This is a genomic window from Halalkalibacterium halodurans (genome assembly GCF_005671335.1).
GTDB classification, from domain to species: Bacteria; Bacillota; Bacilli; order Bacillales; family Bacillaceae_D; genus Halalkalibacterium; species Halalkalibacterium halodurans.
Window position 1 is genome coordinate 230,687 of sequence record NZ_CP040441.1, and the last position, 57,671, is coordinate 288,357.

Genomic DNA, 57,671 nt, shown 5'->3' on the forward strand with positions numbered 1-57,671 from the left:
CTTCCCAATGGGCCCGCTGGAACTAGCAGATCTTGTCGGATTAGACGCTAGGTTAAACAACTTGCGCTATCTGCATGAAACGTTAGGCGAAAAATATCGCCCAGCGCCTCTTTTGGAAAAGCTCGTGAAAGCAGGAAGGTTAGGAAGGAAAACAAAGCAAGGGATCTATAAATATGATTGAAGAGGGGGCTAGTAATGGAGGAAGTTGTCATCATAGATGCGGTTCGAACTCCGATCGGTCGCTATAACGGTGCCCTGCGTGACGTGCGCCCCGATGATTTAGGAGCGATTGTGTTACGTGCGTTGAAGGAACGAAATCCTAAAGTGCCCATAGATGAGGTGGAAGAGGTTGTGTTTGGCAATGCCAATGGGGCGGGTGAAGATAATCGTAACGTAGCACGTATGTCAACGTTATTGGCTGGCTATCCTGTCCAAGTGGCGGCCACTACACTGAACCGGTTATGTGGCTCTGGATTAGATGCGGTCGCCTATGCTGCTCGGATGATAGCCGTTGGTGAAGGGGAGATTGTCATTGCTGGTGGAACGGAGAGCATGACGCGCGCTCCTTACGTGATGGGAAAACCGGGACAAAGCTACATGCGTGGTGATCAAACACTCTATGACACAACCATTGGCTGGCGTTTTGTCCACCCTGTCATGGAAGAGACGTACGGCGTAGACTCAATGCCAGAAACGGCTGAAAATGTAGCCAAAACTTACAGTATTTCGCGTCTAGCACAAGATCACTTTGCCTATGTGAGCCAAATGCGAGCAAAAGAGGCAATGGAATGTGGCCGGTTGGACGAAGAGCTCGTTCCAGTGGAGATCGAGGATAAAAAGAATGGGAAATATGAGGTTCGTACAGATGAACATCCACGTCCAATATCGACAATGGAGAAGTTAAACAGCCTATCGCCGCTTTTTGAAAATGGCACGGTTACTGCGGGGAATGCATCGGGAATCAATGACGGGGCGGCTGCGGTCTTGTTAATGAGTCGAAAAAAAGCGAACGAACTCGGCTTGACACCGCTCGCTTCTTATATCGGGGCAGCGACAGCAGGGGTTGAACCACGAATCATGGGGATTGGGCCTGTATATGCGACGAACAAATTGTTGAACCGTATTGGATGGACGGTGAATGGTCTGGATTTGATCGAATTAAATGAAGCATTCGCTGCTCAGGCGTTAGCCTGCATTCATGAGTTAGGGCTTAACCAAGAAGTGGTCAACGTAAATGGCGGTGCTATAGCATATGGTCACCCACTAGGCGCCAGTGGAGCGAGAATTTTAACAACGCTTCTTTATGAAATGAGAAGAAGGGGAAGCAGGAAGGGACTCGCCACGATGTGTATAGGTGTAGGCCAAGGAATATCTGTAGCGGTGGAGCGGATCGATTAAGATATTGAAAAAACCTATTGTGGAATGTATAAACCCACAATAGGTTTTTTGTATGCCGCTAGTTTATTTCTTTAATGATAACGGATGAAACAGAAGTAGCTACTAATCTGTCCCTTTGAAACAGTTCTGCCTCCACATAGGAAACACTCCGTCCTTGTTTTTTTACGTTGGCTATGACGGTTACCCTGCCAGGAAAAACGGGACGGTGAAAGGTCGTGTGCAAGTGAATCGAACCAAATGTTTGCTTTTCATTTAAGATTGAGGCAACTGCATAAGCCATCGCCACATCGGCAGCCGAGGAGACGAATCCACCCATCACGACCCCAACTCCGTTTACAAAGGATGTATCAGGCTGCCAAATAGCGGTTGCTTGACCTTTGACAGCCTCGATGATGTCGATTTTAAGCAACGAATCGCAAGGCGGAGGAGAGGCATGATTTTTTACAACATCATTCAAATTGACTGTAGGTTGTTGCTGTGCCATTTTTGTGATCAACTCCATTACAAGGTTTTGGGCTGTCGGTTAACAATTGCTTCTATTTTCCTTTAAATTGCGGGGGGCGTTTTTCCTTAAATGCTTGCAAGGCTTCTAAACGATCCTCTGTTGGAATGATCGTTTCATAGGCTTTTGCCTCAATAGCAAGACCCGTATGAAGATCGGTTTGGCAACCATAATGAATCGCATATTTGGCTTGGATTACAGCCAATGGGCCATTCACACTCACTTTTTCTGCTAAACGTACAGCTTCCGTCAGGAGGTGTTTTGAATCACAAACTTCTAGTATAATCCCGAGACGCTGTGCTTCCTCCGCAGCCACTTTTCGACCTGTCAGTATCATTTCTTTTGCACGCTGGCTCCCTATTAATCTTGGTAGTCTTTGCGTGCCACCAGCACCCGGAATAATCGCCCAGGTGACCTCCGTCAGTCCCATTTTTGCTTCGGGGACGGCGAGGCGAAAATCACAGGCAAGTGCCAGCTCGAATCCGCCCCCGAGAGCATACCCGTTAATTGCAGCAATCGTCGGTTGGGGAAGTTCTTCAATTTGGTTGAACACACTACGGATTTTATTCACGTTTCTTCTTACCTGGTTCTCATCTAACGTTCGCCTTTCTTTTAAATCAGCTCCAGCACTAAAAGATTTTCCCCCTGCACCGGTAAAAATCACTGTACGAATGGCAGGGTTCGCTTTCACCTCTTGGATCACTTGGTCAAGATCAAGGAGCATTTGATAGTTAAAGCAGTTTAATTGATCCGGTCGATTGAACGTAATGATGGCCACATGATTCTTGATCGTTTGCAAAACAGTCGAATCCATCGATTGTCCTCCTAACCAACATGTTCAGTTTTTCTACTAAGAAGATCGTCTTTAATTCCTTCCACTTCTTTTTCAGTCCATTCTTCTTTTTTCAGTCCGATGAGCATGAGGTGTAATACGATACCGACCCCCATTCCCCAAGCCGGACCAAGAGTAGCAGTTAAAAAGCCAATGGTGAGAGCAATTCCTCGCGAAACATTTGTGTTCACCATAGACATGGAAATGTAGGCACATGCAAATGCAGTTAATAATAAACTGATTGAAAGTGCGACTGGAAACAGTGGTGTAATGATCCCGATAATAGGCATTAGTAGCCCAAATGGGATCGCGAGTAGATAGAAATTCATCGGTCCACTATAAATAGAATCCATGACAGCTCGCCCTTTTTTATAGCGATCAATGAGAAAGATTTGTACCCCCGTCCAAATCGGCCCATGAACCCAAAGGAGTGGACCTGCTGTCATAAGTTGTCCGAGGTTACGAATCGCCACGATGTAATGGCTGCGTGTCGGATCAATGTTAATGTTTTCATCCGTTCTTGCTTCATCTGCGCCTTTTAATAACGTGTTAGCGACAAGCAAATCGCTGAAGCCAAAAACATAAATGATGATCCCAATCGGGAGGACCGTTAAAATCATTTCCCAGCTTGGTAAGCCGACAGCCCATATCGATAATGTCGCAAGGGTTTCACCAAACGGTGGGATGAAAAAGCCCCATTCAATCGTAAAGGTGAGCTCACCACTTAACCATCCGATCAAACCAGCCGCGATAAAGGAAACAAGTAAGGCATTTGAACCAGCCATGACCTTTGCTTTTGTATCTGGTAGCTTTGCAAATGGGATGGAAAACATAAGGAGCATAATAATCACCCATGCTGAGATAAGAGTGATCGGCATGGTTGGAAGGCGCTCAATTTCCGATTGAAGCGCCGCGATGGCGGCCCCCATAATGACGCCTGCTTTAATAGCCGTGGGAAAAAAGTGGTTAAAAGCCGCACCGAGTTTTGTCACTCCAAGGAATAAAAATAGGGCGATCACGACGAGGAAGAGAGCAACCATCCCTTCAACGGCCTCAACTCCTGGTGTAAGCGTATTCAAAAATACGATGGTTAATGGAAGGGCGGCGGTTATGGCTCCTGCGGCATAAGGGTCGCCGAATAAAATCGTTTGAGCAATCACCCAAAACAACATAATAAGACTCACGGTCCAAGCCACTTCAAATGAAACTTGAAAATATTGCATGACGAGTGGGGTTACAGCTCCGCACGTAGCCAACAGCATAAAAGCACCCTGAATCATTAGGCTTGGTTGTAACCGGAGATGCACCCCCGGAAAGCGTGCGTGAAAGGGTCCCCATTTTATACTTGGATGCTCCTTCGCGTTTCGAGCCATTTGTTAGTGGACCTCCTTTTGGTCTAAATTTTCAGAAAATAATGCTGTGAAATAAAGCCCAGTCGCCAACTCACCTCCTTTAAGCGAGAATCGAGAATAGGGCGTTTCGACCTGCGAAAAAGAGCAGCTCAAACGCCACAATCGATGAATCTAGCTTTTCGATGTTTCAAAAACGGATGTACTCTGTTTTACATGCAACTTTGCTACTGGATCAATGAGCTTTACTTTGCCTCTGTAGGGAAATACCGAGAATGCTCGTTTCCACCACAGAAATAGCTTCTATTCACTCCTTATTGACTTTTGTCCAGCTCGCCGTTAAATGCTTCTTCCGCAAGCTTAATAGACCCTGTAGGGCAGCCTTCGACGGCATCTTCAAGGTCGTTTAACAGGCTAGGATCTACCGGGGTGTTCCCCTGATTATGGTCTGCGATATAAAACGCCAGCCCTTCATCATCATAATCAAAAATATCTGGAGCAGAGGCCCCGCAAGCACCGCAGGCAATACATGTATCTTGGTCAACAATAGTAAAAATAGGCAAAAGAAAAACCTCCTAATTATATAACGTTTTTATAACGTAATATTATATAATGTTATAAAAATCGTAAGCGATGATGACTGATCGTGTCAATACAGAAAATGAAAAAATTTCTTAGTCTTTCTGTTTCCGGCTGCATCTTAAGGTAATATTTTCACAAAAAGAGAGCGCTCCGTATTTAAACGCGAGCGCCGTAAATAAAAAAGGTTATAAAAGAGTTGCAAGCTTTTCTTGTTGAGCTCGTGCTTCTCGTATCATTTCGTCAAATAACTCCTGGACGGTAGGAATATCATCAATGAGAGCGGTGATTTGTCCAGCATTGATGTGGCCTTCGGATAGTTTCCCTTCAATCGCCCCTTTGATATGATGAGTTTCATCGGTTTTTTTAAAATAGTCCTCTCGCGACATTCCCTTTAATTCAAGGGCTAGTAACTCTTGGGCATACGGGGTATTGAGTAACCGGCGGCGATGCCCGTAAGAACGTCCCACAATGATCGTATCGTTTGCGGAGGCTTCCTTTAGAGCTTGCTTATAGGAATCATGTACTTGTGCCTCTTTCGTTGCAATGAGCCGAGTCCCCATTTGCACCCCCTGAGCCCCTAAGCTTAGAGCCGCTAATAAACCAGCACCATTCCCAACCCCTCCTGCTGCAATGAGAGGAACGGTGACAGCCTTTGCAATTTGTGGAATTAAGGTAAAGGTGGTGAGTTCTTCGCTTGAATTAAGACCGGCAGCCTCAAACCCTTCGGCGACAATGACGTCGGCCCCATGCTGTTCAGCCTTCAGTGCCTGCTTTACGTTCGCGACAACACAAATCACTTTTGTTCCGGCGTCTTTAAAGAATGGAATGAAAGGGGCAGGATTTCCAGCAGATAAGGAGACAACAGGTACATGTAAATTTTTAATAAGGGAGATAACGGCTTCTAGATCTGGACGAACATTAATCGGAACATTGACAGCAAACGGATGGGGCGTTTTCTCATGCATTTCCTTAATCATCTGTTCCATTTTTTCAATTTCCATCGTCCCTACACCAATTGTCCCAAGACCGCCAGCTTTTGAGACAGCGACGGCTAAAGAAACATGGCTTACATTCCCCATGCCACCTTGGATAAAGGGACGAGTAATCCCTAATGTTTGCAGTAAATGATTCATATTTTTCACCACCGTAAAAAATGTGTTATACTTAAATTATAACATGAACCGGAAGAGAGGGTTGCCTATGATTTTTCGCTATAAAGATTTTTCTCCAAAAGTGGACACGACTGCCTTTATTGCTGAAAGTGCAACAGTCATTGGAAATGTTGAGATCGGAGCTTATACAACCGTATTGTTTAATGCGGTCATCAGGGGAGATGAAGGGCTGATAAAAATAGGAAGGCGATGTAACATTCAAGAGAATGTAATGTGTCACCTGTATGAACAGTATCCGCTTGTTCTTGAAGATGAAGTCTCTCTTGGGCATCATGCGATCGTCCATGGGTGTACGTTAAAACAAGGGGTACTCATTGGAATGGGCGCAACTGTATTAGATGGGGCAGAAATAGGGGAATATTCCATTGTCGGTGCTGGAAGTGTCGTTCCTCCAGGGAAGGTGATTCCACCAAGGTCATTGGTGCTTGGTTCACCTGGGAAAGTCGTGCGAGAAGTTACTGAGCAGGATCTCGCTATGATTGAAGAGACAGTTGAAACGTATGTACGCAACGGACAAGAGTTTAAGCGATCAGATGTTTTAGAGAGAATTCGATAATAAAAGTGGAATAGGAGTCTGAAAATTCAGCCTTCAGGTTTATGGGTGAGGACGAAGCTAAGAGAGGAAAGGGGATGAAAAATCTTGGATCGGTCGGACATTGAACTCTTAAAGGTACTCCAGGATAACGGTAGAATTACCTTAAGTGAGCTCTCGAAAAGGTTAAACCTTAGTCGACCAAGTGTGACCGAACGATTGAATCGCTTAAAAGAGAGAGGCGTCATTGAAGGGATTAGTGCGCGTCTCTCCTATCCGAAAATAGGGAAGAGTGTGACGGTTTTCATTCAAGTGAGTGAAGTGACAGTTCCTTATGCTACATTTGAAAAATTCGTTGAAGAAAATCCACATATTATTGAGTGTCATCGGATCACAGGATCGATTAGCTATATGATGAAGGCGGTCGTAAGGGACATGCAGCATCTACAGTCCCTTATAGATGAGCTCGTTCCATATGGTACCTTGAATACATCGCTCGTCATAAAGTCACCTGTCCCATATAAAAAGGTAGAACCGGTTGAAGAATAGTTTTGTAAGCGCTTTATATATGGGAAAACCGCTATTTTAGCGGTTTTTTATTTGCAATCATTTAAAAGCTACTATCGCATTTTTTATGGATAGAGAGCGACCCTGCAAAATGTAAATTCAGAAAAATGATTTTATTCAATATTGAAATAATTTTGACTAAATAACTACCAAATTCAATATACATCCTTGCAGGCAGATACTATACTTTTTTACAGTTCGGTATTAATTAGCCAATGCGGTGAAAGGGGTTTCCAAAATGGCGATAGAAAACAAGGGGATTCAGCGCGAGCTCAAGCATGAGGAAAATCTATTTCAAGTGCTTACACCTAAAGGTGAATGCCAGTATGAGGGAAGCGAGTTTTTAGACAAAACGTTCGTTTTAAGCATGTACAAACAGATGATCAATTGTCGCGAATTTGACGAGAAAGCCTTAAAGTTACAAAGGCAAGGAAGAATTGGAACGTATGCTTCTTTTAAAGGGCAGGAAGCATGCCAAATAGGAGGTGCATTGGCATTGCGCCCAACGGATTGGCTCTTTCCTACGTATCGAGACCATGCAGCTATTTCTACCCATGGTCAGCCATGGCACCGTATTTTTTTGTATTGGATGGGGCATATGGATGGAAGTCTTTCACCAGATGACAGGAATATCCTCCCCCCAGCTGTTCCTATTGCAACCCAGATGCTTCATGCGGTTGGAACGGCATGGGCGGATAAATTAAAAGGGAATCCACATGTGAGCCTCGTCTTTTTTGGCGATGGGGCGACTTCGGAGGGAGATTTTCATGAAGCTCTCAACTTTGCCGGAGTATATCAAACACCAACAATCTTCTTTTGCCAAAACAACGGCTATGCCATCAGTGTACCGTTTGAGAAACAATCGGCTTCAAAGACGATTAAACAACGGTCTGTAGCGTACGACATGCGAGGAGAGCGGGTTGATGGCAATGATATTTTTGCCGTTTATCTCACCGTGAAAAGGGCCATTGAGCAAGCACGGAAAGGCAGAGGGCCAACACTAATTGAAGCGGTCACAACTCGATTTGGCTCTCATACGACAGCGGATGATGCGAAGAAATACCGTGATCAAGAGGAAATCGAACGAATTTGGAAGGAAATGCAGGACCCACTCACAAGGTTAAAAGCTTATATCCAAGCGAAAGGCTGGCTGAGCGAGGAGGAAGAAGCACAAATGAAGGCAAAGATTCGTGAAACGATCGATGAGGAGCTTTCGATGGCCGAACAGTATCCGAAGCCTTCGATTTCACAAATGTTTGAGCATGTGTATGAAAACCAACCATGGTATGTGAAAGAACAGGAGCAAGAGCTAGCTGAACTGTTAGGGAAGGAGAAGAGATAGTATGGGTTCGCAACAACAAACGATGCTACAAGCAATTAATCAGACACTAGATGACCTTTTAGCAACAAATGACGATGTCATGTTGTTAGGGGAGGACATTGGAATAAATGGTGGTGTTTTTCGTGCAACCGATGGCCTTTATGAAAAGTATGGAAAGGACAGAGTGGTCGATACTCCCTTAGCTGAATCGGGCATCATTGGATCTGCTATTGGTCTTGCGATGAATGGCAAGCGCCCAATCGTAGAAATACAATTTCTTGCGTTCATTTATCCAGGATTTGAGCAGCTCATTTCCCATGCTGCTCGAATGAGATACCGCACGAGAGGGCAGTACAATGTACCAATGGTCATTCGAACACCATATGGCGCAGGGATTCGTGGACCAGAACTGCATTCTGAAAGTGTTGAAGCCTTTTTTGCCCATACACCTGGGTTAAAGGTGGTCGCTCCGAGCAATCCATACGATGCTAAGGGTCTTTTAACAGCCGCTACTTCTGACCCTGACCCAGTCATTTTTCTCGAGGATACGAAACTATATCGAGCGTTTAAAGAGGATGTGCCTAATACTCTGTATGAAATTCCGCTCGGTCAAGCGAAAGTCGTTCAAGAGGGCGAAGATGTAACCGTGATTGCTTGGGGTGGCATGGTGCGAGAAGCCTTACAAGCGGCGAAGGAAGCAGAGAAAGCCCATGGTTGGTCATGTGAAATTATTGACCTACGTACCATTGCTCCGATTGATCGAGAAACGATCATTGAATCAGTAAAAAAGACTGGCAGGGCCATTATTATTCATGAGGCGCACAAAACAGCAGGACTAGGCGGGGAAATAACGGCATTGATTAACGAAGAGGCTCTAATTTATTTAAAGGCACCCGTCAAAAGAATTGCAGGGTTCGATATTCCGGTTCCGCAATTCCTATCGGAAAATCAATATCTACCAACAATTGAACGGATGTTTCGTGGGATTGAAGAGACTGTTAGCTTTTAAGACGAAAAAATAGGAGAGATCAAATAATGGTTGAATTTAGACTACCTGATGTAGGGGAAGGGATGCATGAGGGAGAAATTATTAGCTGGTTTGTTCAAGAAGGAGACCATGTCAAACAGGATGAGCCGGTTGTTGAAGTTCAAACCGATAAGATGAATGCAGAGTTAACAGCCCCAGTATCAGGTAAAATAAAACGAGTTTATTATAAAGTAGGAGAAGTAGCAGAGGTGGGGTCGTTGTTATTCACAATTGACGAGAACCTATCAACCTTTAAATCCGAAACACATGAACGAACAAAACGAGAAAACAGCACTGAACAAACACGTCCAATCTCTAACATTAGTTTGACGTCACAACAAAAAGCCCCCGTTAGAAAAGGATTGGCTACTCCCTACGTAAGACAGTTAGCGAGGGAAATGAATATTAATTTAGAAGACGTTGTCGGTACAGGACCTGGGGGGAGAGTGTTAGAGCAAGATTTACAAAACGATACGAATCTACAAAAAGTTAAAACGGTGCCATCGGGAGTGGCGAATGTTCAGGAAAGCATCGAACGAACAGGATCATCTGCGGAAAAGCGCATTCCTTTGAAAGGAATTCGTAAAGCAATTGCAGAGAAGATGATAAAATCTGTTGCTACGATTCCACACGTGACACACGTTGATGAAATTGAAATGGATGCTTTAAAGGAGCTCCGTGAGCAGTTAAAACATTACAGCGAACAGAAAGGGATAAAGCTTACGTTTCTACCTTTTTTTATAAAAGCAATTGTAAGCGCTTTAAAAGAGTTTGAGTATTTTAATGCTTCGATTGATGAGGAGACAAATGAAATTGTGTTAAAGAAAGACTATCACATTGGGATTGCCACAGATACAGAAAAGGGGCTCATTGTTCCAGTCATTCAAAATGCCGATCAAAAAAGCTTGCTAGAGCTGGCAGGAGAAATTACTCAATTGTCTACTCAAGCAAGAAAAGGAACGTTAAATGTTCAGCAGATGACCGGAAGTACATTTACGATTAGTAATGTCGGTCCAATCGGCGGTCTGCACGCTACCCCAATCATTAACTATCCGGAGGTGGCCATTCTTGCATTGCATAAAATGGAGCCGCGAAACGTTGTGAGAGAGTGGGAGAGTGTAATAAAACTCATGATGAATATGTCTTTATCGTTTGACCACAGGTTAGTGGACGGGGCAACAGCTGTTCGTTTCACAAATCGCATGAAAGAGCTCATTGAGAATCCAAACTTACTATTAATGGAGTTGAGGTAAATGGTCGTAGGAGAGGTAGCAGTGGAGGTAGATACGGTCGTCGTTGGAGGTGGTCCAGGTGGATATACTGCAGCTATTCGGTTAGGTCAGTTAGGGAAGTCTGTTGTTCTTATTGAAAAAAACCAGCTAGGGGGTGTCTGTTTAAATCGGGGCTGTATTCCATCAAAAGCGCTTATCCAAATGGCTGAAAAGTTTGATGAACTCACCCATTTAAAAGAGATGGGGGTTGAACTCCCAGGTAAGCCAGCTTCTATTGACTTACACAAGTGGCAGAAATGGAAACAGGAGATTACAACAAAGTTAAACACAGGTATTCACCAATTGTGCCAGCAAAATGGGGTGACGGTCGTCACTGGAGAGGCGCATTTTCTATCCAGTCATCGTGTCGGGGTTGAAACGGGTAACGCTTTTGACGTGTATAAATTTGAACATGCGATCGTAGCTACAGGATCAAGCCCGAGATCTCTCCCTTTTGCTGAAGTCGATCACACGTACATACTAGATTCTACTTCGGCTTTAGAGCTAACAGAGGTGCCTCGCTCCTTATCAATTGTAGGGGGAGGTTACATTGGGATGGAGCTTGGTCTCGCTTTTGCGAAGTTAGGAAGTGCTGTCACCATTGTGGAGATGTCTCCTCATATTTTACCGGCTACTGCCCCCCATATAAGCCGAGAAGTGCTAAAAAAGGCGGAGAAGTTAGGGGTGACGATTAAGTCGTCTACTAGTGTTGAACATCTAACGGTGAATGACGGTTACGTAGAGCTCATCGTTCAATCAAATGGAGAACAAGAAACGTTACAAAGCGAAAAAGCATTGATGACAGTCGGAAGATCGCCAAATACAAAAGGTCTAGGGTTAGAGCAGGTAGGTGTTTTTTTTAATGAAGATGGGACGTTACCGATTAATGAAGAATGCCGAACGAACATTGATCATATTTTTGCCATTGGAGATGTAACTGAGGGGCCGGCGCTAGCACATAAGGCATCAAAGCAAGGGATCGTTGCTGCTGAAGTCATTGGCGGCTTGCCGAGTGCGATCGATTCCTCTTATATCCCATATGTCGTGTTTACTGATCCACAAATTGCAGGGGTTGGGCTGACGGCTAAGCAAGCGCAGGAACAAGGGCATCGTGTAAAAACAGCTCGGTTCCCGTTCCAAGCGAATGGACTGGCTTTAGTTGCTAGTAAGCCCGATGGGTTTGCTGAAGTAATCGTTGACGAGGAGAGTCACCTTCTGCTAGGCTTTCATATCGTTGGGGCAGATGCCTCTAACTTGATCGGTGAAGGAGTATTAGCCTTAGAGTTAGGAGCACGGGTGGAGGATGTTGCACTAACTGTCCACCCCCATCCAACATTTAGTGAAGGGTGGCTGGGAGCAGCAGAGGCTGCGTTAGGTCACGCTATCCATGTGGTGAACAAATAAACTTTAGCATTTTAAAGGGGGAAGAGGATGAAACAGCAATGGTCATCCAAGTTGGCGTTTATTTTGGCGGCTGCCGGTTCTGCTGTTGGTTTGGGGGCAATTTGGAAATTTCCGTACGTTACAGGTACGAGTGGTGGTGGGGCATTTTTTCTCATTTTTATTTTGTTTACGTTATTAATTGGCCTTCCATTACTAATTGGGGAATTTGTTATTGGGCGTAGTACGCAAAAAAATGCGATAGAGTCCTATCGGGCGATCGCTCCTAACTCGTCGTGGGGAGGCGTTGGGAAGCTAGGAATTTTCACATGCTTTTTGCTTCTTTCTTTTTATAGCGTCATTGGGGGATGGATTATTATTTATTTCTTGAAAGCGATAACGGGTCAGTTATCCGGTCTAGACGAAGGGCGCTACGGTGAAATTTTTGCTGAAACGATAAGCAATCCGATCCTTGCCATATCGTCACAGTTCGCCTTTTTAGCCATCGTCATGTATGTCGTATCAAGAGGTGTTAAAAAAGGAATTGAGCGCGCGAGTGTCATCATGATGCCAGCCTTGTTTGTGTTATTTCTGGCGATTGTGATTCGCGGTTTAACACTCGACGGCGCAACCGAGGGACTAGCATTCTTTTTAGTTCCAGATTTTTCAACGATCACCTCTGAAACCTTATTATATGCGATGGGCCAATCATTTTTTGCTCTCAGTGTAGGTGTATCAGTAATGGTGACCTATAGTTCTTATCTATCACGAGATGAGAGTATCGTTCAATCAGCACTATCAATCGTGATGCTAACGTTTGTTGTTGCCTTTTTGGCAGGTGTCGCCATATTCCCTGCGGTGTTTTCATTTGGTATGAGCCCAGATGAAGGGCCAGTTCTATTATTTAACGTATTACCTAGCGTTTTTGATCAAATGCCGTATGGAGCCTTTTTCTTAGTTACCTTTTTGCTCCTCTTTCTATTTGCAACCCTCACATCTGCATTTTCCATGCTTGAGGTGGTTGTAGCGGCGATAACAAAAGGAGACGTAAGTCAGCGACCGAAAGTCACTTGGCTCATTGGCTTGGCTATTTTTGCTGTTGGTATACCATCTGCCCTCTCATATGGGGTGTGGAGCGATGTTTTATTATTTGGTCGAACCGTCTTCGATACAGCGGACTTTCTTGTAAGTAATATTTTGATGCCAATCGGTGCGTTATTAATCGCTATTTTTGTTCCTCTAAAAATATCAAAAGAAAGGCTCTATGAAGAAATAAAGGCAGGTGCGAGCATAGGAAAGCGTCTGTTTGCTATATGGTTTATCCTGATTCGCTATGTCGCCCCAATTGTAATTGCCATTGTATTTTTAGATGTCATCGGAGCCCTTTCGTTCATCTCTGCAGTAGCAGGCGCAGTTTTTAACTAACCTTGGGAAAAGGAGAAAAAAGGATGCTAACGAAAACGCCAACTGTCACGTCAACGCTTGATATCTTTACTGAAATGGCGGAACATGAGCAAGTTTTGTTTTGTCATGATCCTTCCTCTGGACTACGGGCAATTATTGCGATCCATGATACAACGCTCGGGCCAGCCCTCGGAGGATGTCGAATGTACCCATATCAAACGACGGAAGATGCACTTAGAGACGTACTACGCCTTTCAAAAGGGATGACGCAAAAATGTGCCGCAGCCGATGTTGATTTTGGCGGAGGGAAAGCGGTGATCATTGGAGATCCTGCTAAAGATAAATCCGCCAACTTGTTTAGGGCGTTTGGACAATTTGTTGAATCTTTGAATGGGCGTTTTTATACAGGTACGGACATGGGGACCACCATGGAAGACTTTGTCCATGCTCTTAAAGAGACGAATGGCATTGTTGGGATACCAAAAGAATATGGGGGAAGTGGTGACTCCTCCGTGCCTACAGCCAAAGGTGTCATCAACAGCTTAAAAGCGATCAGTCAAGTGGTGTTGAAAGATAAACAATTCAGTGGAAGAACATACGCGATTCAAGGGTTAGGGAAGGTTGGATTCAAGGTGGCGGAAGAACTCTTAAAAGAAGGGAATGACTTATATGTCTCCGATTTACAAGAATCTCTTCCTCTTCGGCTACAGCAGCTTGGACAAAGGCTCGGGCGCCATGTAGAAATCCTTCATGGTGATGAAATTTATGAGGCAGCAGCGGATGTGTTCGTACCTTGTGCCCAAGGCGCGATTTTAAATGATGCCACAATCGCGAGACTAAAAGTGAAGGCTATTGCCGGAGCGGCAAACAATCAGCTAGAAGCTGAACGACATGGACAAATGCTTCACGATCAGGGGATTTGGTTTGCACCGGACTATATCGTGAATAGTGGAGGTTTGATCCAAGTAGCGGATGAACTTTATGGCAGTAATGAAAAAAGGGTGTTATCGAAAACCAATGCTATATATGATACCATTTTGGAAATCTTTCATCAGGCTGAGCGCCACCATATCACCACGCTTCAAGCAGCGAACCAACTGTGTGAACGGCGTATCCGCGAACGAGCAAGACGTAACAATTTTTTTGTGAATCGTGTCCGGCCGAAATGGAACTTACGTAAATAAAAGGAAAAAGGGGGCTATTTGTTTGCCTCCTTTTTCCGCGTCTTCATAAGTCATTAAGTTTACATCAACAACCCGATCACGCCTGCTAACCCCGCGTAAATCATCATCGGGATGAGCGTCATGCGGATGATAAGCCCTTCTTTTCCAACCAAGCCAACGACAGAGGCTGCTGCAACAACATTAACAACACAGATCATATTACCAGCGTTTGCCCCCATTACTTGCAGGGCAACCACTTGCGTTGGATCAGCACCAATTTGATCGGCAACAGAAAATTGGAAAAGGGAGAACATCATGTTGCTAAATGTGGCACTACCCGAAATGAAGGAACCGAGAGCGCCAATGAAAGGGGCGACGAGTGGCCAGCTACCACCAAGAAGTTCGGCTGCTTGATTGGCAAGCTCCACCGGCATGCTCTCAAGACCAGCGTTGTTCACTCCGGAATTGATGAAAAGCCTCACCATTGGAACGGCTGTAAATAGAGTCACAGCGGTACCGATCAACGTTTTGCAAGAAGTTGAAATAGCACTAGCAAAAGCATCTTTACGAATCTTATGGAGGAAAAATGTGATAAGAACCACGAGTATAAAAACGGTCCCTGGTAAATAGAACGGCTGGAAGGTAGCTGAAATCGTCGTACCTAAAATATGGTCCCAGCCGATACGGACGCTCATGAGCCATTGCTTCACAGGAAGGACATCCAGTCGGGTAAGGACTAAAAGGAGTCCAAGCAGCAAATAAGGGACCCATGCAAGCAAAAGGGACATCGGTTTCGGTCGGTCTTCTAGCTTGACCGTGAGACTTCCAAGCCACTCTGGAGACCATTGATCTTGTGGTGGAAAATCCCACGTTTCTTTTGGCATGAACCAACCTTTTTGAATTGCCGTTAAAACGAGAAGAAGTCCAACAGCACCTCCAACAATCGATGGGAATTCCGGCCCTAGCAAAAATGCGACAATGAGTGCTGGTACGGTGAAGCTAAACCCTGCAAAGAGGGCAAATTTCCACACCTCAAACCCTTTTTTCCACGATTTTGTTTCACCAAAAAAACGGGTTAATACTAAGATCAAAATGAGCGGCATTAGCGTCCCGACGATGACGTCAATTTGCATCACTTGTGCAGCTAACTGCCGTAAATAATCGGTCATGGACATCTCTGATAGGTAAGGGGTGGTGACAGCGGCAAGCTCAGCCCCTTCCTGCAAACCTTGCTGTACGCCAACGACGATGGGCGTCCCCACCGCTCCAAACGAAACAGGGCTGCTATCGGCAATCAAGGCAAGAACAACGGCTGCAAGCGGCGGGAATCCTACGGCGACAAGTAATGGGGCAGCAATAGCCGCTGGCGTACCAAAACCAGCCGCCCCTTCAATAAAGGCACCAAATAGCCAAGCAATTAATATTACCTGAATCCGTCGATCTGGAGTCACATTCATTAAAAAGGAACGAATGGAATCGATGGCCCCGCTAGCTTGGAGCGTATTTAATAAAAGGATCGCTCCGAAGACAATATATAAAATCGAAACACCAATCATAATCCCTTCGATGATCGAAGCGGAAATGTGGACCACAGGGACTTTCCAATAAGCAAATGCTAAAATAGCGGTTACGAGTAAACTAATCGGCATCGCTTTCATTGCCGGCATGCGAAGCAACACAAGAAACAACATGACCGATAAAATCGGTGTTAATGCAATAACGGTCACCATCTGACTTCCCCCTTAACCTCTCTATAACTTTCTTACTACCTAAAGTGTACCACGATATTGCTCAATATTTCACAAAGTCTTGTGAACGATTTCGCACAAAGCTAGAAAAGGCTGAAGGTAGGCTTTAAAGTTCCTTCTCAAGGTTTCGGTACAATTTTGCACAGATCGATCGGGAGTCATTTGGTCTTATCATGTTATAAAAAAATCAATAAGATAAACTTAAAGGAATGATACAAACGTACTATTTGGCAAACAACCGTGTGGATGGGGGAATCCATATGTCATTGGACCAACGAAGTACTTTTATTTTAACTCAATTATTGCATGCACGTTCCTACTTACCTATTCAAGAGTTAACACAAAAGCTCAATGTTTCTAGACGAACAGTGTATAACGACCTTGAGAAAATTAATAGCTGGCTAGAAGAGCAAGGTTTAAAGGCAGTGTACAAAGTACGCTCACAAGGGCTAATCCTCGATGAGCGAGCAAAAGAAGAGATTCCGACAAAGCTTCGTTCCCTTAAATCATGGCATTATGAGTATTCGGCTCAAGAACGAAAGGCATGGGTAGTAATTTATTTATTGACGCGGCTAGAACCGCTCTTTCTAGAACATTTAATGGATCGGACTGGAGTGAGTCGCAATACGACGATCGATGATATTAAGTGTTTAAAGGATGAATTGAACAACTTTCATTTAGCGCTTGAATTTGAACGCAAAGACGGATATACGATCTCTGGAGATGAGACCGACAAACGAAAGGCGATTGTCTATTATTTATCACAAGCGCTTCCTCAGCAAAATTGGGAAACAGAGCTCTCGCCGATCCGAATTTTCTTAAGGACTAAACGAGACAATGGTCGAATTTTTACAATTGAAGAGCTGCAAAAAGTATATGACGTTATTTCAGAGAGTGAGAAGGATTTGAAAATCCAATATACAGATGATGTACTTCATAACTTAAGCTTACGCTTTCTTCTCTTTATGAAGCGAGTTGCCAAAGGAAAATTCATAAAGGTTCATCCACTGGAAAAACAAGTACTAAAAGGAACAAAGGAATATGAAGCGGCAAAAGTAATGAGCTTTAAATTAGAACAAGCTTTTGGTGTTCATTACCCAGATGAAGAAGTGCTTTATCTGACCACGCACATACTTAGTTCAAAGATTAACTATGCCAATGGAGAAATTGAAAGTAGGAAAGAATCACAGGAATTAACACACATCGTCACTTCGATGGTGGATGATTTTCAAAAATACGCCTGTGTTGTTTTTGAGGAAAGGGAACTGTTAGAAAAAAATTTGTTTTTTCATATAAAGCCTGCTTTTTATCGCGTAAAATACGGGCTTGAAGTCGAAAACAGCATCGCTGAGTCGATCAAAACAAGCTATCCAGAGCTTTTCTTATTGACTCGAAAGGTTGTTCATTATTTAGAGCGATATGTAGGAAAGAATGTAAACGATAATGAGGTCGCTTTCATTACGATGCATTTTGTTGGCTGGATGAGACGAGAGGGGACTATTCCAACCAAAAGGAAAAAAGCGTTGATTGTGTGCGCCAATGGTGTTGGAACCTCGCAATTTCTTAAAAACCAATTAGAAGACTTGTTTCCGGCAGTTGATATTATCAAAACTTGCTCAATCAGAGAATATGAAAAAACACCCGTTGATGTTGACTTTATCATTTCGACTACGTCGATCCCAGAGAAAAACGTACCGATATTCATCGTTAACCCCATTCTTACAGAAACAGAGAAAGAGAGATTGCTAAAAAGTGTTCACGTCGCTTTAGATGAACTTGGTGCGATGAAGGGATACTCCATTGAAGGACTTATGGACGTGATTAAACGTCATGGTAATGTTGATGACGAAAAAGCGCTGTACCAAGATTTAAGGCGTTTTTTTACCCAGCCCACCCCTATAGGCCCGAAACAAGAAAAGCCGAAACTAAACCAATTGCTAACTGAGGACATGATTCAATTACGTGAACAAGTGACTCATTGGCAAGAAGCGATTCAATTAGCAGCTAAGCCGCTGCTACTGAAAGGAATGGTCACAGAGAGCTACGTTAAGAAGATGATTAAAAACATCGAAAAATTTGGCCCATACATGATTATCGCTCCTCATTTTGCTATTCCTCATGCAAAGCCTGAAGATGGGGTACGACAGTTAGGGATGAGTCTATTATGGTTAAAAAAGCCTGTGATGTTTTCGAGTCAGAAAGGCCATGATGTTCATGTCATAGTTGTCCTAGCTTCGATCGACAGCGATAAACATTTAAAAGCTTTATCGCAATTAACCCATTTAATGTCTAAGAAAGAAACGATGAAAACCTTAATGACTGTCCATTCGAAACAGACAGTTATGCAAATGATTGACGCAACGTAACTCGAACCTTGGAGGAAAGAAACGATGAAATTTTTAGAAGAGCCTTTAGTGGCCTTTGATTTAGAAGCTTCTAGCCCAGAAGAGGCCATTCGTAAAACTGGAGAACTTCTTGTTGGTAACCAATTGGTAGAGGATGAGTACGTAGAAGCAATGGTTAGATCTTATCAAGAGAATGGCCCCTATTTTGTAGTAGCTCCTTATATTGCGTTACCTCATGCAAGACCTGAAGACGGTGTGAAGGAGGCAGCTGTTGCTTTTGTCAGATTAAAACGGCCGATTTCATTTGGACATTCGTCCAATGATCCGGTTCGATTCGTTTTTGCTCTTGCCGCCGCATCAAGTGGAGAACATTTACAAGTATTGCAAAAGCTTATGCAACTATTAGGTAATCCAGAAAACATCGCTAGATTAGCAAATGTGAGTGATTACAAAGGGGTCGATCAATTATTAGGAGGGGATGCATCATGAAAATTTTATGTGTGTGTGGTTTAGGACAAGGAACAAGCTTAATTTTAAAAATGAATGTGGAAACCGTTCTTGGTCAATTAGGTATTGCCGCTGATGTAGATAATACCGATGTTTCCAGTGCTTCCAGTGAACAGCCTGACTTTATCATTACGAGTAAAGAGTTAGCTGAATCGTTGGCGAGCCATCCATCAAAAATCGTCATCGTGAACAACTACTTTGATATGGAAGAGATTAAGCAAGCTTTAGAAGAAAATCTATCAAGTTAAAAATGAGGGGGGATGACGGATGTTTCAGATGGTTGAATGGCTTGCATCCAATGTATTTGGGGAGCCCGCGATATTATTAGGGTTTATCGTCCTGCTAGGCTTGGTGCTACAGAAAAAAGGATTTAGCAAAACGGTTAGCGGTACGTTTAAAGCGATCATCGGGTTCCTGATTATTGACGCAGGTGCAGGAGTCATTGTAGGTGCTTTGAATGTATTTGAGCCGATGTGGAAAGAAGTGTTTAACCTTCAGGATCAGCCACTTGGCCAGTTTATGGGGCAGGAAGGGTTTAATGCCCAATATGGGAGTGCTGTAACGCTTGCTTTTTTCTTTGGGTTTGTCATAAATGTTTTACTCGCCCGCTTTACGAAAATGAAGTTTATCTACTTAACAGGGCATATGATGTTTTGGACTGCGACCATTTTTGCCGGCATTATCATTCACACCGTAGGCGATGTTCCATACTGGAAACTCGTTACATTTCTAGCGATCTTTTTAGGTGTTTATTGGACGGTGCAACCGGCTATTATTCAGCCATTTATGAGAAAGGTCATGGGGCATGACAACATAGCGTTAGGCCATACTTCTGCCTCCGTCGCCTTAATTGCTGCACTTTTAGGGAAAGTCGTTGGCAATAAAGAAAATGATACGGAAAAGATTCAACTACCAAAAGGCTTAGAGTTTTTACGAGATTCTAATGTGATTACGGCGCTAACAATGGGGATTTTGTTTCTCGTAGGTGCGATAATTCTCGCTTTAAAAGATACACAAGGCGCTCAAGAATTAATAGCTCAATCAGGAGAGCAGAGCTTCTTCATTTACGCGATCATTCAATCGTTTATGTTTGCCGGTGGAATTGCCGTTGTTCTTCTAGGAGTCAAAATGTTTATTGGTGAAGTGGTTCCTGCATTTAACGGAATTGCGACAAAACTAGTACCGGGGGCACGGCCGGCTTTAGATGCACCTGTTGTCTTCCCAATGGCGCCAAACGCTGTTATTTTAGGCTTCCTAGGGGCATTTGTTGGGGCGCTGATTTGGCTAGTGGTCATAGGCAATACGGTGGCTTATATCTTTGTCCCAACAATGATTGTTTTGTTTTTCCACTCGGCAACTGCGGGTGTATTCGGGAATGCTACAGGAGGAGTAAGAGGCGCGGTTCTTGGCGGATTTATGACATCTACGGTTGTGGCGTGGGGACAGTTCATTATGGTGAAGTTTTTAATATCATCTACGAATCCTGATACAGCCATGTGGGCGGCAGACTCTGATATGTTCATTCTCGGCCCGATTGTTCGTTTCCTTGCCCAGTTACTTCTATAAGCATTCGTTAATTGATAGGCGATATGAGAGTGAAGCCAACATGGTTGATGTTAATCATGTTGGCTTTCTAGGTGTGCCAGGCATGCGCATATTCTCTAGGGTTCAAGTCCCGAACTGTGAAGGCAGTCGTAACAGTTAGCTTAAGACAAGGGTGTCTGGGGTGACCCAGAATCTGAAGGAAGTCGGCGGCAAACCTCCGCTCCTAGGAACACGAACTTCATATAAGGCTAGGTAGACTTGGGTGAGATTGCCTAACAAATCAAAGTCCAGACTGCCAAAGGGTCTACCGAGTAAATGAAGAGGAGACATGGAGGGGAAGAATGTGTACTTACCCTGGGAGATCTGACTGATACGCGACACGCATGTCGTAACCTTGCATAAGAGTGCAAGCTGAACGGTCAGAAGTCAGCAGAAGCCATAGTACCCGCTTGGTCTAGACAAGAGGGGAAGGGCTGAATCACGTAAGGAGAATCATCCCTTCGCATACACGCATCTTGATGAAACAGAAAACGAAGAACCTCCTTGTGGAGGAAGCGATGAATCTCGCTGGGGACACGAAGAGAGGGTGGAGAGAGCGCGTCACATAAGAAGAACCGATGATTCACGTAGGAGATTGATACGATGTTGGAACGAATTCTATCCCGTGAAAACTTAATACAAGCACTCGAACGAGTGGAAAAGAATAAAGGAAGTTACGGTGTGGATGAAATGGACGTAAAATCCCTACGCCTCCATCTTCATGAAAACTGGACTTCCATTCGAAATGAGATCATAGAAGGGTCTTATTTCCCGAAGCCTGTCCGTCGAGTCGAAATCCCGAAACCGAACGGTGGCGTAAGGAAACTAGGGATCCCCACGGTGATGGATCGTTTCCTTCAACAAGCGATCGCCCAAATCTTGACTCAACTCTATGATCCAACGTTCTCCGAACGAAGTTTTGGGTTTAGACCGCATCGGAGAGGACATAACGCCGTCAGGCAGGCGAAGCAGTGGATGAAGGAAGGATACAGATGGGTCGTAGACATTGACTTGGAGAAGTTCTTCGACAAGGTGAACCATGACCGTCTCATGAGGAAACTCTCCTCCCGAATCCAAGATCCTCGAGTGCTTCAACTGATTCGCCGATACCTCCAAACGGGTGTGATGGAAAGAGGACTGGTGAGCCCGAACACGGAAGGAACTCCGCAAGGAGGACCGCTTAGTCCACTCCTGTCCAATATTGTCCTAGATGAGTTAGACAACGAATTGGAGAAACGTGGATTGAAGTTCGTCCGCTATGCGGACGACTGTAACATCTATGTTCGATCCAAACGAGCGGGGCTCCGTATCATGGAGAGCGTAACCTCTTTCATCGAAAACAGGTTGAAACTTAAGGTCAACCGAGAGAAGAGTGCCGTTGATCGTCCTTGGAACCGTAAATTCCTAGGATTCTCCTTCACACGAGGAAAGGATCCGAAAATGAGGGTGTCTAAGGAAAGTGTCAAACGACTCAAACAACGGATTCGAGAACTGACGAGCCGAAGACACTCCATGAAGATGTCTGATCGGTTACGCAGACTGAATCGCTACCTAACAGGTTGGCTTGGGTATTATCAATTGGTGGACACACCAAGTATCCTCGCCCAAATCGATGCATGGATCAGAAGAAGATTAAGGATGATTCGATGGAAAGAGTGGAAAACCACTTCCGCTAGACAAAAGAATCTAGTCAGATTGGGGATCAAGAAGGCGAAGGCTTGGCAGTGGGCGAACAGTCGAAAAGGCTACTGGAGAGTCGCTCACAGCCCGATCATGGATTATGCCCTGAACAGTGAATACTGGAAAGGACAAGGTCTCATGAGTCTAGCCGAGAGGTATCAAACAAGACGTTGGACTTAAGTGAAACCGCCGTATACGGAACCGTACGTACGGTGGTGTGAGAGGTCGGGGGTTCGTCACCCCCTCCTACTCGATTAAATAGTCGCTAGTTGAGGAGGGTTTCTAATGAGTTTTATACGTACATTAAGAGGGGACATAAATCCAGAGGAGCTTGGGTTCACTTACTCCCATGAACACATTGTTTGTCGGCCCGATTATTGGGTTCAGCGGCAGGAAGGTGATCTGTTACTCGATGATAAAGAAAAGTCAAAACGAGATGTAGAGGACTTTAAGCGGCATGGCGGGAACTCAATTGTTGATGCAACTGCTGTCGATTATGGACGAGATGTAGGAGCTGTTAAAGCCATTTCTGATGAGCTAGACGTCCATATCATTGGTACGGCTGGGTTTAATAAAAGCTTTCTTTGGAATGCGAAATTAAAAGAAGAACTAAAACCGATCATCGGTGGGCAATATGATACTTTTGCAGAATGGATTGATGGTTCGACGATTCATGACTTAACGGAGTTTGTCGTTCGTGAAGTGGAGGAAGGGTTGGAAGGTACGCCATGGAAGGCAGGACAAGTGAAATTTGGCACGGGGTATAATCGAATTTCGCCATTAGAAGAAAAAACACTGCGTGCTGTAGCAAGAGCTCACCATGAAACGAAAGCACCGATTCACTCACATACAGAGGTTGGAACGATGGCGCTAGAGCAAATCGAGCTGTTAAAATCTGAAGGGATTAACCTTGAACATGTAAGCATCGGACATATGGATCGGAATCCTGATCCATACTATCATGAGCAAATCGCAAAAACAGGTGCGTTTTTAAGCTTCGACGGGATTGGAAAAATAAAGTACGCTCCTGAATCTACTCGAATTCATTGCATATTAGAGCTTGTAAAAAAAGGGTATGACCAACAAATTTTGATTTCAGGTGATACCGCTCGAAAAACGTACTATAAACATTATGATTACGGACTTGGCCTTGAGTATATTATCGAAAAATGGATTCCTAGATTTATCAGCGAAGCCAATCATCGAGGCTTTGATGGTGAAGCTCTTATACACACGTTTTTTGTTGAAAACCCAGCCCGTTGTTTTGCTTTTAAGCTATAGGACCAAGGAGGAAAATCAATGAAATTTGCAGCAGAAAACTCTTTTGAAGTTAAACAAAAAATTTCTGAAAAGCAGATTGCCATCTTACCGATCGGTGCGATTGAAGCTCACGGACCGCACCTTCCGTTAGAAACAGACAACCTCCTCGCCGAAAGACTAAGTATATTAGTTGCCAAACGAGTTGGTGCTTTTGTGTTGCCAACATTACCATATGGGCAAGTATGGAGCTTAAAAAATTTTCCTGGAAGCATTACGGTCTCCAATGAATCGCTTGTCAACATGCTCGTTGATTTAGGGGAAAGCTTATATAACCAAGGGTTTTCCATATTTTCCATGGTGAACGGTCACTTAGGGAACAGTGTCGCTTTGAAGGAAGCTGCACGAAAACTGTATGAGCGGTATCCTGATCTGCAGGTTCTTTATTTTTTTTATCCTGGGATGAGCGAAGTTGTCTCAAGCATTCGTGAAACACCTTCAAGCCATAATACGTACTTTCACGCGTGTGAGATTGAAACGTCGTTGATGCTTTATCTGGCGCCAGAGTATGTTGATATGGAACGGGCGATCTGCGACATTCCAGTGATCCCTTTAAGCGCTGATGCGACCCCTACGCCTTGGGAGGAGTTTACCGATACCGCTGTTTTAGGAGATGCGACACTTGCAATAAAGGAAAAAGGTGAGAAAGTGATTTCAGTCGTGTTAGACAACATCGTGCAAGTAATTGAAGAGGTGAGACGGGGAGTTGCCACATACAAATCGAACGATTGAAAGGCTTCATTCGATCAATCGTAAGTGGTGTGCAGCATACTTAGGTTATTTCTTTAGGCTGCATGTCTTCGGTGCTATGATTGACAAGCAATTGGGGAGAACATTGCCAGAGGAAGTAGCCAAAGTCGTAAAGGCAGTAAAGCAAACGTTCTAAAAAAGAAAAAGAGGAGGTTATATCATGATAACGTCTTATTTCAATAAAATCGAAGAAATACTGCAAATCGTATTACAAAAAGAAGAGAATCTATTAAAACAAGCAGCAGAAAAGGTAGCTGAAAGCATTCAAAATGGGGGAATTATCCAACTATTTGGCTGTGGTCATTCGCACCTATTGACAGAGGAAGTGTTTTATCGCGCGGGAGGGCTCGTGCCGATCAAACCGATTCTTGTGGAGCCTTTAATGTTACACGAAGGAGCTGTGCGTTCATCCAAGCTGGAGCGGCAAAATGATTACGCCGATTGGTTTTTGCAGGATCAGGATCTTCAGGCGAACGATGTATTGATCGTTTTATCAACCTCGGGGCGTAACCCTGTACCCGTGGATGTGGCGGCGTACGGTAAAGAAAAAGGAGCCTTTGTCATTGGGATTACGTCACTCGAATATTCCCAAAGCCAGCCGTCACGACATAAAAGTGGAAAGCATCTGTATAATTCAGTCGATCTCGTCATTAACAACCATTCGGTTAAGGGAGATGCCGCACTTTCATACGAAAAGGTTCAAGTACCCTTTGCCCCGACTTCGACGGTTGTAGGGGCAGCAATCTTAAATAGCATGTTTGCAGAAGCGATCAAAAGGATGGCCGACAACGGTTATGAACCACCCATTTTCTTAAGTGGGAACATCGATGGTGCTGACCATCATAACCAACTATTAATTGAGCGTTACCAAAAACGAATTCCCCTACTAGCATTAGGTAGGGATGAGGCCTAAAGCAAGGAGCCCTAAGACTTAAAGTCTCAGGGCCTTTTTACGCTGCCTTTTTCCGTTTCCGATAGACGACATAGCTTCTTGTTAAGTATTTTAGTGGTATGCTGAACACATGAACGAGTCGGGTGAAAGGCCAAGCGATAAAAATCACATAGCCCATAACAATATGGAGCTTGAACCAGAGTGGAACGTCGCTCATTAATGACGGATCGGGTTGTAGGAGGAAGAGGCCGCGAAACCATGGAGCGATCGTCGTGCGATAATCAAATCCCTTTGAATCGATGTTCATCACCGTCGCACTTAAGCCTGAGAGAATAACAGCTAATAGGAGAAACAGTGTCATAAAATCACTGACGGAGCTTGCGCGACGAATGCGTTTATCGGTTAACCGACGTAACGTTAAAATGGCAACACCAGTGAGGGTGATGATCCCCGCAGGCAAACCGAAGCCAATGGCGACTTTATGATATACGTGTTCCGTTATCCCAAGGGATGTGTAAAAACTTTCAGGAATTAAGATGCCCATGACGTGACCACCGAAGACAAACAGGATGCCCCAATGAAAGAGCGTACTTCCTAGGGCGAGTTTTTTCTTTTCGAAAATCTCGCTCGATTTTGCGGTCCAGCCAAACTGGTCGTAGTGATAACGATAAAGATGTCCGCCAATAAAAATGACTATCACGACATACGGGAGGATGACCCAGAGAAATAGTTCGGTCATTGCAGTACAGTCCCTTCAACCCCGACCTCTGATAATGCGAGAAGAACGGCATCCAGTAGGACGGTATACAAGCTATTGCCTGTCGATAGTCGTGAACGGAGCTCTCCCAGATTCAAGAGATAGTTTTCGAAAGCGGCCGTTATTTGCTCTTTGTCTGAAAGAGCGGCGAATTCTAGCATAAGCGGTAGAAAATCGGGTAACTCTTTAGCCGTTGGTTCAAACCCGGAACGTTGATATAAATCTTTCAACTGCAATAATTCAAGACCGCGCTCTCGTTGCTCGCCTGTATGAAAATAGGTCACATACAAGTTCGTTTTTTTGCCGAAGTCAAATGTAGACACGTATCGTTCGATTAATTCATCCTGCGTATAAGTAGAAGCCTTTTCTAGGAAGGTCTGTAAATGCTTTCGTAACGTCTGATGTTGAACCTGCCCGATGATTTCTTGCCATTCTGATTGGACCTGTCTCCATTGTTCATCAGGGTAAGAGAGAAGGTACGAGAGGGCAGAGAACACAATGGTTCGATCAATGGTCTCCATAATGATTCACCTCAGTTTTCAAAGGTTTTGACAAGGGCCGGGGCCACCGGCAAATGATAGTCCGCAGCTTCCTTGCTCTACGTACAGATGATCGATGTCTTCGCGATGGCTACTAGGGATGACAAAACGATCTTCGTATTTGGCGATCGCCAGCAGACGGTACATGTCTTCTATCTGTTGTTCAGTTAAACCTGAATTGGCTATTAAATCAGGATTGATCGGTTGGTTCGTTTGTTTTGATCGCATGTGCATGCGCATCACAGACATTTTCTTTAACGTCGTGCGAATGTGGGACGTGTCACCTGCCGTGAGCAAGTTTGCCAAATAGTCGATCGGAATCCGCATGCCGTCAATGGCTGGGAAAATGTCTTCAGCTCCTTGCATGCTTCCTTTCCCTTCAACCATGTTCATAATCGGGCTAAGTGGCGGAATGTACCAAACCATTGGCAGTGTCCGATACTCCGGATGAAGTGGGAGCGCGATCTTCCAATCGATAATCATCCGATAAATCGGTGATTTTTGTGCTGCCTCGATCCAGTCGGCTGGAATGCCTTCTGCTTTTGCTTGTTCAAAGACTTGTGGGTCATGAGGATCAAGGAACACCTCAAGCTGGGAATGGTACAAGTCTTTTTCGTCTTTGACTGAAGCGGCATCTTGCACTTTGTCCGCGTCATAGAGCATGACGCCAAGATAGCGAATTCTCCCGACACATGTCTCCGAGCAGATCGTCGGCATTCCTGCTTCAATTCGTGGGAAGCAGAGCGTGCATTTTTCGGCTTTGTTCGTTTGCCAGTTGAAGTACACTTTTTTATAAGGACAAGACGAGACACAGAAGCGCCACGAGCGGCACGCGTTTTGATCGACTAGCACGATGCCATCCTCCTCCCGTTTATACATTGCACCGGACGGACAAGACGATATGCATGGAGGGTTCAGACAATGCTCGCAAATCCTCGGTAAATACATCATGAACACATCTTCAAACTCGGTCTTAATTTGTTCTTCCATCTTCTTCACATTTGGGTCCTGAAGCCCTGTAATGTGGCCGCCGGCTAAATCGTCCTCCCAGTTCGGGCCCCATTCCAGGTTCATAAAGTCTCCTGTGAGTGAAGATTTCGGTCGAGCGACAGGCTGATGCTTTTTCTCGGGACTGTTGGTCAATGTTTCATAATCGTAGTTCCACGGCTCATAGTAATCATCAATCGTCGGCTGGTACGGGTTATAAAATAAATGAAGGAGTCGGCTCGTTTTAGGCCCAGATTTTAACTCGAGCTTGCCTTTTTTCAGCGTCCAGCCCCCTTCGTATTTGTTTTGGTCTTCCCATTGCTTCGGATAGCCGATGCCCGGTTTAGTTTCCACATTATTAAAATACATATATTCTGCGCCTTCTCGGTTTGTCCACGTGTTTTTGCACGTCACGCTGCACGTATGGCAGCCGATGCATTTATCAAGGTTCATCACCATGGCGATTTGTGCTTTAATCTTCAAGCCAATCGACCTCCTTTAATTTGCGAATGACGACATTGAGGTCGCGCTGATTTCCTGTCGGTCCATAGTAGTTGAATCCGTAGCTTAATTGTCCGTAGCCACCGATCATTTGCGTCGGCTTGACATGGATGCGGGTCGGGCTATTATGGGTGCCGCCTCGGTTGTTCGTTAATTTCGTACCAGGTACATTAATATGGCGGTCTTGGGCGTGATGCATAAATGCCATGCCTTTCGGGATTCGGTGAGAGACGACGGCTCTCGCTACAACGACACCGTTCCGATTGAAGCATTCAATCCAGTCGTTATCTTTGATGTCCGTTTCCTCTGCATCGTCTTTGTTCATCCATACCGTCGGCCCGCCCCTGAACAGGGTAAGCATCGGCAAGGAATCAAAATACATGCTGTGGACTGACCATTTGTTATGTGGGGTCAAATAGTTCAAAACAATTTCTTTTCCCTCTTGATCTGGGCGCTCGTTCAAAAAGGGGCGATGGACCAATATCGGCTTAAATGTAGCCATGGATTCACCGAATTCAAACATTAACTCGTGATCGATATAGAATGACTGCCGCCCTGTCAGTGTGCGCCAAGGAATGAGCTTCTCCACATTGGTTGTAAACGGAGAGTAGCGCCGACCGCCTTTTTCCGACCCGGTAAACGCAGGCGAGGTAATGACGGTCTTCGGCTGGGCTGTGATTTGCTGGAATGTAAAGCATTCCTCTTCCCGTTCGGCCGCTAAATCTTTTAACTCGAGATTGGTAATGTTTTCGAGTGAATCCCATGCCTTTACGGCCACTTTGCCGTTCGAGGTCGATGAAAGAGTTAAGATCGCTTCGGCTACTTGTTTGGCATTAAGGATGATTGGACATCCTTTAGCAATCGTATCGTCTGTTACGGTTCCAAGTCGCTTTTTCAATGTCTCGTATTCTTGCTTAGCCGACCAAGACATTCCCTTTATTCCGAACGGCTGGTTGGCCACATTCGGCCCGAGAGCTGTCATTTTTATGAAGAGTTGCTTGTAGTCTCGTTCCACCACATGGATTTGCGGCATTGTTTTTCCTGGAATTGCCCGGCCATCCCCTTTGCTCCAATCGTTGATTTTCCCTAACGGCTGGGCGAGCTCCTGAGGGGTATCATGGAGGAGCGGGGTAGCGACAACTTCTTTTATCGGCTCCATATCAATCTCTTCGGCTACGTCGGACACGGCCTTCGCTAGTGATTTGAAAATGTCCCAATCGGACTTTGCTTCCCATGGTGTTGCGATCGCAGGGTTGAATGGATGAATAAACGGATGCATGTCGGTGCTGCTTAAGTCATGTTTTTCGTACCAAGTAGCCGCGGGAAGGACAATGTCTGAGTATAACGCCGTTCCTGCCATGCGAAAATCGAGATTGACTAAAAGGTCAAGTTTTCCTTCGGGTGCCTTCTCGCGCCATGTGATTTCTTCTGGGCGAATGCTGTTATCGTCGTCATTCATTAATCCGTTTGAAGTCCCGAGCAAATGCTTTAAAAAGTATTCATGGCCTTTCCCGGAGCTAGAAATGAGGTTCGCTCTCCAGACGAAAAGATTGCGCGGGAAGTTGTTTTTATTGTCAGGGTCTTCAATCGAAAATTTGAGCCGTTTCTCTTCGAGCTGTTTGGCTACATAGGAGCCGATGTCGTGTACGTTCGTAGCGCCAGCCTGCTTTGCTTCTTTGTAAAGATCTATCCCGTTTTTCTCAAATGTAGGATAGGAGGGGAGCCAGCCTAATCTTGCTGCAAGGACGTTGTAATCGGCATGATGCTTGTAACGAGATGTTTTTCCAATAGGAGAAGCGAGCTCGCTAATTGGCTGATCTTCATAGCGCCATTGATCAGTCGCAAAGTAGAAGAAGGACGTCCCGTTTTGCAATTTAGGCGGGGCATGCCAGTCTCGCGCCATCGCGATCGTTTGCCACCCTTCGGCAGGACGAAGCTTTTCCTGACCTACGTAATGAGCCCAGCCCCCGCCATTGACGCCTTGGGCACCAACGAGAAGTACGAGGTTTAAGACTGCGCGGTAAATCGTGTCTGAGTTAAACCAATGGTTGATGCCAGCACCGACGATAATCATTGATCGACCTTCAGTGTCAATGGCGTTTTGCGCAAATTCTCTCGCGATTTTAATAGCGAGCTTCCGGTCAACCCCGGTGATTGTCTCTTGCCAGGCCGGTGTAAACGGTTCAGGGTCATTAAACGATAGGCTCGGTTGGCTCCCGATCCCTCTATTAACGCCATAGTTGGCAAGCGTTAAGTCAAATACTGTAGAAATGTAGACGTCTTCTCCGTTTAACTGGACGTGTTTAATCGGTAACGGTCGCTTGAGCACACGGTTTCCTTCATGTGAAAAGTAAGGAATGTTTACGGTACCAATAAAGTCTTCCTTTCCGAGCAACGATAGCTGTGGATTGATCGGCTCATTGCTCTGCTCATCTACCATATGCAAATTCCATTTTCCTTCGCCGTCCCAGCGCGAGCCCATTGTCCCTTGAGGGATGGAAAAATCACCCGTTGTTTCATCTAAAACGGCTGGCTTCCACTCATCATTGCCAGTCTCCCGTGCAATATCTTTTGCATGCAGGAAGCGGTCAGCTATAAACCAATCGCCATCTTTTCGCAAGGTAACTAAAAACGGGAGGTCGGTATATTGCTTGGCATAATCAATAAAGCGCTCGGTTGGCTTATTCACATAAAACTCTTGTAAAATGACGTGGCCCATTGCCATCGCTAGAGCACCATCTGTCCCTTGCTTAATGCTTAACCAGTCATCGGCAAACTTAGTGGATTCGGCAAAGTCAGGGCTAATGGAAATCACCTTAGCCCCTTTGTAACGGGCTTCAGCTAAGAAATGGGCGTCTGGCGTCCGGGTCAGCGGCACGTTCGAGCCCCATGTCATAATGTAGCCGGCGTTGTACCAATCGCTGCTTTCTGGTACATCGGTCTGATCGCCCCAAATTTGCGGGGAAGCTGGCGGGAGGTCTGCATACCAATCGTAGAAGCTAAGCATCGGTCCACCCATGAGCTGCATGAATCTTGATCCTGCCGCGTGACTAACCATGGACATAGCAGGAATGGGGGAGAACCCAACATTCCGATCAGGACCATAGTTTAAAACGGTATAAAGAAGGGAGGTGGCAATCAGCTTCAGCACGTCAGACCATTCGGCGCGGACAAATCCCCCTTTTCCCCGTGCTTGCTTATAGGCTTTTGCTTTTTCAGGGTTCTCCACAATCGACTTCCACGCATCAAGTGGATTGTCGTGAACACGCAAAGCTTCTTGCCACATCTTCATCAACACACCGCGAATGTACGGGTATTTCACGCGAAGAGGGCTATAAATATACCAAGAAAAGCTTGCACCTCGAGGACAGCCACGTGGCTCAAAGTCTGGCATGTCAGGCCCTGTAGATGGATAGTCAAGGCGCTGGCCTTCCCATGTAACAATTCCGTTTTTGACGTAAATGTTCCAGCTGCATGAGCCGGTACAATTGACTCCATGAGTTGAGCGAATAACTTGATCATGCTGCCAACGTTTTCTGTAGACATCCTCCCATGATCGATCGTCATAGGTTGTTTGGCTATGGTTGTTCGCATGGTGCTCAATAGGTGAAAAATAGTTTAACCTGTTTAAAAGGGGATTTTGATTCTTTTTCCTCATAAGTCTACTCACTCCTTTTGCTCCGTGGTGTTACCCTCACTATAGCGAGAGGAGAATTGGCACCTTGTTAACTTTGTCACACACTTGCTGGATTTCACCATTTCGTCATACTTCTAGCTCTCTTTATAAAAAATCTCTTTCCAAGCATTCACTCGGAAGGGGATTCCAATGTACAGACGTAGTGGCTCTGTTCATCGCATATGGTACCGTAACAAGATCAATACAAGTGTATCTTTTCAGTCAGGATGAAGTGTCAAAGTTCATAAACAGAAGCATCTAAGTCAAGCGTTTGTTTAACGGGAATCCCCCTTCAGAGCCGAATGATTAATTCGTTTATAACGATCGTACAAAGTAGGAAAAAGGACTGTGATCTATATCACAAAATCTAAGGTTCTCCTCTGGGGAGAGCGCTTATTCGCCATTTTTTGAGGAGGGGTGGAGATAACGCAAAAACAATTGATAGGAAAGGGAGATGTTTTGCTGTAAGAGGACGAGGAAGTTCATTTGCAATTGAGAACTGTAGGTCATCATATGTTTAAAATTCGCAAAAGGGATTTCAAGCAAGATTGTATGGGAGGCCGGTTCGATCGACATGTGCGGTGAAGCGAAAATGGCGCCTTTCTCATCAAAGGGGAATACATCTCCCTCCCCCCATGTGGCGATCGTTTTGGTTGTTTCAGCATGATGGGCTTGATTCACAAGCAAGAGGCTCCCTTTCAAGACGATATAAATTGATTGGGAGTGAAGGGAGGAACTGGAGTCGGTTTGGGAAGTGAGTCGAATCAAGTTCCCGTGCTTCATCAGCTTTTTAATGATTGAAAGTGAGACTCCTAGAAAAATAGGTGTATTTTTCAAAAAGAAAACATAGCGGAACCGTTCCATGAAAACATCCTCCTTTGTGACATGTACCTTAAGTGTAACCACGAAGACAGAGGTTTGCAGTGACATGGTTCACACGCCACTTGTATGAGAAATGTCACGTTCTCTCGAATCGTCAGTTTTTATAATAGGGAAAGAGGAGGTGAACGATGTGAACATGTTGATTCCAAAGCAACACGGGGCATGGGCGATGCTCGTCATTCCGTATGTTTTAGGGATGGTGAAAGGAGGAGTGGTTTGGTGGCATCTTCCCCTAGCGGTTGGCTGGTTATTTCTCTATTTAGTCGCTTATCCATTGACGATGCTCGTAAAAAAGCGGCAAATGGACGTGTACAAAAAGTGGGCCGTTCGGTACGGAGTGGTTGCTGCTTGCTTCCTGCTCCCCGTTGTCTGGATGTATCCTCCGCTGCTACTTTTAGGCTCGCTATTATTCCCGTTGTTTCTCGTCATGATGATGTATGCGAGGAAGAATGACGATCGGGCGTTTTTAAATGATCTTGTAGCCGTTGTCATTTTTAGTGCTGCAGGTCTTGCAAGCTATTGGCTGGGAGCAGAAAGACTCGACGAATGGGCCTTGTTTATTTTTGGTCAGACGATGTTGTTTTTTGTTGGGAGTGCCTTTTATGTGAAGTCAATGATTCGTGAAAAGAATAATAGATGGTTTGCTCGTTATTCTTGGGTCTACCATGTTCTCGCCCCATGTCTATCGCTGGCGATGGGGGCAGGATGGGCAGTTCTTGCCCTTATTCCAAGCAGTATACGAGCATGGGTGTTGTACGGTAAAAAGCTAAGTATCATGAGAATAGGGATCTATGAAGTGATCAACGCCAGCTTTTTTCTATTGGTAATTAGTAGCTTTTTATTATGGTAGGTTGAGAGTCCAACTAATCGATGTTACAAATGTCAATCGGACAATTTTCGCAATCAATTTCGTTTTTTAAAAAATCGAGTTCATGAATCACAATTTTCCCAGAAGGTTCTATAGAGATGACACCTAGCTTCCGTAACTCACCGAGCATCCGGTTCACACTTTCTCTAGCGGCCGCACAAAAATTCGCCAATTCCTGATTTGTGAGGACGATGTTAATGAGAATTCCATCAACTCGTTGAATGCCGTAGCTGTTTGCAAGGCGGATGAGGGTTGAGTAGAGTGCGCCTTTTTTTCCATTAAGGAGAAGGTCGCGAATTTTCGATTGGATTTTTCGTAAATGGGTGCTCATCCATTTCATGAATTCAAACGTCAATGCGCCATTTTCCACGAGTTCTTTTTCGAGCTTGTTTTTATTAATGACCAACACTTCGCCGTCAGAAAGAACCTTCGCGCTAAGCATATATTTTGCTTCTTCTGAAAAAAGCGTAAGCTCGCCGACGATATCATTTGCCTTGCACATGCGCAACGTCATTTCTTTTCCATCGGCGGTTAGTTTTTCGATTTGCACAAGGCCGGACTGAATGAGATAAAGCTCCTCAGCTTCCATTCCCTCTTGAAATAGATACGTATCTTTCCAGATTTTCTTTCGTGTACTAAGCTGTTGAAGTAAATGATGGAGGTCATCGGAAAGCAAGTCTTTATCAGAAGATCGAACCGGGACATTCATTATGCGCCACCCCTTTAAAAAAATCATGTGGAAGTAATTTTATTTTATCGTTTAAATTGCGGCTTGGGGCTTGGTAAAACGAACAATCCGGTGAACGTGTTACGATAAAAGGAGCCTGAGCGTATGTGCCCAGGCTCAATTTACATCGACTTGTTTAAAACGTTGCCCGTGTTTCGTAAGTCTTGAAAGTACATCCAGACGACAAGGACAAAGCTAGCAAGGGCCACTTCTGAGAGGGCCATAAACCCGATGGCATACTGTCCTGTTGCTTGATACACCATCGCTAAAATGAGCGGAGGGAAAAATCCTCCGAGCCCGCCCATAGCTGCGACAATGCCATTGACGATTCCCGCTTGCTGCGAGAAATAGAGAGGAACGAGCTTAAATATCGTCCCATTTCCAACTCCCGCACATACCGCAACCGTTAGCACACCGACTGTATACATTTCGATCCCTGGCGAAAAGGCCAATACAATACTAGAGAGAGTAAACCCAGCGAAAACATACATTAACAAAATCAGGGGGTTCATCCTGTCCGCCAGCCAACCTCCGACAGGCCGGATGAAGGTGGCCAGCGCGATAAACCCTGCGGTGCGAAGCCCAGAATCCACCGGAGTGAGCCCATAATGGTTGACGAGAAAGTTTGGCAAATAGATCGTAAAGGCAACAAAGGCGCCGAATGTGATAAAGTAAAATAAGCTGAAAAACCACAAAAGCCGATTCCGATACACTGCTTTCATTTGCTCCTTCATAGGGGCGTCCACCTTCGCTTCATGCCGATCACCTAAAAGAAAGTTGAACAGCGCAAAAGCGGCGAGGAGGACAAGATAGATACGAATGGTTTGTTCCCATCCGAACGTTTGCGCTAAAATAGGCGCTGAAAAGGTGGTAATTGCGGTTCCAATGTTGCCAACACCGTAAACCCCATTCACAAAGCCGTGCTTCTCTTTTGGATAGTATTTTGGCAGGGACGTCACCCCGATCGAAAAAACAGCTCCGCCAATTCCGAGAAAAAAACCACCGATTAGTAAATCTACCAATGAACTAGCCACACTGAGCCAAAAGACGGGAAATAGAAGCAAGAGGAAACTCGTCATGAACGTTAATCGAGCACCGAATTTGTTCGTGTAATACCCTAAGGGAATGCGAAGAAGGGAACCGAGAACGACAGGGATAGCCGTCACCCATGCAATCTGGCTGTCGGTCAGCTCAATGTCTTGGCGAATATGAGGCATTAACGCCGAAATCAACACCCACACCATAAACCCGACGACTAAACTAAACGATTGAAGAGGTAATTGTCGTTTTTGTCGATCAATCATCGTAATTGGACTCCTTTCAATAGAGAAAGTAACGGTAGCTGTAAACAGTTTCATCTTACAAAAAGTCAATCAGGGGTATTGTGAAATACATCACAGGGATGGGAAGAATTTTCGAGCTCATGAAAAGAGGAGTCTATGCTACAGGTTACACAGAAAGAAAAACGAAACATGCTCAAAGCCATTGTAGGTTAAAGTAATGAATGGATGGTCGGACTTGTAGTAGGAACTATCGGTAAGAAAGTAGAGGAGATATGATGGAGAGGATTCAGGAACTTTTAGAACAAATCGTGAAATGGTTGATCTTTTCTATATTATTAGTGGCGTCGATTTCTTTAATGGTTGTCTACCAGCAGGGGTACATAGCAGAAGCGTTAGTTGCGCGTGCCACTCCACTTGCAATTGTTGTTGGATTATCTGCGATAGCGGCGGCGATCATTGTGAAAAAATAGTGGAGCATAGTACGATTAATCAACCCCTATTTGAAATGGAGGTTTTTCTGAAACCAGAGCCTCCGCTAGCTTAATAACCATGGAACATTTAGTTGTATATCTAACTGAACAGTGGGTGTAGGAAACCCATTAGGTACAAGGTATAAATCTTCGCTGAAAGATATTTCTAGCCCTTTATCCTTTGTAAAGATGGGATATGCCACTCCACTGTCAGCTTCCCATTGTTTGGGACTTTTAATAATTTTACCGACAAAATGATAGAAGGCACCATAAAAATGTGTCCCATCTTTATTCTCCATATAATGAGAGATCTCTCCCTCTTTACGAGGGTCAATCCCGAAAGTTAAGAAGAGCCCTTTAAGCTCATAGGGAAGATTTTCACAAGCTAGAACATAATTAGCGCAATAGTCACATTCACAACTTTCAGTGATCAAACGATCATTCTCATAAAATTTTTGAGTTTTACTTTTATCGAACAAAATTGTCCAAGATCCTAATTTGATTTGCCTCATAGTACCGTACCTTCTTTTACATATCTTTTTTGTTTTTATTATCTTTGCAATTTTTATAATGACTCTACCTAGTAAATTTTATCGTATCATGCGCCTTATGAACATTACCCGCTATCTAATCTGCCAGGAGTCTCATCAACTCGTGTATGGTTGAGAGAAAGAAGCATAGAGAAGGATGAAGGAAGCCGATGGAATTTCTAAAGCAGTTTCCAATATTCCAAGAGATGACCGATGACGAGTTTGAGCGGTTGACTCGAATCGCGATGAAGCGATCCTATGAGCCGAAGGCCTTTGTGTTGATGGAAGGGAGGAACGGGAGGCGGTCTTTTTTATTCAATCGGGGTTGGTGAAAGCCTACAAGATCGATGAAGCGGGGAACGAACAAGTGATTTCTCTGCTCCGGGATGGGGAGATGCTCCCCCATGTCGGCTTTTTCGACCGCTCACCCTATCCCGTAACGGTTGAGGTGCTACAACATACGGAATTAGTCGTGATCCGGGTGGATGATTTTGACGAGCTGCTTCGCCATGATCCACAGCTAACGATGAAACTGATGCAAATCATGGGTAGCAAGATCATAGAACTGCAGGAACGAATTCAATCTTTCATCTCAAAGGACGTTCAGCATAGGCTAGCGCACGCATTAATCAATCTTGCGGCGGAGCGCGGAGTGAAAAAAGGAGACGGTGTTTACATCCAACTGCCGATTACGAATCAGGATTTTGCCAACCTTATTGGTACCTCTAGGGAACGATTAATCGCACCCTCAATGAAATGAAAAAGAACAACTTGCTTTCAATTGATCGCAGCGGGATTATGATTCATGATCTCAATCAAGTAAAACGGCTCTAAAAATTGAGTAAACGAAAAGGATGGGACAAAACTAGCCAAAAGGTCAAACTCGGGATGAACACGGAACCGATTTAATGGTTCGGAAACGAGGCTCATGCCGTTGAGCTAGCCACATCATACGAATACGGTCAAAGTACCTTTTTGTGTTTACGCATAACTCGATGGACGTTTCCAAGTTGATGGTCAAAATCACGAGACGCCTGCGGGAAAAGCAAGAGCTGAAGATCCATCGGGGCGGTTTCCCCCGATTAGCTGAAACCTTGCCCGCGGCAAGTGATTTTGAAACAAACAACTCCTTATAAAAACACCTGTCACTAACTGTATGTCCTAGCCTCTCGTTTTCTCTTACTCCGCGAGCAATCGTGGAAACAAGATATGATTTTCTAAATGAATGTGCCGAAACAGATCCGTTTCTAGCTCATCCAGCTTACGATACGTTAACTGATATGTCATGCAAGCCCCTTCCGGAGGTGTATAATCGTCCGTTACGTGCCGAAGCTCTTTCAATAGGTGGCCGCAAGTTTCATGCTCTTTTTCTAATTGATCAATCGCTTGGGTCGCGTTTTCTAAATCGAGCAAAGACGCCGACTGATCAAAGGCTTTTATTTTCGGAAAAATGTGCTCCTCCTCTTGAATTAGATGGTGTTCTAATTCTGCCTTTAACTTGTGAAATAAGTGATGTACTTCGGAGAGCTCAGGACGATGGTGGCCGTGAACCCGGTAAACCTTTGTGATAAATTGGGACAGCTCAGGCAATGTTTCGTATAGGTAGGCGTGATGTGCTTGGACGATATAATCGATTAACTCTGAGTATTCCGCTTGAGTCCAGTCCACCTCCTTATTTTGCATGGCGATAGACGCATCATAAAGGGATTGCAACTCGGACAGTACTTTGCCCTCATCCAAATTCAGCTGTTGAATGGCATCTGCAATCGGTTGATTTCCGCTGCAACAAAAATCAATTCGGTACTTTTTAAACAGCTGGTTCGCTTTCGGAAATTGTGTCACAATATCTCCCGTCTTCATTTTCCGTTGAATGTTCATTCCCATCCTCCTTAACATCGGTGATACCATTACTGTAGCGTGTTTCGCTTAAATAGATTGTGATGGATATCACATTTTGAACATGAAGAGGTTGCTTTACGTTAAACGTAATGGGGGATTGCCTCATGTAAGTTAATGATTCGTTGATTTAAGCTTCCTCTATACAGCAAGCTTAAATCTCGTGAACTCTGCTCGTATTTCCCATCAACTAATACATCGCAATAGCGAAGAAGTTCGCGATAGTTAGCGTTTAGGTGGTTGATGATCTGCTCGTATGTATAGCCACTGTACACCTAAATCGTTTTTTTAGAGCTGCGTTTTTTTCTTCCTGTTTTTGGCGATTTCGTGGCTATTCGGATTGTAAGTCTTTCCTCGTATTTTTCTTAGGCCATTCGACTAAATTTTACGTAATATTCAAAATAAAAGGCATTTTTCGTTGACACATTTTCTGAAAAAAGGTAGATTGGCAATATAAACAGACGAAAGCGCTTTCAATCGTTGATTTTTGTGAAGGATGTATTTGAGCCGAGAAAGGAGTGGGGATTGGCCAGTGTTAGTAAAAGAGAGGTGACCAACATTTGGTCGACTATCGTAGCCTTTGAGGAGGTTTTCTTTGTTATTTCCGAAAGCGCTTTACTTGTTGGAGTGGTAAGAAGGATACGTATATTTTTAAAAGAGGGGGATGGAAATGAAGGGGAAAAACGTTCAGTTACTTTTCGCATTGGTGGTGATCATATTGTTGTTTCCAACAGGAGCTTCGGCCTCCTCTCATGCGGTGAGCGTCGGGAAAGGAAGCTATGCGACCGAGTTTCCGGAAATTGATTTTGGCGGAATTAATGATCCGGGCTTTCGGGGTCAGCAGGGGGAGCCGCCTGCAACCATTTATCGCTCAGATCGTGTAACAGGACCGATGCAAACCAATTCATGGTGGGGATCGTTAGCAGTTGACCGGTTTTCGATGAATCAATATCCTCACCCGTTTAGTGTTCGCCATCGGCCAGAGGGGTTACATGTATTCTATGATGCCCCGCACAATATGGTCGTCCATGAAAACCGTGAAGCAGGAACGTGGCACATTCATGGCGCGATTGGAACGGACTTTATCATTAAACATTCTGGAACAGCCAATTTTGAGCAGGCTGTCGTCGACGACTATAACGATTGGTATGTGCGAGGGCTACTTGAAAATGGCGCTCAACAAATGGCCGTTACATACGGGGTCGGATCTCCGTACATTTTTGTCGAATATGAAGGAGGAAGTGCTGTTTTAGACTTTGATATTGCCCCAGATGTATGGGAAATGAACGGTCATGTCATTGGCTTCTCGACCCATGATCATAAGCATTATGCGGCATTTGCTCCCCCTGGACAAAACTGGTCTGGTATCGGTTCAAGAACGCTTACGAACAATGCCAATTATATCGCCATTGCGAAGCTCCCGGAAAAGGACGGAAACATGCTAGCGAAGTTTGAGCAGTATGCGTACTCTGTCGTTCGAGACGCCGTAGCTGACTGGACATATGACGAAGCGACGGGAACAGTAACGACCACATTTGAGGTCACAACAGAGGCAAAGGTGCAAGGAGCGCCCGACGGTACGATCTTTGCATTATATCCACATCAATATCGCCACTTGGCTTCATCCTCTGAGAACCAGCTACTTCAGAACTACCAGTACAAGATCATCCGCGGCACGATGATTGGACTAGAAGGTAAGCGCTTCACGACCGAATTAACCTATCCGGGTGTGCTCCCTTCCTTGCCGGATTTAGGTGATTACGATCGGGAGCGATTGATCGGTTATCTTCATGATGCTACATCTGATTACCCAACCGGTTCGGATACGTATGAGCTAGGAAAATATATAGGAAAGCTTGCTACTCTTGCGCCAATTGCTGATCAAATGGGCGAGTATGAATTAGCGGAACAGTTTCGCGGAGAGCTAAAAGACATTTTAGAGGATTGGTTACAGGCGACGAATGCTAGTGGTCAACTAAAAGGGAAAAATCTTTTTTATTACAACGAAAATTGGGGAACGATTTTAGGCTATCACGCGGCTCACAGTTCTGCGACGCGAATCAATGACCATCATTTCCATTACGGATACTTTGTCAAAGCTGCAGCCGAAATTGCCCGCGCAGACCAAGAGTGGGCGAAAAGCGAAAATTGGGGTGGGATGATCGATTTACTCATCCGCGACTTTATGGCCGATCGAGACGATGATTTGTTTCCATACTTAAGAATGTTTGACCCGTACTCGGGGAATTCGTGGGCGGACGGGCTTGCTACCTTTGATGCGGGGAACAATCAGGAATCTTCCTCGGAAGCGATGCACGCTTGGACAAATGTTATCCTATGGGCGGAAGCCACAGGGAATAAGGCGCTCAGAGACCGAGCGATTTACTTGTACACGACCGAGATGAGCGCGATCAATGAATACTTCTTTGATGTTCATCAAGAGATTTTCCCTGAGGAATATGGACCTGAAATTGTAACGATTAACTGGGGCGGAAAAATGGATCATGCTACGTGGTGGAATTCAGGAAAGGTGGAAAAATATGCGATTAACTGGTTGCCGTTCCATGGTGGTTCGCTGTATCTTGGACACCACCCTGACTATGTCGACCGGGCCTACGAAGCGCTTCGGCGAGATATCGGTTCCACCGACTGGAACTTATGGTCAAATCTCGTTTGGATGTACCGAGCTTTTACCAATCCAGACGATGCTCTTCAACAAATGGAAGCTTCGATCGATGACTACGGCTTGTTTGACCCAGGAAATGAAAAAATTATTGAGCGTGGTAGCACGAAAGCACAGACGTATCATTGGAATCACAATTTAGCTGAACTTGGACGAGTGGACCCAACGGTAACGGCCAATCACCCGATTTACGCCGTCTTTAATAAAAATGGTATTCGAACGTATATTGCCTATAACTTTTCTGACTCTCCAATCACGGTCCAATTTTCCGATGGACATTCCATTCAAGTGGAGCCACATAGCTTTAATATTGGCAACGGGGACGGCCCCACAAACCCAGATCCTTCAGAGCCAGATTTGAAAAATCCTTACGAGCGAATTCAGGCGGAGGCGTATGATTCGATGAGCGGCATTCGGACAGAAGGGACGGACGATGACGGTGGCGGAGACAACATCGGTTGGATTAACGATGGTGATTGGGTCAAGTATGAGCGCGTTCATTTCGAACGGGGCGCTTCCTCTATTGAAGTTCGCGTAGCTAGTGATACACCGGGAGGAAGGATTGAAATACGCACAGGAAGCCCAACAGGAACGCTCTTAGGAGCCGTACAGGTACCGAATACCGGCGGGTGGCAGGAGTGGCAGACGGTGACAGGAAATGTGCAAATTCAACCTGGTACCTACGATGTATATTTAGTGTTTAAAGGGAGTCACGAGTATGACTTAATGAATGTGAACTGGTTTGTTTTCCGAGCAAACGGTCAAGGGAATGGCGATTCGCATACACACCCTGATTACACAGCAGGAATTAGAGGGATTACAGGTAATGAAGTGACGATCTTTTTTGCGCCGACAACAGAAGCACGGTATGTGGATGTACATTTAAAAGTGAACAATGGTCAACAACTCAATTATCGGATGACCGAACGGAACGGAGAATGGGAGCGGGTTGTCGAGAATTTATCGAGCGGCGATGTACTTGAATATAGCTTCACGTATGAAAAGCTCGGACCCCAATATACGACTGAATGGTTTACGTATACGCGTTAATGAAATAGTGGATGGAGCTGCCCGTCGATGCAGCTCCTTTTATCGTTATGATTCATCCCCACATTTGTTCACAAAATCTAACGACTTCGATTGGGTTGATTTTACGTTATAATGTAAAAAAGAGGGGATTTATGATGACGAAATTCATTTATATTATTTTAGTCGTTGCGTTTATTGATACATTTATCCAACTGCCGATTATCACCCCTTATGCCCTAAGTCTAGGAGCATCAGAAACGTTAGTCGGTGGTATTGTGGCGATTTATTCCTTAGCGAATATGGTGGGCAATATCATCGGTGGGCACTGGGTTGATCGCTTCGGACGCAAACGAATGCTTTACATGGGGATGCTGGCAGTGGGGGGCGTGCTTTTACTTTACTCCCTTGCTCAAACAGGAGGTCAGTTATTCTTCGCCCGATTATTGCACGGGCTAGCCGGTGGTGTTTTAATCCCAGCCGCGTTTGCCTTAATTGGTGACCAAGCAAAGGCAAGACAGAGCCGAAAGCCGATGGCGTTTGCTGGGGCCTCCATCGGGATTGCCGCCATTACGGGGCCGGCTATAGGTGGGATTTTAGCCGCTCAATCCCGGACGGAGTACGTGTTTATTCTCGTTGCGATCCTGTTCTTCCTATCTGTCGGATTAACGATCAAGTTTGTCCCAGAATCGATAAAAGCCACAAGTCGTCAACGGGTGTCCTGGGGGCATGTCGGTCCGCTACTGAAGAACGTAAGTCTAATGCAAGCGTGCCTTGCTGCATTTGCTTTAATGGTCAGCAATGGAACACTTGCATTCGCATTACCACTACTCGTGACCCAATTAGGTTTAACGTCTGCCGCAACGGGGATGCTTTTAAGCATTTACGGCATAACGGCGCTATTTATTTTTATTACCCCGCTAAACAAAGTGTATGAGCGACTATACCCTGGGCGATTGGTCGTACTAGGATTAGGGTTGATTGGAGTATCCCTTATGTTGTTAAGCTTTATCCACACGTTATCATTAGCGGTAGTCCTAATGGTTACTTATGGCATTGGGTTTGCGTTTGTTTTTCCGTCCATGAATCAAATGGTGTCAACTGCGTCTCAAGATGAAGATCGCGGGAAGGCCTATGGGATTTTTTACGCTGTCTTTTCTCTCGGTGTTGTTGCTGGCTCGTTCATTTCAGGTGTTGTCACCGAACTTTTAGGCGTTCCTTTTATCGTTAGTGGGTGCTTGATGCTTGTGTGCAGCGTGCTTTTAGTTTGGCTATCGCAAAAAAGGATCACCGAGTCTTATGCTGTAAAAAGAGGTGCTTAAACCATCTGGCTTTTCAGGTGGTTTTTTCTTATGACTTTACTTTATAGAAAAAAAGATCGCGGAAAAGCGAACTTCCCGAACAAGAAATTTGTCCAAAAGCTGTCTTGATTTCCACTGCATGAGCCCCGCGGTTCCTCTGGATAATAAAGAAAAAAGGGAGTGTGAGGAGCGATGACGGTTATTACAACATTTACACAAAAACGTCGGGAGAAACAGTGGAAGTTTGAACGGAAAATGCTTCGTGAATTGACATTGCAACAAATAAAAAAAGACATCCAGACCCATTTTCAAGACATTATTCCATTTCATTTTTTAACCCACCCGTTTTTGATGGACCCTTGTACCGATATGGCCATTGATGCCTATTTGCTTGGCGCCGAGTTTGGCCGTTTTGGCTACTATGGGGAGCCGGCAGAGAAAGCGAAAGTGCGATGCGAAGAGGAATTGTCTGATCTGTCTCACTATGTTTTCGATTTACTTCAAGGTTGGTATACAAACTCCGAGTTTATTCTCGATTCTCTCCACGTTGCTTCACAAGCCTTTGTCGATCATTGGTGGCGTAAAGGATTTGAAGAGGGGACAAAACGGTACAAACTCCGCCTTCATTAAGAAAATCACTACATATTTTCCCACTTGTCCAAATATATATAGGAACGATAGGACGAGGGGGAATGATCATGATTAAGTGGTTAAAAGGTGGAGTGTTTGCACTAGGGCTTGTTGCACTCCTTTTCATTATCCAATATCAGTTTATTAGCAATGATTCATCTTCCACATGGAATCTTCCGTTGTCTGGAAAGGTTATTATCCTTGATCCGGGACACGGAGGGATCGATGGCGGGGCGACATCTAGGGCAGGTGCCTTGGAAAAAGACATTACGCTCGCTGTTAGCTTGGAACTTCGCGACTATCTCCAGGAAGCAGGGGCCCTCGTGTTAATGACCCGGGAGGAAGATCGTGACTTAGCGGATGCGACGACTGCGAAGGTTCGCCAGCGAAAGGTTCAAGATTTAAAGCGGCGAGTTGAAATTGTCAATGGTTCTGGAGCTGATATGTTTGTCAGCATCCATTTGAATGCGATTGCTTCGCCTCGTTGGAGCGGGGCGCAAACGTTTTACAATCGAGCGATTCCGGAGAACGAACCTTTAGCTCGGTTTGTCCAGGACCAGCTGAAACGCAATTTAGAAAATACGAGTCGTTATGCAAAGCCAATTCATAACGTTTTTTTGTTAAAACATGCTGAAATTCCAGGGTTGCTAGTTGAAGCAGGTTTTTTATCCAATCCTTCCGAAGCAGAATTGCTTGAGACAGAAGACTATCAACAAAAAGTTGCAGCATCCATCTATCAAGGGATCATGCGCTATTACACAAATGAAGATGCGCCTGAGCAATAAACGAGTGCAAACGGATTCACGAACAGGACTAGGCGTATGCTATACTAAGCGTATACTGGAAAAAGGATGGTGTCTTTGTTGTTGACGGAGGAAAAGGTACTAGCTGCACTTAATCGGGTAAAAGACCGAGATTTAAATAAAAGCATCGTGGAGACCGGAGGCATCCGGGAACTGAAAATTTCAGGTGCGAATGTGAGCGTAAAAGTAGCTTTAGCCCAAACGGGAACTCGCGAGCAAATGGAGATTCAACAAGAAATCGTAAACGTACTAAAAGGTGAAGGGGCCGAGTCGGTAGGGCTCCGCTTTGATCAGTTAGATGAGACGGAGATTGAAAAGCTAGGAGGACTCCCTAAGCAAGAATTTCATGGACCACCGTTGCTTCATCCAAATACTTCAACAACGTTTATCGCCGTGACAAGCGGTAAAGGTGGGGTAGGTAAGTCCACAGTTTCAGTGAACCTTGCCACGACTCTTGCCCGTCTAGGGAAGAAGGTTGGTATCATCGATGCGGACATTTATGGATTTAGTGTTCCTGACATGATGGGGATTGAAGAGCGTCCGAAAGTGGTTGGTGAACAAATTTTTCCGGTGGAGCGCTTTGGTGTAAAAGTCATCTCGATGGGGTTTTTTGTGGAAGATAATGCACCGGTCATTTGGCGTGGCCCAATGCTCGGCAAAATGCTTAATAATTTTTTTGCTGAAGTCGAGTGGGGAGATTTAGACTACTTAATTTTGGACTTGCCTCCTGGCACTGGAGACGTAGCGTTGGACATTCATACGATGCTCCCTCATTCGAAAGAAATTCTCGTCACAACACCTCATGCTACTGCTGCGTTCGTGGCCGCACGGGCAGGCGCTATGGCATTAAAAACACATCACGAAATTATTGGTGTGGTTGAAAACATGGCCTACTTTGAAAGCAAGATTACAGGAGAAAAAGAGTATGTATTTGGCCAAGGTGGGGGAGAACGACTGGCTGAAGAGTTGAAGACTGAAGTTCTCGGTCGCATTCCGCTTGGACAGCCAGAAATCGATGAAGACGATTTTGCTCCGTCCGTTTATGGAGCGACCCATCCGATCGGGGAAATTTATACGGCTATCGCCAAGCGAGTCATTGATAAAACAACATGAACCGTTTGTAACAAAGAGTAGAAAGAGCCTCAAAGAAGTAAAAATGAGGCTCTTTCTTACGTGAAATAAAGGTTACTATTCCTAATTGACGAGTTGGGGTTTACGAGCCGCCGCCCCCACCGCCAGCACCGCCGCCACCGGCATCTCCTTGACCGCCTTCTTGTTGCTGTTGTTGCTGTTCTTGTTGTTTTTTCATTTGTTCCTCTGCCACTTTTACGAAGATTTCGTTTAGCTTTGCCATAAAATAAGGACTCTCAAACGCTTCGTTCATGATTGTCATTACTTGCTGACGATATTCTTTTGTTTTCATCAAATCAAGGAACATCTGCTCCATCTCAGGGTTTTGTAGCACTTCAACCATCATTTGTTGATATTCGGGATCTTTCATAAGGCCTTTTAGTAATTTTTCGTTTTCTGCTTGCATGCTTTCTGCGAATGTTTTCGCAAATTCAGGGTCTTGCATCGTTTCTTGCCAAAACTGCTTACCCGCTTCCGAGGTCAATGTATCTTGAATCGCTTTTTTTACAAAGGCGTTATCCATTACAACTGTACGCCGCACTTCTTCGTCTGCCATTAATTCTTGTATGGCTTGTTTTCCTTCTTCAGTCTGCAACATGTCGACCATCATTTTCTTTGTACTTTCGTAATCAGGAGGTTGATTCCCTCCCTGTGCTTGAGGTGCACAGCCGATGATGATGGACAATAACGCAATGCAAATGAGCAGCGCCCCTTTTCTCATCATTTCTGCTCCTTTCACTCATTTTGTCATTAATTTGAGACATTTTCTTGAACTTTATGCATGGTCTAGAGACAACGACTGGCTTTTTTGCTGAGCGATTGATACAATCAATGACAGCAATGTATGTAGATGTGGAGGAACGTACGTGAATACGAGGAAAGTTGTTCAGCTTTTTTTTACGACGTTAATTATTGGTAGTTTAAGCGGTACGATTGTCGGGTTGCTTTTGGATTTAGACCTATATACAAGTGGAAGTGTGGCTAATTTAATTGTAGGGATTATTTGGATCGCGGGGATTAGTGCTGCGTTTAGCTTAATAGCACAGATGGGTTTTTTCGCTTATCTAACCTTGCATCGTTTTGGCCTCGGGATATTCAAATCCGTGAAGCTTTGGAACTGGGTTCAAGTCATTCTGATTGCGTTTGTCGTTTTTGATCTTATTTATTTACGTTATATTGCTTTTGCTCAAGAGGGGGAAACAATTTTCCATTACATGGTGATGCCTCTAGCCCTTTTGGTGTACGGTGCGATTATCGCTTATTTGAAAGCAAAAGATACGAATAAGGGTGCCTTTATTCCTGCGTTATTCTTTATGGTTGTGATCACGTCCATTGAGTGGGTACCGGCTTTAACCGTCAATGATCCGAAATGGCTCTGGGTATATTTCGCTCCTCTCATTGCAGCGAACACTTGGCAAATTTTAATTCTCCATCGATTACAACAACAATAAAAAAGTCGAGCGATGTCTAGTCGCTCGGCTTTTTGTTTGAAGTTATTTGATTTCATCATGGGTTGGATGGGCGTCAGCCATTAGCTCTTCGATCGAGCGAAAATGATATCCTTTTCCTTTTAGTTGATCGATTATAATGGGCAGTGCTTTATGAGTTTGTTTAGCTGAATCAGACGCATGCATGAGTACGATATCACCGGGTGAGATATGGTCAACAACTTGACGAACGATGGCATCGACCCCCGGGTTTTCGTAGTCTCGTGAGTTAATACTCCAATGGACAACCGTATAATCATAAGATTCTGCCAAGTTTAAGACACGTTTGTCGAAATCTCCATTAGGTGGCCTGAGTAAAGTCGGCTTTTCTCCGGTAATCGAGCTAATGACTTGTTGGCTTTGTCTTAGGTCCTTACGAATTTTTTCGTCCTCCCAAGTTGTATAGCTTTTGTATTGATATCCGTGACTACCGATATGGTACCCCGCCTCTTGAATAAGCTCTACTAGCTCAGGGTGCCTTTCTGCCCAAGAGGCCGAGATGAAAAATGTGGCTTCCTCTACTTTTTTACTCTGTAATACGTCAATAATTGGTTTTACCCGTTGTTCCCCCCAACTAATATTAAAGGTGAGGGCTGCTACTTTTTCGTCCGTTTCTGCTTTATGAAACGCTTGGGGGCCTTCTGGTGTGGAAAAAACCATAAGGTGACTGCGCTCTAAATAAAGTAAACTGGCGCAAAAAAAAGCAGTGAGAAGAATGATGGTTAATTGCTTTATCTTTTTTGCACGTAATACCCAGAAGAACTTCATCTCATTCTAGCCTCCTGTATCGATTTGGTTATATTCATGTATATAGAAAAGACGGACAAGGTATGAATAAAAACCCAAAGATTAGAAAAGAATTTAGTTAGAGGAATGATCATTGTATGTGAGTTAATTATAGGTAGGAGTGTTGTCGATGCTAGGGTGTCTTTTTAATGAAAAAGAAGCACAGGAGATAGAGTACTTATTAAAGAGAGAAATGGAGGAGCTGCTTCTTGATTTATCGGATCCTAGGATCGATGAAGTTGTGAAACGAGCGATGGAAGAAAAATATCAAATCGTGTATGGCATCTATAAACGTTTCGTCCCGCCAAATGAAAGAATGAGATACATGTTAAAACGGTATAAACGAAAAGGAAATGATTTTTAGTATTGACGAAGAGATTCGTCCGTGTTATATTATCTCTTGCGCTCAAAAACAAGGAAACAACAAGGGAACGAATTGGTTTATGAAAAAAGTTGTTGACGTTGTGCCTTGATTTTGATAGTATAATTTACAGTCGTCAGCAAGACGACGTCAGATAGTTCTTTGAAAACTGAACAAAAGCCAAGCGAAATAAAGAGATACAAGGTATCTCGTCAATTTACTTCATTATATGAAGTGTCGCAGGAAACAACATCCTGTGAAACATGAGCTATATCAAACTTTTATGGAGAGTTTGATCCTGGCTCAGGACGAACGCTGGCGGCGTGCCTAATACATGCAAGTCGAGCGGACCAAAGGGAGCTTGCTCCTGGAGGTTAGCGGCGAACGGGTGAGTAACACGTGGGCAACCTGCCTGTAAGACTGGGATAACATCGAGAAATCGGTGCTAATACCGGATAATAAAAAGAACTGCATGGTTCTTTTTTGAAAGATGGTTTCGGCTATCACTTACAGATGGGCCCGCGGCGCATTAGCTAGTTGGTGGGGTAACGGCTCACCAAGGCGACGATGCGTAGCCGACCTGAGAGGGTGATCGGCCACACTGGGACTGAGACACGGCCCAGACTCCTACGGGAGGCAGCAGTAGGGAATCTTCCGCAATGGACGAAAGTCTGACGGAGCAACGCCGCGTGAGTGATGAAGGTTTTCGGATCGTAAAACTCTGTTGTTAGGGAAGAACAAGTGCCGTTCGAAAGGGCGGCACCTTGACGGTACCTAACGAGAAAGCCACGGCTAACTACGTGCCAGCAGCCGCGGTAATACGTAGGTGGCAAGCGTTGTCCGGAATTATTGGGCGTAAAGCGCGCGCAGGCGGTCTCTTAAGTCTGATGTGAAAGCCCCCGGCTCAACCGGGGAGGGTCATTGGAAACTGGGAGACTTGAGTACAGAAGAGGAGAGTGGAATTCCACGTGTAGCGGTGAAATGCGTAGAGATGTGGAGGAACACCAGTGGCGAAGGCGACTCTCTGGTCTGTAACTGACGCTGAGGCGCGAAAGCGTGGGGAGCAAACAGGATTAGATACCCTGGTAGTCCACGCCGTAAACGATGAGTGCTAGGTGTTAGGGGTTTCGATGCCCTTAGTGCCGAAGTTAACACATTAAGCACTCCGCCTGGGGAGTACGACCGCAAGGTTGAAACTCAAAGGAATTGACGGGGGCCCGCACAAGCAGTGGAGCATGTGGTTTAATTCGAAGCAACGCGAAGAACCTTACCAGGTCTTGACATCCTTTGACCACCCTAGAGATAGGGCTTTCCCCTTCGGGGGACAAAGTGACAGGTGGTGCATGGTTGTCGTCAGCTCGTGTCGTGAGATGTTGGGTTAAGTCCCGCAACGAGCGCAACCCTTGACCTTAGTTGCCAGCATTCAGTTGGGCACTCTAAGGTGACTGCCGGTGACAAACCGGAGGAAGGTGGGGATGACGTCAAATCATCATGCCCCTTATGACCTGGGCTACACACGTGCTACAATGGATGGTACAAAGGGTTGCGAAGCCGCGAGGTGAAGCCAATCCCAGAAAGCCATTCTCAGTTCGGATTGCAGGCTGCAACTCGCCTGCATGAAGCCGGAATTGCTAGTAATCGCGGATCAGCATGCCGCGGTGAATACGTTCCCGGGCCTTGTACACACCGCCCGTCACACCACGAGAGTTTGTAACACCCGAAGTCGGTGGGGTAACCTTTTGGAGCCAGCCGCCTAAGGTGGGACAGATGATTGGGGTGAAGTCGTAACAAGGTAGCCGTATCGGAAGGTGCGGCTGGATCACCTCCTTTCTACGGAGTTTTTAACTCTAGTCGACCATTCGCAGTTTCATCTGCGGAGGGACGCTTGAAGCTTTTGTTCAGTTTTGAGAGAACTCAAAGCTCTCAATTAATGGAATTGACAAAGAGCATCAAGTAGATCAAGGAAGCAAGGATTTGAGGAATGGAGCGTATGTGTATACGTGACATGACCGAGAATCTGAAGCTGACGAAGAGATGCGATGATGATCTGCCGTCAAAATGGTTCTTTGAAAACTAGATAATGATAAATTGTAAGTGAAGATGAGCGCGATGCTCATTGGAAGCTTATATGACGCAAATCGAGTTCACCGGGTATTTAACCTACATCCTGTAGGGAAAATACTCACGAACGAGACGTCAAGAATTCCATGACGCTTTTGATGAATCATGTATTTTGCGACGAGAAGCAAGGAGATCGAGGACACGCGTTTTCGAGTGAGGGAGCGTATTTGTATACGTGACCGACCGAGAAGAACGCAGTGGACGAAGAGGTCCGACGCTAATCGGAAGCAAAATTTTGGTTAAGTTAGAAAGGGCGCACGGTGGATGCCTTGGCACTAGGAGCCGAAGAAGGACGCGACGAACGGCGAAACGCCTCGGGGAGCTGTAAGTAAGCTTTGATCCGGGGATATCCGAATGGGGGAACCCACCATCCGTAATGGGATGGTACCCATACCTGAATCTATAGGGTATGAGGAGGCAGACCTGGGGAACTGAAACATCTAAGTACCCAGAGGAAGAGAAAGCAAATGCGATTTCCTGAGTAGCGGCGAGCGAAACGGGAACAGCCCAAACCAAGAGGCTTGCCTCTTGGGGTTGTAGGACACTCTATACGGAGTCAGAAAGAAACGAAGTAGGTGAAGCGACCTGGAAAGGTCCGTCACAGAAGGTAACAACCCTGTAGCCGAAACTTCGTTTCCTCCAGAGTGGATCCTGAGTACGGCGGGACACGTGAAACCCCGTCGGAAGCTGGGAGGACCATCTCCCAAGGCTAAATACTCCCTAGTGACCGATAGTGAACCAGTACCGTGAGGGAAAGGTGAAAAGCACCCCGGAAGGGGAGTGAAAAAGATCCTGAAACCGTGTGCCTACAACTAGTTGGAGCCCATTAACGGGTGACAGCGTGCCTTTTGTAGAATGAACCGGCGAGTTACGATGTCGTGCAAGGTTAAGCTGAAAAAGCGGAGCCGCAGCGAAAGCGAGTCTGAATAGGGCGAAATAGTACGCCGTCGTAGACCCGAAACCGTGTGATCTACCCATGTCCAGGGTGAAGTTCAGGTAACACTGAATGGAGGCCCGAACCCACGCATGTTGAAAAATGCGGGGATGAGGTGTGGGTAGGGGTGAAATGCCAATCGAACTCGGAAATAGCTGGTTCTCCCCGAAATAGCTTTAGGGCTAGCCTCGAGGGAAGAGTCTTGGAGGTAGAGCACTGATTGGACTAGGGGTCCCCACCGGATTACCGAATTCAGTCAAACTCCGAATGCCAATGACTTATCCTCGGGAGTCAGACTGCGAGTGCTAAGATCCGTAGTCAAGAGGGAAACAGCCCAGACCATCAGCTAAGGTCCCAAAGTATACGTTAAGTGGAAAAGGATGTGGAGTTGCCCAGACAACCAGGATGTTGGCTTAGAAGCAGCCACCATTTAAAGAGTGCGTAATAGCTCACTGGTCGAGTGACTCTGCGCCGAAAATGTACCGGGGCTAAACGTATCACCGAAGCTATGGATTCGCACCGTTGGTGCGAGTGGTAGGGGAGCGTTCTACGTGCAGCGAAGTCAGACCGAGAGGACTGGTGGAGCGCGTAGAAGTGAGAATGCCGGTATGAGTAGCGAAAAGAGGGGTGAGAATCCCCTCCGTCGAAAGCCCAAGGTTTCCTGAGGAAGGCTCGTCCGCTCAGGGTTAGTCGGGACCTAAGCCGAGGCCGAAAGGCGTAGGCGATGGACAACAGGTGGAAATTCCTGTACCACCTCCTCACCGTTTGAGCAATGGGGGGACGCAGAAAGGTAGGGTAAGCGCGCTGATGGAGATGCGCGTCCAAGCAGTTAGGCTGGAAAGTAGGCAAATCCGCTTTCCGTGAAGGCTGAGCTGTGATGGCGAGGGAAATGATAGTACCGAAGTTCCTGATCCTACACTGCCAAGAAAAGCCTCTAGCGAGGTGAGAGGTGCCCGTACCGCAAACCGACACAGGTAGGCGAGAAGAGAATTCTAAGACGCTCGGGAGAACTCTCGTTAAGGAACTCGGCAAAATGACCCCGTAACTTCGGGAGAAGGGGTGCTCTGATAGGGTGCAAGCCCGAGAGAGCCGCAGTGAAAAGATCCAAGCGACTGTTTAGCAAAAACACAGGTCTCTGCGAAGCCGCAAGGCGAAGTATAGGGGCTGACACCTGCCCGGTGCTGGAAGGTTAAGAGGAGGGGTTATCCCTTCGGGAGAAGCTCTGAATTGAAGCCCCAGTAAACGGCGGCCGTAACTATAACGGTCCTAAGGTAGCGAAATTCCTTGTCGGGTAAGTTCCGACCCGCACGAATGGTGTAACGACTTGGATACTGTCTCAACGAGAGACCCGGTGAAATTATAGTACCTGTGAAGATGCAGGTTACCCGCGACAGGACGGAAAGACCCCATGGAGCTTTACTGTAGCTTGATATTGGATGTTGGTACCGTTTGTACAGGATAGGTAGGAGCCTTGGAAGCCGGAGCGCTAGCTTCGGTGGAGGCGCTGGTGGGATACTACCCTGACGGTATTGACATTCTAACCTCGAACCGTGATCCGGTTCAGGGACAGTGTCAGGTGGGCAGTTTGACTGGGGCGGTCGCCTCCTAAACAGTAACGGAGGCGCCCAAAGGTTCCCTCAGAATGGTTGGAAATCATTCGTAGAGTGCAAAGGCAAAAGGGAGCTTGACTGCGAGACCTACAAGTCGAGCAGGGACGAAAGTCGGGCTTAGTGATCCGGCGGTGCCGTATGGAAGGGCCGTCGCTCAACGGATAAAAGCTACCCTGGGGATAACAGGCTTATCTCCCCCAAGAGTTCACATCGACGGGGAGGTTTGGCACCTCGATGTCGGCTCATCGCATCCTGGGGCTGAAGTAGGTCCCAAGGGTTGGGCTGTTCGCCCATTAAAGCGGTACGCGAGCTGGGTTCAGAACGTCGTGAGACAGTTCGGTCCCTATCCGTCGCGGGCGTAGGAAATTTGAGAGGAGCTGTCCTTAGTACGAGAGGACCGGGATGGACACACCGCTGGTGTACCAGTTGTTCCGCCAGGAGCATCGCTGGGTAGCTACGTGTGGACGGGATAAGTGCTGAAAGCATCTAAGCATGAAGCCCCCCTCAAGATGAGATTTCCCATGGAGTAAATCCAGTAAGACCCCTTAGAGATGATGAGGTTGATAGGTCTGGTGTGGAAGCGTGGCGACACGTGAAGCTGACAGATACTAATCGGTCGAGGACTTATCCAAAAACAAATCAAAAGCAACGTCTCGAACTCGAGAAGCGTCCCATTATCTAGTTTTGAGAGAATCTTGTTCTCCAAAGAAGCTTCGATACAACATCGCAAGATGCGACGTTAATCGGAAGCCGTGATCAAGAGATTATTCTCTTACATCCAAAGAAAAGGGTTTCGAGAAACGAGCAGTTTTAGGAATCGAGCGACGACAGACCGGAGCGTACTCACGGTACGTGAGGATCTGGAGGAGTGAAGATGACACCAAAATGCGACGTTGATCGGAAGCCGTAACTATCTACAAAGAGGATCAAGAGATTTGCGGAAGCAAGCGAGTGACGAACTGAACGTATATCAACATACGTGACAGGAAGGAACAAGCGTAGCTGACAAAAAAGCTCGCCGATCATCTGACGTAGAATGGTTTGGTGGCGATAGCGAAGAGGCCACACCCGTTCCCATGCCGAACACGGTCGTTAAGCTCTTCAGCGCCGATGGTAGTTGGGGCCTTGCCCCTGCGAGAGTAGGACGCTGCCAAGCAACTAATGTTCCACAGTAGCTCAGTGGTAGAGCAATCGGCTGTTAACCGATCGGTCGTAGGTTCGAGTCCTACCTGTGGAGCCATTTTTTTGCTTCCATAGCTCAGTCGGTAGAGCACTACCATGGTAAGGTAGGGGTCAGCGGTTCAAGTCCGCTTGGAAGCTTAGCAGAATACGGGTAAGGTTGGAGTTTCTCCGATAATGGGGAAGCTTATTTTTTGTGTTTCGGTTTTTTGCTTTCAGGATAGGTCAAGATCGATCACTCTCATTTTTGAGTTTAAGGATTAATCAAACGTTTAATTAATGCCTCTCGTTTAAGCTCAGCATTTGCAGGGCTTTTTTTGAATATCCCTTAAGAATCGCTGTTCAAGACATGGTTTCCTTACATGCCATGATCACTTGACTGGTACACCATACCTGACAGCCGCCTTTGTTTTTACCAAAATAATAGTAAAGGCTTTGCAAAAATGGTAAGCTTCATCCTCATTATAGCTCGTGTTGATGGAATTGAGGAAAGGTTAGGTAGACGAACTGTCAAAAAGCATGTCTTTCGAATTATATAATAATGAGCCGTTTATCTTTTTAATGATTCTACATGTGTCAAATTAGGTAATTAATGATAGAGAAAAGAGGTGTATCGTTCATGGAGAAGCCGAAAACACATGAGGTGGAAGATGCCTTAATGCACATTGTTGACCGAGTGGAGCGAGTGGAGGAAAGTCAAAAAGAATCAGCGACACGCCTGAATGAGTTGGAGCGAAACGAGGCACTTCAGGATAAGGACATAAAAAATTTAACGGTCAGTTTAGATAAAATTCAAGAGAATACCCTATGGTTGCGACGGACGGTGACCAATGCCATGATTACCGGAAGTGTGGGTTTTTTTGCGACACTCGTGACGGGGATTATCATTTGGGCTATTTCAAAATAATGGTTCCAATAATATGACGCAGAAAAAGCAGCGACCGCAACCGATCACTGCTTAGACACTTAAATACTGCTTGATTTCAACTTCGATTAATGAATCTCCTTCATAGGCGATGCGTCCTTTATCGACCACGTAGAAGTAATCTCCTACTTGTTTAGCAAAATCGATGCTTTGTTCGACTAATAAAATGGCTTGATCTTTGCTTCGTTTTTTAACATCCATAATTACTTTCTGAATGTCATAGACGATGTTCGGTTGTACTCCTTCGGTTGGCTCATCCAACAACAGAAACTTTGGGTTAGCGACAAGGGCTCGCGCTAGGGCCAGTTGCTGCTGTTGACCGCCGCTTAAGTCACCACCACGCCGGTTTTTCATCTCCTTTAAAATCGGGAAGTAAGCAAATAGGCTTTCGTCAATTTTCTGTCCTTTTGTATCGCAGGCTTCCAAGCCTAACAACAAATTTTCGTGAACGGTTAGGAAAGGAAAGATGTCACGACCTTGAGGAACATAGCCAATGCCTCTTCGCGCACGGTAGGTGGGGCTTTTTTTTGTGACGTCCTCCCCCTCTAATTGAATCGAGCCTCGTTTTACTTGCAACAATCCGATAATGGTTTTCATAATCGTTGACTTCCCAACGCCATTTCGTCCTAACAGACAGACAACCTTTCCCGGTTGGACGGATAACGATACATCACGAATGACGGTGCTTTCATCATAGGCGACCTCTAGGTTAGAGAGCTGTAGCATGTGGGCTACCTTCCTTTCGACCGAGATATACCTCAATCACCTGTTCGTTATGGTGGACTTCGTCAATCGTTCCGTCACAGAGGAGCTGTCCCTCGTGCATGACGGTGACTCTGTCTGCATAGGATCGAACGAAGCCCATATCGTGTTCAACGACGATGATCGAACAACGGGATTTGAGTGAGAGGAGGAGTTCCCCTGTTTTCTCTTCTTCCGTCTCAGTCATCCCTGCTATCGGTTCGTCGAGTAAGAGCAGTTTCGGCTCTTGCATCATCACCATCCCTATTTCTAACCACTGCTTTTGCCCATGAGACAACGTTTGCGCGATCCTGTGTCGTTCATCTGATAGTCCGATAAACGCGAGCATGTCGTCCATTCGATCCCGCTCCTCTGCTTTCATTTTTGAGAAAAGAATTGGAAAGAGGCGTTTGTCTTGTTTCATGGACAATTCCAGGTTCTCAAAAACCGTTAATTTCGGAAAGATGGAGGGGGCTTGGAATTTTCGCCCGATTCCATAGCGAACACGTTCAAACTCTTTTAGTTTTGAGAGCTCCAAGTCACCATGGAACAAAAGGCTTCCCTTTGAAACGGGGGCCTTTCCGCAAATAGCATCAAGAAACGTTGTTTTTCCGGCTCCATTTGGTCCGACAAGAAAGTGCAGCTCCCCTTCAGGAATCGTAAAAGAAAAGTCACGAATGGCAAAAAAGCCACCAAACTGGACAGAAAGGTTAACTGACTTGAGAACGATGGGTTTCTTCTCGCTCGGTTCGTTTAACGCCGTCTGATTCATTTCGCTCACCTTCTTTTCTCCATTTTCGTAAAAGGCTCATAATTCCCCCGGGAAGGAAAAGGACAATGACAACAAATACGGTTCCTAATAAATATAGCCATGCTTCAGGGTGAGATTCACTGAAAAACGTTTTCGCTGAATTGGTTACAAGGGCACCAATCACTGGTCCAATGAGAGTACCGCGCCCGCCAATGGCTACCCAAAGGATCATCTCAATTGAGGGAATGATGCCGATCATAGACGGTGTAATCATGCCAACTTGTAGGACATATAACATGCCTGCAAGACCGGCAATCCCTGCGGATAAGGTAAAGATAGCGACTTTAAACATAGACGTATCATATCCTGAAAAACGCAGCCGGTTTTCGCCATCACGAATCGCCACTAATGCTCTGCCAAATCGGCTATTCACAAGGGCTGCACATAGAAGGAACACGAGAATTAAGCAGCCAAGTGTAAGGTAATAAAGAACTTGTTGCGTGCTTGCGCTCGACAACGAATAGCCAAAAATGGTCGAAAAACCGGTTAGTCCATTCGTACCCCCCGTAATGGATTGTTGACTAACGATCAAAGTGACCATGACGAGGACGAGCGCTTGTGTCAAGATCGTAAAGTAGACGTCTTTGATCCGGTTTCGAAACGTAAAAAAAGCTAATAGGCTAGCGATCAACATTGGGATCGTAACGGCACCGATGATCGCTATGAAAGGATTCGAAAACACTTGCCACAGCAAAGGGAGCTC

52 protein-coding genes, 2 tRNA genes and 3 rRNA genes (2 of these 57 running past the window's edge) are annotated in these 57,671 nt (G+C 45.3%); 36 read left to right on the forward strand and 21 right to left on the reverse strand.

The genetic code is table 11. The features are described from left to right. Together FED51_RS01200 and FED51_RS01205 are read left to right on the forward strand one after the other, a co-directional pair. Window positions 1-181: the final stretch of a 3-hydroxyacyl-CoA dehydrogenase gene (locus FED51_RS01200; protein WP_175414290.1), read on the forward strand. It extends 671 nt beyond the left edge of the window; the window shows 181 of its 852 coding nt (coding positions 672-852); the start codon falls outside the window, past its left edge; the stop codon is at window positions 179-181. 14 nt (window positions 182-195) lie between these two features. Then, window positions 196-1,398, forward strand: a complete 1,203-nt coding sequence (locus FED51_RS01205; RefSeq protein ID WP_053432054.1) for an acetyl-CoA C-acyltransferase — start codon at window positions 196-198, stop codon at window positions 1,396-1,398. Between the two features lie 58 nt (window positions 1,399-1,456). Here the strand turns inward: FED51_RS01205 and FED51_RS01210 are convergent, their stop codons facing one another. The 5 genes from FED51_RS01210 to FED51_RS01230 all read right to left on the reverse strand — a co-directional run bounded on the left by FED51_RS01210 (window position 1,457) and on the right by FED51_RS01230 (window position 5,796). Then, window positions 1,457-1,882 carry a PaaI family thioesterase gene (locus FED51_RS01210; RefSeq protein ID WP_053432055.1) on the reverse strand — a complete coding sequence of 142 codons (426 nt, stop codon included), beginning with the start codon at window positions 1,880-1,882 and terminating at the stop codon, window positions 1,457-1,459. 52 nt (window positions 1,883-1,934) lie between these two features. Beyond that, window positions 1,935-2,714 carry an enoyl-CoA hydratase-related protein gene (locus FED51_RS01215; protein ID WP_053432056.1) on the reverse strand — a complete coding sequence of 260 codons (780 nt, stop codon included), beginning with the start codon at window positions 2,712-2,714 and terminating at the stop codon, window positions 1,935-1,937. An 11-nt stretch (window positions 2,715-2,725) separates the two neighbouring features. Beyond that, complete coding sequence (locus FED51_RS01220; protein WP_053432057.1) at window positions 2,726-4,105, reverse strand: hypothetical protein; 1,380 nt, start codon at window positions 4,103-4,105, stop codon at window positions 2,726-2,728. Window positions 4,106-4,395: 290 nt separating this feature from the next. Beyond that, complete coding sequence (locus tag FED51_RS01225) at window positions 4,396-4,644, reverse strand: ferredoxin (RefSeq protein WP_053432058.1); 249 nt, start codon at window positions 4,642-4,644, stop codon at window positions 4,396-4,398. A 204-nt stretch (window positions 4,645-4,848) separates the two neighbouring features. Continuing rightward, complete coding sequence (locus FED51_RS01230) at window positions 4,849-5,796, reverse strand: NAD(P)H-dependent flavin oxidoreductase (RefSeq protein WP_053432059.1); 948 nt, start codon at window positions 5,794-5,796, stop codon at window positions 4,849-4,851. A 67-nt stretch (window positions 5,797-5,863) separates the two neighbouring features. On the opposite strand from FED51_RS01230, the gene FED51_RS01235 reads away from it, so the two are divergent. From FED51_RS01235 to FED51_RS01270, 8 genes are all read left to right on the forward strand, one after another. Further along, window positions 5,864-6,391 (forward strand): gamma carbonic anhydrase family protein, encoded by a 528-nt coding sequence (locus tag FED51_RS01235; protein WP_010896393.1) that lies wholly within the window; start codon window positions 5,864-5,866, stop codon window positions 6,389-6,391. A gap of 84 nt (window positions 6,392-6,475) precedes the next feature. Further along, window positions 6,476-6,916: an Lrp/AsnC family transcriptional regulator gene (locus FED51_RS01240; RefSeq protein ID WP_010896394.1), complete on the forward strand. Its 441-nt coding sequence runs from the start codon at window positions 6,476-6,478 to the stop codon at window positions 6,914-6,916. 256 nt (window positions 6,917-7,172) lie between these two features. Continuing rightward, entirely contained in the window at window positions 7,173-8,276 is a 1,104-nt protein-coding gene (gene pdhA / locus FED51_RS01245) for a pyruvate dehydrogenase (acetyl-transferring) E1 component subunit alpha (protein WP_053432060.1), read from the forward strand. Window position 8,277: 1 nt separating this feature from the next. Further along, the gene (locus tag FED51_RS01250; RefSeq protein WP_010896396.1) at window positions 8,278-9,264 is read left to right on the forward strand and encodes an alpha-ketoacid dehydrogenase subunit beta; all 987 of its coding nucleotides are present in this window, start codon (window positions 8,278-8,280) and stop codon (window positions 9,262-9,264) included. Window positions 9,265-9,290: 26 nt separating this feature from the next. Then, window positions 9,291-10,535, forward strand: coding sequence for a dihydrolipoamide acetyltransferase family protein (locus FED51_RS01255; protein ID WP_010896397.1), 1,245 nt, complete (start codon window positions 9,291-9,293; stop codon window positions 10,533-10,535). Then, the gene (lpdA, locus tag FED51_RS01260; RefSeq protein ID WP_053432061.1) at window positions 10,536-11,957 is read left to right on the forward strand and encodes a dihydrolipoyl dehydrogenase; all 1,422 of its coding nucleotides are present in this window, start codon (window positions 10,536-10,538) and stop codon (window positions 11,955-11,957) included. It abuts the gene before it with no gap. 27 nt (window positions 11,958-11,984) lie between these two features. Then, window positions 11,985-13,358, forward strand: coding sequence for a sodium-dependent transporter (locus tag FED51_RS01265; protein ID WP_010896399.1), 1,374 nt, complete (start codon window positions 11,985-11,987; stop codon window positions 13,356-13,358). 23 nt (window positions 13,359-13,381) lie between these two features. Continuing rightward, window positions 13,382-14,521, forward strand: a complete 1,140-nt coding sequence (locus FED51_RS01270; protein ID WP_053432062.1) for a Glu/Leu/Phe/Val dehydrogenase dimerization domain-containing protein — start codon at window positions 13,382-13,384, stop codon at window positions 14,519-14,521. A 59-nt stretch (window positions 14,522-14,580) separates the two neighbouring features. Here the strand turns inward: FED51_RS01270 and FED51_RS01275 are convergent, their stop codons facing one another. After that, on the reverse strand, window positions 14,581-16,230 hold the full coding sequence (locus tag FED51_RS01275) for an L-lactate permease (RefSeq protein ID WP_010896401.1): 1,650 nt from the start codon (window positions 16,228-16,230) through the stop codon (window positions 14,581-14,583). Between the two features lie 278 nt (window positions 16,231-16,508). Here FED51_RS01275 and FED51_RS01280 point away from each other — a divergent pair, with 278 nt between their 5' ends. The 9 genes from FED51_RS01280 (at window position 16,509) to FED51_RS01325 (ending at window position 25,344) form a co-directional block, all read left to right on the forward strand. Then, complete coding sequence (locus FED51_RS01280; RefSeq protein ID WP_053432063.1) at window positions 16,509-18,614, forward strand: BglG family transcription antiterminator; 2,106 nt, start codon at window positions 16,509-16,511, stop codon at window positions 18,612-18,614. 24 nt (window positions 18,615-18,638) lie between these two features. After that, on the forward strand, window positions 18,639-19,082 hold the full coding sequence (locus FED51_RS01285) for a PTS sugar transporter subunit IIA (RefSeq protein ID WP_053432064.1): 444 nt from the start codon (window positions 18,639-18,641) through the stop codon (window positions 19,080-19,082). Beyond that, complete coding sequence (locus FED51_RS01290; protein WP_053432065.1) at window positions 19,079-19,348, forward strand: PTS sugar transporter subunit IIB; 270 nt, start codon at window positions 19,079-19,081, stop codon at window positions 19,346-19,348. Before FED51_RS01285 ends, FED51_RS01290 begins: the two co-directional genes overlap by 4 nt. A gap of 19 nt (window positions 19,349-19,367) precedes the next feature. Further along, window positions 19,368-20,666, forward strand: coding sequence for a PTS ascorbate transporter subunit IIC (locus FED51_RS01295; protein WP_053432066.1), 1,299 nt, complete (start codon window positions 19,368-19,370; stop codon window positions 20,664-20,666). A 621-nt stretch (window positions 20,667-21,287) separates the two neighbouring features. Beyond that, window positions 21,288-22,544, forward strand: a complete 1,257-nt coding sequence (gene ltrA, locus FED51_RS01305) for a group II intron reverse transcriptase/maturase (RefSeq protein ID WP_010896223.1) — start codon at window positions 21,288-21,290, stop codon at window positions 22,542-22,544. Between the two features lie 105 nt (window positions 22,545-22,649). Continuing rightward, window positions 22,650-23,645, forward strand: a complete 996-nt coding sequence (locus FED51_RS01310) for a phosphotriesterase family protein (RefSeq protein ID WP_053432067.1) — start codon at window positions 22,650-22,652, stop codon at window positions 23,643-23,645. Between the two features lie 18 nt (window positions 23,646-23,663). Beyond that, window positions 23,664-24,413, forward strand: a complete 750-nt coding sequence (locus FED51_RS01315; RefSeq protein ID WP_053432068.1) for a creatininase family protein — start codon at window positions 23,664-23,666, stop codon at window positions 24,411-24,413. Next, on the forward strand, window positions 24,388-24,567 hold the full coding sequence (locus tag FED51_RS01320) for a hypothetical protein (RefSeq protein WP_053432069.1): 180 nt from the start codon (window positions 24,388-24,390) through the stop codon (window positions 24,565-24,567). Before FED51_RS01315 ends, FED51_RS01320 begins: the two co-directional genes overlap by 26 nt. Before the next feature lie 24 nt (window positions 24,568-24,591). Further along, window positions 24,592-25,344, forward strand: coding sequence for an SIS domain-containing protein (locus FED51_RS01325; protein WP_053432070.1), 753 nt, complete (start codon window positions 24,592-24,594; stop codon window positions 25,342-25,344). Window positions 25,345-25,381: 37 nt separating this feature from the next. Here the strand turns inward: FED51_RS01325 and narI are convergent, their stop codons facing one another. The 5 genes from narI to FED51_RS01350 form a co-directional block, all read right to left on the reverse strand. After that, the gene (gene narI / locus FED51_RS01330) at window positions 25,382-26,062 is read right to left on the reverse strand and encodes a respiratory nitrate reductase subunit gamma (RefSeq protein WP_053432071.1); all 681 of its coding nucleotides are present in this window, start codon (window positions 26,060-26,062) and stop codon (window positions 25,382-25,384) included. Beyond that, window positions 26,059-26,601 carry a nitrate reductase molybdenum cofactor assembly chaperone gene (narJ, locus tag FED51_RS01335; RefSeq protein ID WP_053432072.1) on the reverse strand — a complete coding sequence of 181 codons (543 nt, stop codon included), beginning with the start codon at window positions 26,599-26,601 and terminating at the stop codon, window positions 26,059-26,061. The genes narI and narJ overlap by 4 nt, the downstream gene beginning before the upstream one ends. Window positions 26,602-26,619: 18 nt before the next feature. Next, on the reverse strand, window positions 26,620-28,089 hold the full coding sequence (gene narH / locus FED51_RS01340; RefSeq protein ID WP_053432073.1) for a nitrate reductase subunit beta: 1,470 nt from the start codon (window positions 28,087-28,089) through the stop codon (window positions 26,620-26,622). After that, window positions 28,079-31,765 carry a nitrate reductase subunit alpha gene (locus FED51_RS01345; RefSeq protein WP_053432074.1) on the reverse strand — a complete coding sequence of 1,229 codons (3,687 nt, stop codon included), beginning with the start codon at window positions 31,763-31,765 and terminating at the stop codon, window positions 28,079-28,081. The genes narH and FED51_RS01345 overlap by 11 nt, the downstream gene beginning before the upstream one ends. Before the next feature lie 411 nt (window positions 31,766-32,176). Beyond that, a complete protein-coding gene (locus tag FED51_RS01350; RefSeq protein ID WP_053432075.1) occupies window positions 32,177-32,647 on the reverse strand; it encodes a cyclic nucleotide-binding domain-containing protein in 471 nt (156 codons plus the stop codon). Window positions 32,648-32,801: 154 nt separating this feature from the next. On the opposite strand from FED51_RS01350, the gene FED51_RS01355 reads away from it, so the two are divergent. Next, window positions 32,802-33,515 carry a YwiC-like family protein gene (locus FED51_RS01355; RefSeq protein ID WP_407901397.1) on the forward strand — a complete coding sequence of 238 codons (714 nt, stop codon included), beginning with the start codon at window positions 32,802-32,804 and terminating at the stop codon, window positions 33,513-33,515. Window positions 33,516-33,528: 13 nt separating this feature from the next. On the opposite strand, the gene FED51_RS01360 is transcribed toward FED51_RS01355, so the two are convergent. Both FED51_RS01360 and FED51_RS01365 read right to left on the reverse strand, forming a co-directional pair. Continuing rightward, window positions 33,529-34,242, reverse strand: coding sequence for a fumarate/nitrate reduction transcriptional regulator Fnr (locus FED51_RS01360; RefSeq protein WP_053432077.1), 714 nt, complete (start codon window positions 34,240-34,242; stop codon window positions 33,529-33,531). 140 nt (window positions 34,243-34,382) lie between these two features. Beyond that, complete coding sequence (locus FED51_RS01365) at window positions 34,383-35,564, reverse strand: nitrate/nitrite transporter (protein WP_053432078.1); 1,182 nt, start codon at window positions 35,562-35,564, stop codon at window positions 34,383-34,385. Between the two features lie 254 nt (window positions 35,565-35,818). Between FED51_RS01365 and FED51_RS01370 the strand changes: the two genes are divergently transcribed. After that, window positions 35,819-36,013, forward strand: coding sequence for a hypothetical protein (locus FED51_RS01370; RefSeq protein ID WP_053432079.1), 195 nt, complete (start codon window positions 35,819-35,821; stop codon window positions 36,011-36,013). 65 nt (window positions 36,014-36,078) lie between these two features. Here FED51_RS01370 and FED51_RS01375 read toward each other — a convergent pair whose 3' ends face one another. Next, window positions 36,079-36,525 carry a hypothetical protein gene (locus tag FED51_RS01375; RefSeq protein WP_053432080.1) on the reverse strand — a complete coding sequence of 149 codons (447 nt, stop codon included), beginning with the start codon at window positions 36,523-36,525 and terminating at the stop codon, window positions 36,079-36,081. Window positions 36,526-36,713: 188 nt separating this feature from the next. Here FED51_RS01375 and FED51_RS21290 point away from each other — a divergent pair, with 188 nt between their 5' ends. Both FED51_RS21290 and FED51_RS01380 read left to right on the forward strand, forming a co-directional pair. After that, window positions 36,714-36,875: a hypothetical protein gene (locus FED51_RS21290; protein WP_233443871.1), complete on the forward strand. Its 162-nt coding sequence runs from the start codon at window positions 36,714-36,716 to the stop codon at window positions 36,873-36,875. After that, the gene (locus tag FED51_RS01380; RefSeq protein WP_233443872.1) at window positions 36,872-37,303 is read left to right on the forward strand and encodes a Crp/Fnr family transcriptional regulator; all 432 of its coding nucleotides are present in this window, start codon (window positions 36,872-36,874) and stop codon (window positions 37,301-37,303) included. The genes FED51_RS21290 and FED51_RS01380 overlap by 4 nt, the downstream gene beginning before the upstream one ends. Window positions 37,304-37,722: 419 nt before the next feature. Here the strand turns inward: FED51_RS01380 and ric are convergent, their stop codons facing one another. Then, entirely contained in the window at window positions 37,723-38,421 is a 699-nt protein-coding gene (gene ric / locus FED51_RS01385; RefSeq protein ID WP_233443873.1) for an iron-sulfur cluster repair di-iron protein, read from the reverse strand. Window positions 38,422-38,522: 101 nt separating this feature from the next. Continuing rightward, window positions 38,523-38,714, reverse strand: a complete 192-nt coding sequence (locus tag FED51_RS01390; protein ID WP_233443874.1) for a 4Fe-4S cluster-binding domain-containing protein — start codon at window positions 38,712-38,714, stop codon at window positions 38,523-38,525. 395 nt (window positions 38,715-39,109) lie between these two features. On the opposite strand from FED51_RS01390, the gene FED51_RS01395 reads away from it, so the two are divergent. The 5 genes from FED51_RS01395 (at window position 39,110) to FED51_RS01415 (ending at window position 45,995) form a co-directional block, all read left to right on the forward strand. Beyond that, on the forward strand, window positions 39,110-42,172 hold the full coding sequence (locus tag FED51_RS01395) for a glycosyl hydrolase (protein WP_053432082.1): 3,063 nt from the start codon (window positions 39,110-39,112) through the stop codon (window positions 42,170-42,172). 131 nt (window positions 42,173-42,303) lie between these two features. Beyond that, entirely contained in the window at window positions 42,304-43,470 is a 1,167-nt protein-coding gene (locus FED51_RS01400) for an MFS transporter (protein WP_233443875.1), read from the forward strand. Between the two features lie 171 nt (window positions 43,471-43,641). Then, a complete protein-coding gene (locus FED51_RS01405) occupies window positions 43,642-44,079 on the forward strand; it encodes a YbaK family protein (RefSeq protein ID WP_010896420.1) in 438 nt (145 codons plus the stop codon). Between the two features lie 68 nt (window positions 44,080-44,147). Continuing rightward, entirely contained in the window at window positions 44,148-44,864 is a 717-nt protein-coding gene (gene cwlD / locus FED51_RS01410; RefSeq protein ID WP_053432084.1) for an N-acetylmuramoyl-L-alanine amidase CwlD, read from the forward strand. Between the two features lie 78 nt (window positions 44,865-44,942). Then, window positions 44,943-45,995 carry an Mrp/NBP35 family ATP-binding protein gene (locus tag FED51_RS01415; protein ID WP_010896422.1) on the forward strand — a complete coding sequence of 351 codons (1,053 nt, stop codon included), beginning with the start codon at window positions 44,943-44,945 and terminating at the stop codon, window positions 45,993-45,995. Between the two features lie 100 nt (window positions 45,996-46,095). Here the strand turns inward: FED51_RS01415 and gerD are convergent, their stop codons facing one another. Continuing rightward, entirely contained in the window at window positions 46,096-46,734 is a 639-nt protein-coding gene (gene gerD, locus FED51_RS01420) for a spore germination lipoprotein GerD (protein ID WP_053432085.1), read from the reverse strand. A 145-nt stretch (window positions 46,735-46,879) separates the two neighbouring features. On the opposite strand from gerD, the gene FED51_RS01425 reads away from it, so the two are divergent. Next, window positions 46,880-47,464: a KinB-signaling pathway activation protein gene (locus FED51_RS01425; RefSeq protein WP_010896424.1), complete on the forward strand. Its 585-nt coding sequence runs from the start codon at window positions 46,880-46,882 to the stop codon at window positions 47,462-47,464. Window positions 47,465-47,506: 42 nt separating this feature from the next. Here the strand turns inward: FED51_RS01425 and pdaB are convergent, their stop codons facing one another. Next, entirely contained in the window at window positions 47,507-48,268 is a 762-nt protein-coding gene (gene pdaB / locus FED51_RS01430; RefSeq protein WP_053432086.1) for a polysaccharide deacetylase family sporulation protein PdaB, read from the reverse strand. A 148-nt stretch (window positions 48,269-48,416) separates the two neighbouring features. Here pdaB and FED51_RS01435 point away from each other — a divergent pair, with 148 nt between their 5' ends. The 7 genes from FED51_RS01435 (at window position 48,417) to FED51_RS01465 (ending at window position 55,398) form a co-directional block, all read left to right on the forward strand. Continuing rightward, complete coding sequence (locus tag FED51_RS01435) at window positions 48,417-48,650, forward strand: hypothetical protein (RefSeq protein ID WP_010896426.1); 234 nt, start codon at window positions 48,417-48,419, stop codon at window positions 48,648-48,650. Between the two features lie 277 nt (window positions 48,651-48,927). Beyond that, window positions 48,928-50,477 (forward strand): 16S ribosomal RNA (locus tag FED51_RS01440). A 528-nt stretch (window positions 50,478-51,005) separates the two neighbouring features. Beyond that, window positions 51,006-53,944, forward strand: a 23S ribosomal RNA gene (locus FED51_RS01445). A gap of 408 nt (window positions 53,945-54,352) precedes the next feature. Next, window positions 54,353-54,468: ribosomal RNA gene (gene rrf, locus FED51_RS01450) — 5S ribosomal RNA — on the forward strand. The 16S, 23S and 5S rRNA genes sit together here with 2 tRNA genes alongside, the layout of an rRNA operon. Before the next feature lie 9 nt (window positions 54,469-54,477). Beyond that, window positions 54,478-54,552 (forward strand) — tRNA-Asn (locus tag FED51_RS01455). A 7-nt stretch (window positions 54,553-54,559) separates the two neighbouring features. Then, a tRNA-Thr gene (locus FED51_RS01460) sits at window positions 54,560-54,632 on the forward strand. A 478-nt stretch (window positions 54,633-55,110) separates the two neighbouring features. Further along, window positions 55,111-55,398, forward strand: a complete 288-nt coding sequence (locus FED51_RS01465; protein ID WP_053432087.1) for a hemolysin XhlA family protein — start codon at window positions 55,111-55,113, stop codon at window positions 55,396-55,398. A gap of 51 nt (window positions 55,399-55,449) precedes the next feature. Here the strand turns inward: FED51_RS01465 and urtE are convergent, their stop codons facing one another. The 3 genes in view from urtE to urtC are tightly spaced (each overlapping or abutting the next) and all read right to left on the reverse strand, a layout consistent with a single transcriptional unit that may run on beyond the window. Further along, window positions 55,450-56,142, reverse strand: a complete 693-nt coding sequence (urtE, locus tag FED51_RS01470) for an urea ABC transporter ATP-binding subunit UrtE (protein WP_053432088.1) — start codon at window positions 56,140-56,142, stop codon at window positions 55,450-55,452. After that, window positions 56,126-56,929 (reverse strand): urea ABC transporter ATP-binding protein UrtD, encoded by an 804-nt coding sequence (urtD, locus tag FED51_RS01475; RefSeq protein WP_053432089.1) that lies wholly within the window; start codon window positions 56,927-56,929, stop codon window positions 56,126-56,128. Before urtD ends, urtE begins: the two co-directional genes overlap by 17 nt. Continuing rightward, on the reverse strand, window positions 56,868-57,671 hold the 3' portion of the coding sequence (gene urtC / locus FED51_RS01480) for an urea ABC transporter permease subunit UrtC (protein ID WP_053432090.1). Its footprint extends 300 nt past the window's final position; 804 of the gene's 1,104 nt are visible here — the last part of the coding sequence; its start codon lies beyond the right edge, outside the window — the gene reads right to left on this strand; it ends in the stop codon at window positions 56,868-56,870. Before urtC ends, urtD begins: the two co-directional genes overlap by 62 nt.

Excerpts from the sequence above, each read along its gene's own strand:
- FED51_RS01280 (WP_053432063.1), top strand. The coding sequence starts at position 16,509 with ATGTCATTGGACCAACGAAGTACTTTTATTTTAACTCAATTATTGCAT.
- FED51_RS01405 (WP_010896420.1), top strand. The coding sequence starts at position 43,642 with ATGACGGTTATTACAACATTTACACAAAAACGTCGGGAGAAACAGTGG.
- FED51_RS01270 (WP_053432062.1), top strand. The coding sequence starts at position 13,382 with ATGCTAACGAAAACGCCAACTGTCACGTCAACGCTTGATATCTTTACT.
- FED51_RS01395 (WP_053432082.1), top strand. The coding sequence starts at position 39,110 with ATGAAGGGGAAAAACGTTCAGTTACTTTTCGCATTGGTGGTGATCATA.
- FED51_RS01235 (WP_010896393.1), top strand. The coding sequence starts at position 5,864 with ATGATTTTTCGCTATAAAGATTTTTCTCCAAAAGTGGACACGACTGCC.
- urtD (WP_053432089.1), bottom strand. The coding sequence starts at position 56,929 with ATGAATCAGACGGCGTTAAACGAACCGAGCGAGAAGAAACCCATCGTT.
- pdhA (WP_053432060.1), top strand. The coding sequence starts at position 7,173 with ATGGCGATAGAAAACAAGGGGATTCAGCGCGAGCTCAAGCATGAGGAA.
- ltrA (WP_010896223.1), top strand. The coding sequence starts at position 21,288 with ATGTTGGAACGAATTCTATCCCGTGAAAACTTAATACAAGCACTCGAA.
- FED51_RS01250 (WP_010896396.1), top strand. The coding sequence starts at position 8,278 with ATGGGTTCGCAACAACAAACGATGCTACAAGCAATTAATCAGACACTA.
- narI (WP_053432071.1), bottom strand. The coding sequence starts at position 26,062 with ATGACCGAACTATTTCTCTGGGTCATCCTCCCGTATGTCGTGATAGTC.
- FED51_RS01360 (WP_053432077.1), bottom strand. The coding sequence starts at position 34,242 with ATGAATGTCCCGGTTCGATCTTCTGATAAAGACTTGCTTTCCGATGAC.
- FED51_RS01465 (WP_053432087.1), top strand. The coding sequence starts at position 55,111 with ATGGAGAAGCCGAAAACACATGAGGTGGAAGATGCCTTAATGCACATT.
- FED51_RS01215 (WP_053432056.1), bottom strand. The coding sequence starts at position 2,714 with ATGGATTCGACTGTTTTGCAAACGATCAAGAATCATGTGGCCATCATT.
- FED51_RS01350 (WP_053432075.1), bottom strand. The coding sequence starts at position 32,647 with ATGGAACGGTTCCGCTATGTTTTCTTTTTGAAAAATACACCTATTTTT.
- FED51_RS01290 (WP_053432065.1), top strand. The coding sequence starts at position 19,079 with ATGAAAATTTTATGTGTGTGTGGTTTAGGACAAGGAACAAGCTTAATT.
- FED51_RS01275 (WP_010896401.1), bottom strand. The coding sequence starts at position 16,230 with ATGGTGACCGTTATTGCATTAACACCGATTTTATCGGTCATGTTGTTT.
- FED51_RS01365 (WP_053432078.1), bottom strand. The coding sequence starts at position 35,564 with ATGATTGATCGACAAAAACGACAATTACCTCTTCAATCGTTTAGTTTA.
- narJ (WP_053432072.1), bottom strand. The coding sequence starts at position 26,601 with ATGGAGACCATTGATCGAACCATTGTGTTCTCTGCCCTCTCGTACCTT.
- ric (WP_233443873.1), bottom strand. The coding sequence starts at position 38,421 with ATGAACATTCAACGGAAAATGAAGACGGGAGATATTGTGACACAATTT.
- FED51_RS01370 (WP_053432079.1), top strand. The coding sequence starts at position 35,819 with ATGGAGAGGATTCAGGAACTTTTAGAACAAATCGTGAAATGGTTGATC.
- urtE (WP_053432088.1), bottom strand. The coding sequence starts at position 56,142 with ATGCTACAGCTCTCTAACCTAGAGGTCGCCTATGATGAAAGCACCGTC.
- FED51_RS01310 (WP_053432067.1), top strand. The coding sequence starts at position 22,650 with ATGAGTTTTATACGTACATTAAGAGGGGACATAAATCCAGAGGAGCTT.
- FED51_RS01375 (WP_053432080.1), bottom strand. The coding sequence starts at position 36,525 with ATGAGGCAAATCAAATTAGGATCTTGGACAATTTTGTTCGATAAAAGT.
- FED51_RS01435 (WP_010896426.1), top strand. The coding sequence starts at position 48,417 with ATGCTAGGGTGTCTTTTTAATGAAAAAGAAGCACAGGAGATAGAGTAC.
- FED51_RS01400 (WP_233443875.1), top strand. The coding sequence starts at position 42,304 with ATGATGACGAAATTCATTTATATTATTTTAGTCGTTGCGTTTATTGAT.
- FED51_RS01255 (WP_010896397.1), top strand. The coding sequence starts at position 9,291 with ATGGTTGAATTTAGACTACCTGATGTAGGGGAAGGGATGCATGAGGGA.
- FED51_RS01205 (WP_053432054.1), top strand. The coding sequence starts at position 196 with ATGGAGGAAGTTGTCATCATAGATGCGGTTCGAACTCCGATCGGTCGC.
- FED51_RS01325 (WP_053432070.1), top strand. The coding sequence starts at position 24,592 with ATGATAACGTCTTATTTCAATAAAATCGAAGAAATACTGCAAATCGTA.
- FED51_RS01210 (WP_053432055.1), bottom strand. The coding sequence starts at position 1,882 with ATGGCACAGCAACAACCTACAGTCAATTTGAATGATGTTGTAAAAAAT.
- FED51_RS01315 (WP_053432068.1), top strand. The coding sequence starts at position 23,664 with ATGAAATTTGCAGCAGAAAACTCTTTTGAAGTTAAACAAAAAATTTCT.
- FED51_RS01220 (WP_053432057.1), bottom strand. The coding sequence starts at position 4,105 with ATGGCTCGAAACGCGAAGGAGCATCCAAGTATAAAATGGGGACCCTTT.
- FED51_RS01285 (WP_053432064.1), top strand. The coding sequence starts at position 18,639 with ATGAAATTTTTAGAAGAGCCTTTAGTGGCCTTTGATTTAGAAGCTTCT.
- FED51_RS21290 (WP_233443871.1), top strand. The coding sequence starts at position 36,714 with ATGGAATTTCTAAAGCAGTTTCCAATATTCCAAGAGATGACCGATGAC.
- FED51_RS01345 (WP_053432074.1), bottom strand. The coding sequence starts at position 31,765 with ATGAGGAAAAAGAATCAAAATCCCCTTTTAAACAGGTTAAACTATTTT.
- FED51_RS01295 (WP_053432066.1), top strand. The coding sequence starts at position 19,368 with ATGTTTCAGATGGTTGAATGGCTTGCATCCAATGTATTTGGGGAGCCC.
- FED51_RS01355 (WP_407901397.1), top strand. The coding sequence starts at position 32,802 with ATGTTGATTCCAAAGCAACACGGGGCATGGGCGATGCTCGTCATTCCG.
- pdaB (WP_053432086.1), bottom strand. The coding sequence starts at position 48,268 with ATGAAGTTCTTCTGGGTATTACGTGCAAAAAAGATAAAGCAATTAACC.
- lpdA (WP_053432061.1), top strand. The coding sequence starts at position 10,536 with ATGGTCGTAGGAGAGGTAGCAGTGGAGGTAGATACGGTCGTCGTTGGA.
- FED51_RS01265 (WP_010896399.1), top strand. The coding sequence starts at position 11,985 with ATGAAACAGCAATGGTCATCCAAGTTGGCGTTTATTTTGGCGGCTGCC.
- FED51_RS01230 (WP_053432059.1), bottom strand. The coding sequence starts at position 5,796 with ATGAATCATTTACTGCAAACATTAGGGATTACTCGTCCCTTTATCCAA.
- cwlD (WP_053432084.1), top strand. The coding sequence starts at position 44,148 with ATGATTAAGTGGTTAAAAGGTGGAGTGTTTGCACTAGGGCTTGTTGCA.
- gerD (WP_053432085.1), bottom strand. The coding sequence starts at position 46,734 with ATGAGAAAAGGGGCGCTGCTCATTTGCATTGCGTTATTGTCCATCATC.